Annotated in this window: 54 protein-coding genes (2 of these 54 running past the window's edge); 17 read left to right on the forward strand and 37 right to left on the reverse strand. The window is 36.4% G+C overall.

Features of this window, described 5'->3' with window-relative positions; all coding sequences use genetic code 11:
- On the reverse strand, positions 1–1,530 hold the 5' portion of the coding sequence (gene parC, locus C7N65_RS02385) for a DNA topoisomerase IV subunit A (protein ID WP_105992866.1). It extends 894 nt beyond the left edge of the window; 1,530 of the gene's 2,424 nt are visible here — the first part of the coding sequence; the start codon lies at positions 1,528–1,530; the stop codon falls past the left edge of the window.
- The gene (gene parE, locus C7N65_RS02390) at positions 1,527–3,527 is read right to left on the reverse strand and encodes a DNA topoisomerase IV subunit B (protein ID WP_105992867.1); all 2,001 of its coding nucleotides are present in this window, start codon (positions 3,525–3,527) and stop codon (positions 1,527–1,529) included. Before parE ends, parC begins: the two co-directional genes overlap by 4 nt.
- Before the next feature lie 291 nt (positions 3,528–3,818).
- Between parE and plsY the strand changes: the two genes are divergently transcribed.
- Both plsY and C7N65_RS02400 read left to right on the forward strand, forming a co-directional pair.
- The gene (gene plsY, locus C7N65_RS02395; RefSeq protein WP_105992868.1) at positions 3,819–4,427 is read left to right on the forward strand and encodes a glycerol-3-phosphate 1-O-acyltransferase PlsY; all 609 of its coding nucleotides are present in this window, start codon (positions 3,819–3,821) and stop codon (positions 4,425–4,427) included.
- A 206-nt stretch (positions 4,428–4,633) separates the two neighbouring features.
- The gene (locus C7N65_RS02400; protein ID WP_105992869.1) at positions 4,634–4,945 is read left to right on the forward strand and encodes a HesB/YadR/YfhF family protein; all 312 of its coding nucleotides are present in this window, start codon (positions 4,634–4,636) and stop codon (positions 4,943–4,945) included.
- A gap of 56 nt (positions 4,946–5,001) precedes the next feature.
- Here C7N65_RS02400 and menI read toward each other — a convergent pair whose 3' ends face one another.
- From menI to C7N65_RS02415, 3 genes are all read right to left on the reverse strand, one after another.
- On the reverse strand, positions 5,002–5,463 hold the full coding sequence (gene menI, locus C7N65_RS02405) for a 1,4-dihydroxy-2-naphthoyl-CoA hydrolase MenI (RefSeq protein WP_105992870.1): 462 nt from the start codon (positions 5,461–5,463) through the stop codon (positions 5,002–5,004).
- 119 nt (positions 5,464–5,582) lie between these two features.
- Positions 5,583–8,288 (reverse strand): aconitate hydratase AcnA, encoded by a 2,706-nt coding sequence (gene acnA / locus C7N65_RS02410; RefSeq protein WP_105992871.1) that lies wholly within the window; start codon positions 8,286–8,288, stop codon positions 5,583–5,585.
- Positions 8,289–8,549: 261 nt separating this feature from the next.
- On the reverse strand, positions 8,550–10,184 hold the full coding sequence (locus tag C7N65_RS02415; RefSeq protein ID WP_105992872.1) for a BCCT family transporter: 1,635 nt from the start codon (positions 10,182–10,184) through the stop codon (positions 8,550–8,552).
- 376 nt (positions 10,185–10,560) lie between these two features.
- Here C7N65_RS02415 and mscL point away from each other — a divergent pair, with 376 nt between their 5' ends.
- Positions 10,561–10,932, forward strand: a complete 372-nt coding sequence (mscL, locus tag C7N65_RS02420) for a large conductance mechanosensitive channel protein MscL (protein ID WP_105992873.1) — start codon at positions 10,561–10,563, stop codon at positions 10,930–10,932.
- A gap of 81 nt (positions 10,933–11,013) precedes the next feature.
- On the opposite strand, the gene sbcC is transcribed toward mscL, so the two are convergent.
- The 7 genes from sbcC to sosA form a co-directional block, all read right to left on the reverse strand.
- Positions 11,014–14,049, reverse strand: coding sequence for an exonuclease subunit SbcC (sbcC, locus tag C7N65_RS02425; protein ID WP_105992874.1), 3,036 nt, complete (start codon positions 14,047–14,049; stop codon positions 11,014–11,016).
- Positions 14,046–15,173: an exonuclease subunit SbcD gene (gene sbcD / locus C7N65_RS02430; protein WP_105992875.1), complete on the reverse strand. Its 1,128-nt coding sequence runs from the start codon at positions 15,171–15,173 to the stop codon at positions 14,046–14,048. Before sbcD ends, sbcC begins: the two co-directional genes overlap by 4 nt.
- A 247-nt stretch (positions 15,174–15,420) precedes the next feature.
- The gene (locus C7N65_RS02435) at positions 15,421–15,888 is read right to left on the reverse strand and encodes a CcdC family protein (RefSeq protein ID WP_105992876.1); all 468 of its coding nucleotides are present in this window, start codon (positions 15,886–15,888) and stop codon (positions 15,421–15,423) included.
- 168 nt (positions 15,889–16,056) lie between these two features.
- A complete protein-coding gene (locus C7N65_RS02440; RefSeq protein ID WP_023015255.1) occupies positions 16,057–16,287 on the reverse strand; it encodes a YneF family protein in 231 nt (76 codons plus the stop codon).
- Between the two features lie 184 nt (positions 16,288–16,471).
- Entirely contained in the window at positions 16,472–18,460 is a 1,989-nt protein-coding gene (gene tkt, locus C7N65_RS02445; RefSeq protein ID WP_105992877.1) for a transketolase, read from the reverse strand.
- Positions 18,461–18,657: 197 nt separating this feature from the next.
- A complete protein-coding gene (locus C7N65_RS02450) occupies positions 18,658–18,900 on the reverse strand; it encodes a DUF896 domain-containing protein (RefSeq protein WP_105992878.1) in 243 nt (80 codons plus the stop codon).
- Positions 18,901–19,053: 153 nt separating this feature from the next.
- Positions 19,054–19,287 (reverse strand): DNA damage-induced cell division inhibitor SosA, encoded by a 234-nt coding sequence (gene sosA / locus C7N65_RS02455; RefSeq protein WP_105992879.1) that lies wholly within the window; start codon positions 19,285–19,287, stop codon positions 19,054–19,056.
- Between the two features lie 143 nt (positions 19,288–19,430).
- On the opposite strand from sosA, the gene lexA reads away from it, so the two are divergent.
- Together lexA and C7N65_RS02465 are read left to right on the forward strand one after the other, a co-directional pair.
- Positions 19,431–20,054 carry a transcriptional repressor LexA gene (gene lexA, locus C7N65_RS02460; protein WP_105992880.1) on the forward strand — a complete coding sequence of 208 codons (624 nt, stop codon included), beginning with the start codon at positions 19,431–19,433 and terminating at the stop codon, positions 20,052–20,054.
- Positions 20,055–20,375: 321 nt separating this feature from the next.
- Positions 20,376–21,059, forward strand: a complete 684-nt coding sequence (locus C7N65_RS02465) for a phosphoribosylaminoimidazolesuccinocarboxamide synthase (RefSeq protein WP_105992881.1) — start codon at positions 20,376–20,378, stop codon at positions 21,057–21,059.
- A gap of 48 nt (positions 21,060–21,107) precedes the next feature.
- On the opposite strand, the gene C7N65_RS02470 is transcribed toward C7N65_RS02465, so the two are convergent.
- From C7N65_RS02470 to rpsN, 5 genes are all read right to left on the reverse strand, one after another.
- Positions 21,108–21,629, reverse strand: coding sequence for an NAD(P)H-dependent oxidoreductase (locus tag C7N65_RS02470; protein ID WP_158698093.1), 522 nt, complete (start codon positions 21,627–21,629; stop codon positions 21,108–21,110).
- A 269-nt stretch (positions 21,630–21,898) separates the two neighbouring features.
- The gene (locus tag C7N65_RS02475; RefSeq protein WP_234019044.1) at positions 21,899–22,909 is read right to left on the reverse strand and encodes a CAP domain-containing protein; all 1,011 of its coding nucleotides are present in this window, start codon (positions 22,907–22,909) and stop codon (positions 21,899–21,901) included.
- Positions 22,910–22,932: 23 nt separating this feature from the next.
- On the reverse strand, positions 22,933–23,910 hold the full coding sequence (gene guaC, locus C7N65_RS02480; protein WP_105992884.1) for a GMP reductase: 978 nt from the start codon (positions 23,908–23,910) through the stop codon (positions 22,933–22,935).
- A 215-nt stretch (positions 23,911–24,125) separates the two neighbouring features.
- Complete coding sequence (isaB, locus tag C7N65_RS02485) at positions 24,126–24,719, reverse strand: immunodominant staphylococcal antigen IsaB family protein (RefSeq protein WP_105992885.1); 594 nt, start codon at positions 24,717–24,719, stop codon at positions 24,126–24,128.
- 174 nt (positions 24,720–24,893) lie between these two features.
- Complete coding sequence (rpsN, locus tag C7N65_RS02490; RefSeq protein ID WP_105992886.1) at positions 24,894–25,163, reverse strand: 30S ribosomal protein S14; 270 nt, start codon at positions 25,161–25,163, stop codon at positions 24,894–24,896.
- 258 nt (positions 25,164–25,421) lie between these two features.
- Here rpsN and rpmG point away from each other — a divergent pair, with 258 nt between their 5' ends.
- From rpmG to C7N65_RS02505, 3 genes are all read left to right on the forward strand, one after another.
- Positions 25,422–25,571 carry a 50S ribosomal protein L33 gene (rpmG, locus tag C7N65_RS02495; protein WP_001265708.1) on the forward strand — a complete coding sequence of 50 codons (150 nt, stop codon included), beginning with the start codon at positions 25,422–25,424 and terminating at the stop codon, positions 25,569–25,571.
- 262 nt (positions 25,572–25,833) lie between these two features.
- Positions 25,834–27,291 carry an amino acid permease gene (locus C7N65_RS02500; protein WP_105992887.1) on the forward strand — a complete coding sequence of 486 codons (1,458 nt, stop codon included), beginning with the start codon at positions 25,834–25,836 and terminating at the stop codon, positions 27,289–27,291.
- A gap of 134 nt (positions 27,292–27,425) precedes the next feature.
- Positions 27,426–27,740, forward strand: coding sequence for a hypothetical protein (locus C7N65_RS02505; protein ID WP_105992888.1), 315 nt, complete (start codon positions 27,426–27,428; stop codon positions 27,738–27,740).
- 57 nt (positions 27,741–27,797) lie between these two features.
- On the opposite strand, the gene C7N65_RS02510 is transcribed toward C7N65_RS02505, so the two are convergent.
- Genes C7N65_RS02510 through C7N65_RS02525 form a run of 4 tightly spaced genes read right to left on the reverse strand, consistent with a single transcriptional unit; the run spans position 27,798 to position 31,926 of the window.
- Positions 27,798–28,601: a Cof-type HAD-IIB family hydrolase gene (locus C7N65_RS02510; RefSeq protein ID WP_105992889.1), complete on the reverse strand. Its 804-nt coding sequence runs from the start codon at positions 28,599–28,601 to the stop codon at positions 27,798–27,800.
- A gap of 56 nt (positions 28,602–28,657) precedes the next feature.
- Positions 28,658–29,572, reverse strand: coding sequence for a homoserine kinase (gene thrB / locus C7N65_RS02515; protein ID WP_105992890.1), 915 nt, complete (start codon positions 29,570–29,572; stop codon positions 28,658–28,660).
- Positions 29,572–30,639: a threonine synthase gene (thrC, locus tag C7N65_RS02520; RefSeq protein ID WP_105992891.1), complete on the reverse strand. Its 1,068-nt coding sequence runs from the start codon at positions 30,637–30,639 to the stop codon at positions 29,572–29,574. Before thrC ends, thrB begins: the two co-directional genes overlap by 1 nt.
- Positions 30,640–30,645: 6 nt before the next feature.
- A complete protein-coding gene (locus tag C7N65_RS02525; protein WP_105992892.1) occupies positions 30,646–31,926 on the reverse strand; it encodes a homoserine dehydrogenase in 1,281 nt (426 codons plus the stop codon).
- 192 nt (positions 31,927–32,118) lie between these two features.
- Here C7N65_RS02525 and C7N65_RS02530 point away from each other — a divergent pair, with 192 nt between their 5' ends.
- On the forward strand, positions 32,119–33,495 hold the full coding sequence (locus tag C7N65_RS02530) for an aspartate kinase (protein ID WP_105992893.1): 1,377 nt from the start codon (positions 32,119–32,121) through the stop codon (positions 33,493–33,495).
- A gap of 90 nt (positions 33,496–33,585) precedes the next feature.
- Here C7N65_RS02530 and C7N65_RS02535 read toward each other — a convergent pair whose 3' ends face one another.
- Together C7N65_RS02535 and C7N65_RS02540 are read right to left on the reverse strand one after the other, a co-directional pair.
- Positions 33,586–34,170 (reverse strand): hypothetical protein, encoded by a 585-nt coding sequence (locus C7N65_RS02535; protein ID WP_105992894.1) that lies wholly within the window; start codon positions 34,168–34,170, stop codon positions 33,586–33,588.
- A gap of 98 nt (positions 34,171–34,268) precedes the next feature.
- Positions 34,269–34,733: a hypothetical protein gene (locus C7N65_RS02540; protein ID WP_234019040.1), complete on the reverse strand. Its 465-nt coding sequence runs from the start codon at positions 34,731–34,733 to the stop codon at positions 34,269–34,271.
- A gap of 195 nt (positions 34,734–34,928) precedes the next feature.
- Between C7N65_RS02540 and C7N65_RS02545 the strand changes: the two genes are divergently transcribed.
- Entirely contained in the window at positions 34,929–35,303 is a 375-nt protein-coding gene (locus C7N65_RS02545; protein WP_105992895.1) for a transcriptional regulator, SarA/Rot family, read from the forward strand.
- Between the two features lie 242 nt (positions 35,304–35,545).
- The gene (locus C7N65_RS02550; RefSeq protein WP_105992896.1) at positions 35,546–36,406 is read left to right on the forward strand and encodes a hypothetical protein; all 861 of its coding nucleotides are present in this window, start codon (positions 35,546–35,548) and stop codon (positions 36,404–36,406) included.
- A gap of 42 nt (positions 36,407–36,448) precedes the next feature.
- Here the strand turns inward: C7N65_RS02550 and nucI are convergent, their stop codons facing one another.
- Entirely contained in the window at positions 36,449–36,982 is a 534-nt protein-coding gene (nucI, locus tag C7N65_RS02555) for a thermonuclease NucI (RefSeq protein WP_415918784.1), read from the reverse strand.
- A 126-nt stretch (positions 36,983–37,108) separates the two neighbouring features.
- Between nucI and C7N65_RS02560 the strand changes: the two genes are divergently transcribed.
- Positions 37,109–37,303 (forward strand): hypothetical protein, encoded by a 195-nt coding sequence (locus tag C7N65_RS02560; protein WP_105992898.1) that lies wholly within the window; start codon positions 37,109–37,111, stop codon positions 37,301–37,303.
- Between the two features lie 50 nt (positions 37,304–37,353).
- On the opposite strand, the gene cls is transcribed toward C7N65_RS02560, so the two are convergent.
- Positions 37,354–38,832 carry a cardiolipin synthase gene (gene cls, locus C7N65_RS02565; protein WP_105992899.1) on the reverse strand — a complete coding sequence of 493 codons (1,479 nt, stop codon included), beginning with the start codon at positions 38,830–38,832 and terminating at the stop codon, positions 37,354–37,356.
- Positions 38,833–39,129: 297 nt separating this feature from the next.
- Here cls and C7N65_RS02570 point away from each other — a divergent pair, with 297 nt between their 5' ends.
- The 3 genes from C7N65_RS02570 (at position 39,130) to C7N65_RS02580 (ending at position 41,468) form a co-directional block, all read left to right on the forward strand.
- Positions 39,130–39,489, forward strand: a complete 360-nt coding sequence (locus C7N65_RS02570) for a hypothetical protein (RefSeq protein WP_105992900.1) — start codon at positions 39,130–39,132, stop codon at positions 39,487–39,489.
- 251 nt (positions 39,490–39,740) lie between these two features.
- Positions 39,741–40,106: a MerR family transcriptional regulator gene (locus C7N65_RS02575; RefSeq protein WP_105992901.1), complete on the forward strand. Its 366-nt coding sequence runs from the start codon at positions 39,741–39,743 to the stop codon at positions 40,104–40,106.
- Between the two features lie 21 nt (positions 40,107–40,127).
- Complete coding sequence (locus C7N65_RS02580; protein WP_105992902.1) at positions 40,128–41,468, forward strand: glutamine synthetase family protein; 1,341 nt, start codon at positions 40,128–40,130, stop codon at positions 41,466–41,468.
- 136 nt (positions 41,469–41,604) lie between these two features.
- Here C7N65_RS02580 and C7N65_RS12530 read toward each other — a convergent pair whose 3' ends face one another.
- From C7N65_RS12530 to hflX, 3 genes are all read right to left on the reverse strand, one after another.
- Positions 41,605–41,781, reverse strand: coding sequence for a hypothetical protein (locus C7N65_RS12530; protein ID WP_158698094.1), 177 nt, complete (start codon positions 41,779–41,781; stop codon positions 41,605–41,607).
- Between the two features lie 140 nt (positions 41,782–41,921).
- Positions 41,922–43,160 (reverse strand): aminotransferase class I/II-fold pyridoxal phosphate-dependent enzyme, encoded by a 1,239-nt coding sequence (locus tag C7N65_RS02585; protein ID WP_105992903.1) that lies wholly within the window; start codon positions 43,158–43,160, stop codon positions 41,922–41,924.
- 6 nt (positions 43,161–43,166) lie between these two features.
- Positions 43,167–44,423 carry a GTPase HflX gene (gene hflX, locus C7N65_RS02590; RefSeq protein WP_105992904.1) on the reverse strand — a complete coding sequence of 419 codons (1,257 nt, stop codon included), beginning with the start codon at positions 44,421–44,423 and terminating at the stop codon, positions 43,167–43,169.
- A 145-nt stretch (positions 44,424–44,568) separates the two neighbouring features.
- Between hflX and C7N65_RS02595 the strand changes: the two genes are divergently transcribed.
- Entirely contained in the window at positions 44,569–45,042 is a 474-nt protein-coding gene (locus C7N65_RS02595; protein ID WP_105992905.1) for a glutathione peroxidase, read from the forward strand.
- Between the two features lie 241 nt (positions 45,043–45,283).
- Here C7N65_RS02595 and hfq read toward each other — a convergent pair whose 3' ends face one another.
- The 9 genes from hfq to mutS form a co-directional block, all read right to left on the reverse strand.
- Positions 45,284–45,499 carry an RNA chaperone Hfq gene (gene hfq / locus C7N65_RS02600; RefSeq protein ID WP_105992906.1) on the reverse strand — a complete coding sequence of 72 codons (216 nt, stop codon included), beginning with the start codon at positions 45,497–45,499 and terminating at the stop codon, positions 45,284–45,286.
- Positions 45,496–46,452, reverse strand: a complete 957-nt coding sequence (gene miaA, locus C7N65_RS02605) for a tRNA (adenosine(37)-N6)-dimethylallyltransferase MiaA (protein ID WP_415918787.1) — start codon at positions 46,450–46,452, stop codon at positions 45,496–45,498. The genes hfq and miaA overlap by 4 nt, the downstream gene beginning before the upstream one ends.
- Positions 46,453–46,460: 8 nt before the next feature.
- Entirely contained in the window at positions 46,461–47,387 is a 927-nt protein-coding gene (locus C7N65_RS02610; RefSeq protein ID WP_105992908.1) for an alpha/beta fold hydrolase, read from the reverse strand.
- Positions 47,388–47,609: 222 nt separating this feature from the next.
- Positions 47,610–49,280 (reverse strand): glycerol-3-phosphate dehydrogenase/oxidase, encoded by a 1,671-nt coding sequence (locus tag C7N65_RS02615; protein WP_105992909.1) that lies wholly within the window; start codon positions 49,278–49,280, stop codon positions 47,610–47,612.
- Positions 49,281–49,460: 180 nt separating this feature from the next.
- A complete protein-coding gene (gene glpK, locus C7N65_RS02620; RefSeq protein WP_105992910.1) occupies positions 49,461–50,960 on the reverse strand; it encodes a glycerol kinase GlpK in 1,500 nt (499 codons plus the stop codon).
- A gap of 79 nt (positions 50,961–51,039) precedes the next feature.
- Positions 51,040–51,855, reverse strand: coding sequence for an MIP/aquaporin family protein (locus C7N65_RS02625; RefSeq protein ID WP_105992911.1), 816 nt, complete (start codon positions 51,853–51,855; stop codon positions 51,040–51,042).
- 166 nt (positions 51,856–52,021) lie between these two features.
- Entirely contained in the window at positions 52,022–52,555 is a 534-nt protein-coding gene (locus C7N65_RS02630; protein ID WP_105992912.1) for a glycerol-3-phosphate responsive antiterminator, read from the reverse strand.
- A gap of 13 nt (positions 52,556–52,568) precedes the next feature.
- Positions 52,569–54,500 carry a DNA mismatch repair endonuclease MutL gene (gene mutL, locus C7N65_RS02635; RefSeq protein WP_105992913.1) on the reverse strand — a complete coding sequence of 644 codons (1,932 nt, stop codon included), beginning with the start codon at positions 54,498–54,500 and terminating at the stop codon, positions 52,569–52,571.
- Positions 54,501–54,512: 12 nt separating this feature from the next.
- A complete protein-coding gene (gene mutS / locus C7N65_RS02640; protein ID WP_105992914.1) occupies positions 54,513–57,137 on the reverse strand; it encodes a DNA mismatch repair protein MutS in 2,625 nt (874 codons plus the stop codon).
- 280 nt (positions 57,138–57,417) lie between these two features.
- Between mutS and C7N65_RS02645 the strand changes: the two genes are divergently transcribed.
- Positions 57,418–57,671, forward strand: the 5' portion of a protein-coding gene (locus C7N65_RS02645) for a glycerophosphodiester phosphodiesterase (RefSeq protein ID WP_105992915.1). It continues 715 nt past the right edge of the window; the window shows 254 of its 969 coding nt (coding positions 1–254); its start codon is at positions 57,418–57,420; the stop codon falls past the right edge of the window.

Consider the following 57,671-nt stretch of genomic DNA (forward strand, 5'->3'; position numbering starts at 1 on the left):
ATCTTTAGATAAACTCAAGATAGTTTCCTCACTCGGTACAATCACTTCTTTAGAAATTTTGATTTCTGAGATTTCTGCTTCAATGCGAGAAAGACGTTCTGATTTAAAGCGCTGGCGAATTTCTTTCAACTCATCTTTAATCACATTGAGCAATGCATCATGGTTATCCAAAATATTGCGTAATCCTTTGATTTGTTCTTCAAGTTCGCTGTGTTCGCCTTCTAGCGCAACAATATCTGTATTTGTTAAACGATATAATTGCAAGGTTACAATCGCTTCTGCTTGTTCTTCAGTGAAATCAAATTCAGCGACTAAATTATCTTTGGCATCACGTTTATTTTTAGATCCTCGGATAATTGCAATCACTTCATCAAGGACAGATAAAGCTTTCATCAAGCCTTCAACAATGTGCATGCGTTTTTCAGCATGGAACAAGTCATAGCGTGTACGTTTTGTTACAACTTCTATTTGATGGTTCAGATAACTGTCGATGATTGCTCTGATACCCATCAGCTTAGGTCTGCCTTCGCTTATAGCAACCATATTGAAGTTATATGAAATCTGTAAGTCTGTATTTTTATATAAGAAGTTTAAAATCGCTTCGCTGTTGACATCTTTTTTCAATTCAATCGCAATACGCAAACCTGTACGGTCTGTTTCATCACGTACTTCAACAATACCGTCGACTTTTTTATCTGCACGCAATTCATCAATTTTCTTAACTAATGAACTTTTATTCACTTCATAAGGAATTTCAGTAACCACAAGTTCTTGACGGCCGTTTCTCAGTGTTTCAGTATCCACTGTTGAACGCACTACGATTCTGCCTTTGCCGGATTCGTAAGCTTTTCTAATACCGTCAATACCTTGGATAATACCGCCTGTCGGAAAATCAGGACCTTTGATGTATTTCATCAATTGGCGCACTGTAATATCCGGATTATCAATGAACTTCAATGTGGCTTGAATCACTTCTCCTAAGTTATGCGGCGGAATATCTGTCGCATAACCTGCAGAGATACCTGTTGAACCGTTCACTAATAAATTAGGGAAACGTGCAGGCAATACCATTGGTTCTGTTGTTGTATCATCGTAGTTCGGTACAAATGATACGGTTTCTTTATTGATATCGCGCAGCAATTCTTCAGATAACTGGCTTAATTTTGCTTCTGTATAACGCATTGCTGCCGGCGGATCATTATCGATACTACCGTTGTTGCCGTGCATTTCGATTAAGACATGACGCAATTTCCAATCTTGGCTCAGACGTACCATCGCATCATATACAGATGTATCGCCGTGAGGGTGGAATTGTCCGATTACATCACCGACAGTTTTAGCACTTTTACGGAAATTTTTGTCGTATGTGTTGCCGCTTGAATACATTGCATAAAGAATACGGCGTTGTACAGGTTTTAAGCCATCTCTGACGTCAGGCAATGCACGTTCTTGAATGATGTATTTACTATAGCGGCCGAAGCGGTCGCCTATGACATCTTCTAACGAAAGGTCTTGGATGATTTCGCTCAATTTGCTTCCTCCTCATCATATTCTTCTTGATCTAAGATTTGGATTTCATCGTTTTCCAAGATACTTTGATCTTCTTGCATACCGAATTCAACGTGGCGTTCAATCCATTCACGACGCGGTGCAACTTTATCACCCATCAATGTCGTCACACGTTTAGAAGAACGCACTTCATCTTCGACTTGAACACGAATTAAAGTTCTTGTCTCAGGATTCATAGTTGTCTCCCATAACTGGTCAGGGTTCATTTCACCTAAACCTTTATAACGCTGCAGACTGAAACCTTTGCCTAATTGCTTTTGAAGTTTTTCAAGTTCTTCATCTGTCCACGCGTATTCAACTTTTTTCGATTTGCCTTTACCTTTTTCAAGTTTATATAAAGGCGGCAAGGCAATAAAGACACGTCCTGCTTGTACAAGCGGCTTCATGTATTTGAAGAAGAATGTCAGTAATAGGACTTGGATATGCGCACCATCTGTATCCGCATCGGTCATAATAATCACACGATTGTAGTTGCTGTCTTCAAGTTTGAATTCAGTTCCTACACCCGCACCGATTGTATGGATAATCGTATTGATTTCTTCGTTTTTGAAGATATCATCCAAACGTGCTTTTTCTGTATTGATAACTTTCCCGCGTAAAGGCAAGATAGCTTGATATTTGCGGTCACGGCCGAGTTTAGCAGAACCGCCTGCTGAGTCGCCCTCTACAAGATAGAGTTCTTTCTTCTCAGTATTCTTGCTTTGTGCAGGTGTCAATTTACCAGAAAGCAATGTATCTTTGCGTTTATTCTTCTTGCCTGAACGTGCATCTTCACGTGCTTTGCGCGCTGCTTCTCTAGCTTGTTGCGCTTTAACTGCTTTTTTAACTAATGATTTCGATAGTTGACCTTTTTCTTCTAAATAGTAAGGTAATTTCTCAGCTATAACAGAATCTACAGCACTTCTTGCTTCTGCAGTACCTAACTTAGATTTCGTTTGCCCTTCGAATTGCAGAAGCTCTTCAGGGATACGTACTGAAATAATCGCTGTTAAACCTTCTCTGATATCATTACCATCCAAATTTTTATCTTTCGCTTTCAATTCACCAATTCGACGTGCGTAATCATTAAACACACGCGTCATTGCTGTTTTGAATCCGACTTCATGTGTTCCGCCGTCTTTGGTACGTACGTTATTCACAAAGCTCAAGATACTTTCAGAATATTGGTCATTGTATTGGAAAGCTACATCCACTTCAATACCGTTAGCTTCACCAGAAAATGTTGTAACGTCATGCAGCACTTCTTTGCCTTCATTGACGTAACTTACAAATTCTTTAATACCTTCTTCATAATGATAGACTTCTTCTCGTTCTTTTCCAGAGCGCAAGTCTGTTAAAGTGATTTTCAAATCTTTTAAAAGGAAGGCTGATTCTTGCAATCGCTCGCTTAAAGTATCGAAATTGAACGCAGTCGTAGACTTGAAGATTTCAGGATCAGGTTTAAAAGTAACTTTTGTACCTTTCTTACGTGTCTTCCCTTTCTTTTCAAGTCCTGTTGCCGGTAACCCGCCATTCGCAAAGCGCTGCTCATAAATATAGCCGTCCCTGTAGATTTCAACAACAAGCCATTCGCTTAATGCGTTCACTACAGAGGCACCAACACCATGCAGACCGCCTGATGTTTTATAGCCGCCTTGTCCGAATTTACCTCCGGCATGAAGAATAGTAAAGATTACTTCAACTGTAGGTTTTCCGGATTTATGGATACCTGTCGGCATACCGCGTCCATTATCTTCTATTGTGATACTATCATCTTTATTAATGGTAACTTTAATTTCATTACCGTAACCGTTCAATACCTCATCGACTGAGTTATCTACGATTTCATATACTAAGTGGTGCAAACCACGTTTATCGGTTGACCCAATATACATTCCCGGTCTTTTACGAACTGCTTCTAATCCTTCAAGTACTTGAATAGAATCGTCCGAATAATTTTGTCGTTTATTTGTTGCCAATCGATTCTTCGCCTCCTACAAACGTACGTTCGTTTATAAAACATTACAATAAACATTCTTACTTAAAATCAGCCAAATTGCAAGCCAGAAATTGATTTGAATATGATAACATTTTACAACGTTACTAAAAAATATTTCCATCAATAAAAGTTTTTGTTACTATGAAAAGCGGACATTATCGCTTCAACACTGAAATTTATATTTGTATTGCAAAAATAACCGTACAATACACTTCAATCATATGGAGTGTGGTAAAATAACGTTATCATCAACAAAGGAAGTGTCAGGTCAATGATGATTGTACTAATGTTGCTGCTCGCATACCTAGTCGGTTCATTCCCGAGCGGTGTTATTATAGGAAAATTATTTTTCAAAAAAGATATCAGACAGTATGGCAGCGGAAATACCGGTGCGACAAACAGCTTTCGTGTGTTAGGTAAGCCGGCCGGTTTTGCAGTTACCTTCTTAGATATATTTAAAGGCTTTATTGTTGTATTCTTTCCGCTTTGGTTCCCGATACACACAACAGGTGCTGTAACTGAATTCTTTATGCATGGTCTTGTTGTCGGTGTATTTGCCATTGTCGGACATGTATTCCCTGTATTTCTTAAATTTCAAGGCGGTAAAGCCGTTGCAACCAGTGCAGGTGTCGTCTTAGGTGTCGCACCTATCTTATTATTAGTCTTAGCAGCTATTTTCTTTATTACTTTAAAATTGACGAAATACGTATCATTATCTAGTATCATCGCTGCAATCTGCTGTGTAATCGGATCATTAATTATCCAAGATTATATTTTATTAGGCGGCAGCATTATCGTTGCAGTCTTATTGATTGTCAGACATCGTACTAATATCGTCAGAATTTTTAAAGGTGAAGAGCCTAAAATCAAATGGATGTAACAGGTTGAACCGGGACATTTTTGTTCCGGTTTTTATTTTTTGCCATTTGTGACTGCTTTATTAATTACATCTTCATATTTTTTGATTGTTGAAGCATTATTACTGTTAATATACATCTCATACCGGTTATACTCTAATGTATAATTAGTTATTGCACTAAAAATATTGCAATCTAATATTTTGTTGATAATGAGAGGAGTTTTACCATGGAATTTAACCTGACAGATAAAGCAATCGCGTGGTTCAAAGATGAATTCGATTTACCTCAAGAAGGCAAAGCTATCCATTTTATCGTACGCTATGGCGGCGCACCGCAAATCAAGCAAGGTTTCAGCCCTGCATTTAATATTGATTCGCTTTCTAACCAACCTGAAGAAATTGCTTATGAAAACAATTTCGACGGTGTCCATATCATTATTACTGAAAATGACTTATGGTATTATCAAGATATCGCATTAACAATAGATGTAGATGCGCAAGATGAAATTGTTATCAAACAAAATATTGAACAAGAATAGCATAGATAAACTGGGGCATGTAGAGCATGTCCCAGTTTTTTAATCTGTTCATTTAATTATTGAAGGCCGTCGACAACTTCAAACTGTTCGCCGGCTTTATTACGTTTTTCTACTTCTTGATACACTTCATGCCAATCAGGGAAATGACGATCTAATCGAATCGGCGTATGCGTATCTTCTGTCATACAGATTAATTCTGTAGTACCTGTTGTCGTAATTTCGCCTTTTTCATTATATATTTCATACTTATATAATGAGCGCAAGCGCGAATAACGTTCCACCCAAGTTTTAATCTTTACTTTCTCTGGATAAGTTACCGGTTTGATAAACTTCATATCCAAATGTGTTACAGGAGAAATGATACCTCTGTCTTCCATATCCGCATAACTAAAACCTAACTTGCTGATATAGTCTGTACGTGCAACCTCAAACCACGTCGCATAGTTTCCATGGTAAATGAATCCCATTTTGTCTGTTTCTTGGTATCTTGCTTCTATTTCAGTGATACTGTATATCATTTTAACGCCACACTTTCTTTACTCATTCCATGTAATATCATAGCACAAAATAAAGAGACTAAGACAGTTTCAAACCATCTCAGCCTCTTATTATCTATTGAGATAAGGGTAGATTGCCCTTATGCAGTTGCTAATTTGTTACGTAATACAAGTTGTAAGATACCGCCATGACGGTAGTAGTCTAACTCAACTTGTGAATCGAAACGTGCGATAACATCGAATTCGATTGTTTCACCGTTTGATTTTTTAGCTGTAACTTTAACTTTGTCATGTGGTTTTACTGATTCGTCGATGTCTACTGAAATTTCTTCAGTACCATCTAATCCAAGGCTGTCAGCTGAATCGCCGTCTTGGAATTGAAGCGGTAATACACCCATCATAACTAAGTTAGAACGGTGGATACGTTCATAGCTTTGAGCAATAACAGTTTTAACACCTAATAAGTTTGTACCTTTTGCAGCCCAGTCACGAGATGAACCCATACCGTAGTCGTTACCTGCTAATACAACTAAACCTGTGCCGTCTTCTTTGTACTTCATAGCTGCATCGTAAATTGACATTACTTCGCCTGTTGGCCAGTAAGTTGTGAAGCCGCCTTCAGTACCTGGCGCTAATTGGTTTTTAATACGGATGTTTGCGAATGTACCTCTTACCATTACTTCGTGGTTACCACGACGAGAACCGTAAGAGTTGAATTCTCTGATTGGTACTCCGTTTTCTTGCAAGTATTGACCTGCTGGTGTATCTTTACCGATTGCACCTGCTGGTGAAATGTGGTCAGTTGTTACTGAGTCGCCGAATTTACCCATTACGCGTAAATCTTTAAGCGGTTCAATCTTACCTGGTTCTTTAGATAAGCCTTGGAAGAATGTTGGGTTTTGGATATAAGTTGATTTAGGATCAAAGTCATATAATGGTTGATCCGTAGTTTCAATTTCATTCCACATTTCGTTATTAGTGTAAACATCTGAATATTCTTCACGGAATAATTTAGGTGTTACAGTGCTTTCAACAGTATCTGCAACTTCTTTGATTGATGGCCAGATGTCGTTTAAGTAAACGTCATTGCCATCTTTATCTTTACCTAATGGGTCATTTTGCAAGTCGATATCTACAGTACCTGCTAAAGCATATGCCACAACTAATGGCGGAGATGCTAAGTAGTTACCTTTAACTAATGGGTGGATACGACCTTCGAAGTTACGGTTACCAGATAATACTGAAGTTACAAGCAAGTCTTCACCTGAAATTGCTTTTTCGATTTCTGGTAATAACGGTCCTGAGTTACCGATACATGTCGTACAACCATAACCTACTAAGTTGAAACCTAATGCATCTAAGTACTCTTGCAAGCCTGAATCAGCTAAGTAACCAGTTACAACTTTTGAACCTGGCGCTAATGATGTTTTCACGAATTCAGGAACTTTTAATCCTTTTTCTACAGCTTTTTTCGCAACTAAACCAGCACCTAACATAACATATGGGTTAGATGTGTTTGTACAAGATGTAATCGCCGCAATTGCGATGTCACCTGTAGTCATTTTAGCAGTTCTGCCATCTTCAAATTCGATAGTAGCTTCTTTATCGAATTCAGATTCTTCGAATCCGAAACCTTGGTTGCCAGCCGGAGCTGTTACTGCTTTTTCAAATTCTTCTTTCATATCGCCTAATTTAATTAAGTCTTGAGGACGTTTTGGACCTGATAAAGAAGGTTCTACAGTAGATAAGTCTAATTCAACAACATCTGTGTAAGAAGGATCTTCTTTTTCAACGTCGAAGAACATGTGGTTTTGTTTTAAGTATTCTTCAACAAGTTTGATTTGTTCTTCAGAACGGCCTGTTAAGCGTAAATATTTTAATGATTCTTCATCAACCGGGAAGAAACCGCATGTTGCACCATATTCAGGTGCCATGTTTGCGATTGTAGCACGGTCAGCTAATGGCAAGTGTTGTACACCTGGACCATAGAATTCTACGAATTTGCCTACAACACCTTTTTTACGTAATTCTTCAGTTACGCGTAAAGCTAAGTCAGTAGCTGTTGCACCTTGAGGTAATTGGTTCTCTAAGCACACACCGATAACATCTGGAATTGGGAAGTATGAAGGTTGTCCAAGCATACCTGCTTCAGCTTCGATACCGCCGACACCCCAACCTAATACACCTAAACCGTTAATCATAGTTGTATGTGAGTCAGTACCTACTAATGTATCTGGGAATGCTACTGTTTCGCCGTCTACGTCTCTAGCATGTACAACGTTTGCTAAATACTCTAAGTTAACTTGGTGAACGATACCAGTTGCTGGCGGAACTGCATTATAGTTGTCGAATGCTTTTGTTGCCCAGTTTAAGAATTGGTAACGTTCGAAGTTGCGGTGGAATTCTAATTTCATGTTTTGACGCAATGCATCTGGATTTGCGTAACTGTCAACTTGTACTGAGTGGTCAATAACTAAGTCTACAGGTACTTCTGGGTTGATTTTGTTGATATCTCCCCCCACATCATCCATTGCTTTACGTAATGATGCTAAGTCTACAACTGCTGGAACACCAGTGAAGTCTTGCAAAATAACACGTGATGGTTTGAAAGGTACTTCACCATCGCCGCCATTACCGAATTTTGCTAATTGTTCAATGTGATCATCAGTGATTACGAAGCCATCTTCTTGTCTTAATACTGATTCTAGCAATACTCGAATTGAGTATGGCAATTTGTTGATTTTAGTTAAACCTTGTTCTTCTAATGTCTGCAAATCGTAATAAGTATACGTTTTGTCGTTTAAAGTAAACGATTTTTTTGCTTGCTCTTTAATGTTAGAAGACATGTAAATCCCCCCTGATTCAATATTATGCCTTTAATTAGATTGTATATGGGAATGATAGCGAATACAACTGATATTCATTAAAAATCAGAAGTTCACCGTTTTTGTTTTTTAATCAGTATGTATAAGAATTACTTATCACATAAGGTTCGTGTAATAAGTATCTTTTATTGATTGAGAATTATTTTCATTTAATTCGTTGTTTTCTGTTATGTATAAAAAAACGCTGTCCTTCATGATGAAAGACAGCGTTTCGTAATTTAATTATGAGTCTGAGTTTTGTATTTCTCTGCGTGATTTGCGTTTTTCTAAAATATCTTCTTCATAATCTTGTTGAGAATATTTAACATATTCTTCTAATCTGTGTTTATTCGGCGTTAATGTTAAGCCTAAGAATTTACGTTCTCGGTTCGCATCTTTGTAAAAGGCTATCATCATCATGATGACGATAACGGAGAATGGCAATGCACTGATAATCGCCGCACTTTGAAGCGAGTTCAATCCAGTATCCCCGCCTGAGAATAACAAGACGAATGCGATTAATGATTGTGCAACACCCCATGAAACCTTGATATATGAAGATGGTTCAAGTGAACCGAATGATGTCTGCATACCTAATACGAATGTTGCTGAGTCGGCTGATGTGATAAAGAATGAAGCGATTAATAATAACGCAACAATCGATAATACAAAGCCTAACGGCAAGTGGTTGAACACTGCGAAAAGTTGTGTCTCAGCTGACATATCGAAAATTTCTTTATGTTTTTTACCAGTTTCAATACCTAGTACACCGAACACACTGAACCAGATGAAACTTACAATAGCTGGCACTAGAAGTACACCAGAGATGAATTCACGAATTGAACGTCCTTTAGAAACACGTGCGATGAACACACCTACGAATGGACTCCAGCTTAACCACCAGCCCCAATAGTATAATGTCCAGCCTGACATCCACTCACGTTTTTGAGGATTTAAAGCTGCAGTATCAAAACTGTTAGATAAGAATGTATTTAACAAGCTGCCTGTTGAGCTTGTAAACATATCTAAAATTAATACTGTAGGACCGATAATTAACGCAACTACCATTAGGATTGTACCTAAACCAATGTTCAAGTTACTTAAATATTGGATACCTCTGCTCAGACCAGACCACGCTGATGCGATGAACAGAATTGTTACAATCACAATGATAATACCTTGTATCCAAACATTGTTTGGAATACCGAATAAGTAATGTAAACCACCATTGATTTGAAGTGCACCCATACCTAATGATACAGCTACACCGACAACAGTAGCGAATACTGCTAATACGTCAATGATTGTACCGATAGGTCCGTCTACTCTATCGCCTAAAATAGGACGTAAAGTCTTAGATAATAAACCTGGTTCTCCCTTTCTGAATTGAGCGTATGCTAGTGCTAATGCTACAACACCATATACTGCCCAGGCATGGAAGCCCCAGTGGAAGAAAGTAGATCGTAATGCTTCTGTATAAGCTTCTGCTGTTTTAGGATCCGCTTCTGGCGGTGCTGCAAAGTGTCCCATTGGTTCTGCGGCACCATAGAATACAAGTCCGATACCCATACCAGCACTAAATAGCATCGCAAACCAAGAAATCGTATTGAATTCTGGTTTGTCGTTCGGTTTCCCTAACTTCAGTTTTCCGATTGGGCTGAAGATAAGGAAAATACAGAAGAATACAATGATTGTAGTTAAAATTAAGTAATACCAACCCAATTTATCAGTAATCCACAGTTTGATTGTATTTGTTACAGCGTCAAACTGGCTAGGAAAGATTGCACCGGCAAGTACTACGATCAGAACTAATATCGAACCGTATATAAATACCGGGGATAATTTCTTACCATTCTTACTGTGTTGAGAAGAATTCATAATCAATTACTCCCTTTCTATATATTTTATTGTCAAATAATACAATGGATATTTTATAACAAAATATCATTTTCGTGAAAAACCAAATACTAGCATAACAAAACTATGAAGCATAATCAAATGTACAAAAAATGATTATACAATCTCATTAAAATATTTTATACCAAAAATAAGTTGTTAAAAATTCACAACTGTTGTTTGGTAAGACAATACATTACTTTAATATACCCAAAAACCTAATTTTAAAAGGAAAATATTAGATTTATTAGTATCAATCGTCGTATTTTTAAATACTTGTGAAGATTTTGCGAAAAAATAGTTTGATATGCCAACTACTTACGGTATACTAAACCTAGCAAATTTAGGAGGAAACTAAATGTTTAAAGAATTTAAAGAGTTTGCATTCAAGGGGAATGTATTAGACTTAGCTGTTGCTGTAGTAATGGGTGCTGCATTCAATAAAATTGTAACGTCATTAGTTACTTACATTATCATGCCTTTAATCGGTTTGATTTTCGGTACAGTTGACTTTGCGAAAAACTGGTCAGCATTTGGAATTAAATACGGTTTATTCATTCAATCTATCATCGACTTCATTATCGTAGCCTTTGCATTATTCTTATTTGTAAAAGTCGCAAATACTATGATTAAGAAAGAAGAAGTTGAAGAAGAGCCAGAAGAAAACACTATTTTACTGACAGAAATCAGAGACTTGCTTCAAAAACAAAACGGTTCATCTGAAAAATAAAAAACTATAGTAACGTGTCAGTCGTTCAACATTGAAGCATGAAAAAGCAATGCTGCATGATTTTTTGCAGCATTGCTTTTTTTATTGAAACTTAAATTCAGTTGTACTTTGATAATTATTAGATTGAACTTCTAAAATAATCGGAATACGTTGTTTAAGCTCGCTGACATGAGAGATAATTCCGACCATACGTCCTGATATTTTAATATTCAGCAATGTATCGAGTGCTGTTTCTAACGTTTCTTGATCAAGTGTACCGAAACCTTCATCGATAAAGATAGATTCTAACGTAATACCGCCCGATTCCTGCTGTACTACTTCACTTAACCCTAATGCCAATGCTAAAGCAGCTTGGAAAGATTCTCCGCCGGACAATGTTCCGATTGGGCGAGACTTATTCGAATGCATATCAAAGACTTCGATGTCTAAGCCGCTGTATCCTTTCCCGACAGCTTCGCTTCTGATAAGTTTATAGCGATTATTGGTCATTTGATAAAAGCGCAGGTTCGCGTTTTGAATAATTAAATTCAAATAATGAATCAATACATAGTTCTCTAACGTTAATTTTTGATCGTTTTTACCAGATAGTATTTCAGACAGACGGAAGATTTCTTCTTGTTCTTCTAATTCTTGTTGAAGCGTTGTGATTTCTTGTTTTAATTCTTTAAATTGTTTTACATTCGTTTCCATTTTAAATTCATGGTTGTTAACCAGACGAACAAATTCATTTAATTGTGCTTTCGCTTCGTTGACTTTTTCTTCTAATGCTTCTAAATCCGGTTTCTCTTGCTGATTCACTCTTTTTTGCAACGTTTCGATTTGACTTGAAAGTTGAATTTGTTTTTTACGGAATGCATCAACTTCAGCTTCAATTTCATCTTTTCGATCCATTTGTTCCAATACTTCTTTGACAGCTTCAGGCGACGCTATTCCTAGCGTTTTCATTTCTGCTTTCGATTGAGATTGCAGCTCTGTCATTTGTATATCATTCTCTTTGATTTGTTCTTGAACATTTGTCTGAGAATGCTGAAGCAATTCTGCTTGTTGACGCAACTGACGCAAGTTTTGCGTATGTGTTTCAAGTGCAGTTTCATACGCTTTGACTTTTTGTTCTTTCTCTTCGTAATCTAATTTGAATGCATGCGTTGCTTTATATTGTGTTTGTGTTTCGAATGTTTGAATCAACTCTTCTAATCGATTAAGCTCTGAACGTTTGTCTTTCAGTGCTAATTTCAGTGATTGCACTTCTTCGTTGATTTTAGTTTGTTTTTGATTTAATGCTTCAATCGCTTTATTGCGTTTTTCTTGCTCTGCTTTTTTAGTTTCAGCTGCTTGATATTTTTGCTCTAACTCAGGAATCGATTTGATTTCTTTTGCACTGTCTTGTTGTTCAAACTTTTCGATTTCCTGCTGCTCAATAGCAGCTTTCGTTTTTAATTCCGCTGCTTCAGACTTGATTTCATCTCTTTGCTGTTGAAGCTGATTTAATTGCTCGCGTTTTTCACGTAATTGGTCATAATCTACATGGTCTGATAATGATTCGATTTCATTTCCGCAAATCGGACATTTATCTCCTGGTTCTAACATAGATTGCAGCTGTTTAATCATTGCTTCTTGATTGTCTAATTCTAAATGATGTGTATTGAATTGATTAATCTCCGCTTCTAAATCTTCAAGTTTTTGATGATTGGATGTTAATGCTTTTTCCAATTGCTGTTTCTTTTGCTTTCTGGCTTCATAATGCTCAACTTCTGTTTGATACTGTTTAGTCTCTTTGATTTCATTTTGCAGTTCAAACAGTACTTTAGTTAATTGATTGACTTGATCGTAATCCGGCTTTTCATCTTTGCTTTCTTTACGAATCGACTCAAGTTCTGCTTCTTTTGTTTCAAGATTTTTTTGATGATCTTCAACCTTTTCTTTCACTGCTTCGATGTCTTGATATGCTGCTGTGAATTGCTTTAAATTGCGATAGAAATATTGTGTTTTACTGATAAACGCTTTTTCTTTTTCATACGATGCTTCTTGTTTTTGTAAGTTATCCAATTTTTCTTGTTCGCTTTGAAGTGCATTATTACTCTCTTTGATTTTGGCTTTTAAATCTTCAGCATTTTGATTGAGCTTATTATGCTTTTGCTGCGCAGTATCTAATGATTTCAAAATTTGATGCAGCGGTCTTACCTCTCTAAGTTGTTTCACTAATTGTTCTAATTGTGTAATACGCAGTGCATCTTCATTGAGTTGATGATATTCTGTTTGAACCTTTTTTAATGCTTCGATATCTTGATCGAGTTCTTGTGCTTTTCGATAAGTATTTTCAACTTTATTGAACTGCTGTTCTTTATCTTCTTTTTGTTTTTTTAATGTTTCTAACAAGGATTGTGCTTTTTCTTTAAATTGAGGCATCAAAGTTAAAAGCTTATCTGTCTGCATACTTGGTGTTGTTTTCAACTCTTGCAGTACTGTATCATCGAAAGCTTCTACATCATTCCAAAGCTGGTCAATCGTTTGATATTGCAACTCGATTTGATGTTTTTCTTCTTTGATTTCTTCATACAATTGTTTTTGCAACTGTTCAAAACGAACAGTATTAAAGAGCGTACGTAAAATGGTTTGCTTCTCTGAACTTTTTGAGAAGAGGAATTTTTTAAATTCGCCTTGCGGTAAAATGAAAAGCTGTCTGAATTGGCTCGCATTTACCCCTAATAATTCTTTAAGGTATGTCTTGCCCTGTTTCACACGGCTTTCAATTAGTTCAAAGTCATCGCTGACCCATTCATAAATACGTGCATCACCGCCGGTTTCTGTTTTGTTCCCTTCTTTGATAAATGAAGGTTGGCGTATTACTTTAAAAACTCTGTCTTTCAGTTGGAAAGTAAACTCTACTACCATCGGTGCATCTCCATCCGCAAAATGGCTTCTGAAGTCTTTGCTTTTTCTGGTTTCAAGTGAACCTTCATCGAATAACGCAAACACAATAGCATCGAAAATCATTGATTTGCCTGATCCTGTTTTACCGCTGATTAAAAACAGCTCATTGCCCTCAAGCTCGGTAAAATCAATCGTTTCGTCTAAGAAAGGTCCGAAGTTTTTCAAATGAAGTTTTAATGGTCTCATGCTTCGCCGCCTCCTATCATACGATCTAACAATGCATTGATTTTATTCACTTGTACTTCGCTTAATTTATTTTGAGTCATATTAGAATAAAAGTCTTCAATGATTTCTTGATCTGTCATTTTCTTGATTTCTTTTTGTTCGTACGTACTTATAAATGTTTGCGATTCATTGGTTAATGACAAAACATTAGGGTAAATTTGTTTTAAATTCAGCATCGGATCATTGATATGCGATAAGTTGGTTAAGCTGAAGTGAATATAGTTGTTATTATTTTTTACTTCTAGTCTTTCTTGAATCGCATCTTCATACGTGCCTTGAATCACTTCTAATTGACGTAATGGTTGAAGCGGCACAAAAGTACTTTTAATATTTCCGCTGTCGTCTATATTGACAACACGGTAGCCTTTAGATTGATTCGTTTCAGAAAAGGAGTATTGCAATAATGACCCGCTGTAAAAGACAAAGTCAGATTGAATACTGAAAGGATGATGCAAATGCCCTAACATGACAGAGTCAAATTGCTTCATAAAGTTTTGCGGAACTTGTTCGACAGTACCAATTGATAAATAACGTTCGGAATCAGAAGTAATGCCGCCTGCTACTGTGAGATGCCCGACTAAAATATTCGTTTGTTCTTTATTCAGCTGCTCAGACATATGACTTAAGCAGCATTCAATGCCTTGTTCATAAGTTTGAATGTCTTCATCTTTAAAGAAATGCTGCAGCTCTCCTATCGTCGCATAAGGCAAAGTATAAAAATTAACCCCGTTGATTGTTATCGGCTTATACATATCTTCAAGACTGGTACGGATATATAGATTGCTGTGTTCAAACCAATTTGAACCGTAGTTCAAACGTGTTCTGCCATCATGATTTCCGCTGATAATCACTAAAGGCAAGTGCATTTTCAGGTTTAACTCTGCTATAGTTGCTTCTAATAATTTCACTGTTTCCTTATTAGGCGTGGAATTATCGTACAAATCACCCGCAATCACAATGGCATCTGGTTCTTCATTTTTCATTGCTTCAACAAACTGATTCAGAATATAACGTTGATCTTCTAAAAAGGATTGTCCGTTTAATATTTTACCTAAATGCCAATCGGCAGTATGTATTATTTTCATTGAATCACCTCTTGCATAAAGTATAATATGAAACGCCTTTCTCATTATAGAGAAAAGGCGCACAATGTTTATTTTTTATAAAGTTTTTGAAAAAGAGAGAATGTATATATCATTCCTGCAATAATTGCTCCAATAATACCTAAGACATGTTTTAACTTCATTAAAATCACCTTTCCTTCTTTTTGTTTTACCCCAAAAAAAGTAAACGACGCCTTTCAATTTTATTGAAAAACATCGTTTAACACTTTTATCCTACAATTTCTCTTTTCAACTTTTTATATTTCAATAACATCGCGATTCTCCAAGGTACAATCATCGAAAAGGCAAGCAAGAAGAACATGCCAGCAAGTTGGCCTGGATGAATCTGACTGCTGATGACAATTTTCATAACAGTTCTGATGATTAATAATGTAATTAAAATAATCGGAAACGCTTTTGAACGTTTCATATATATATTTGAGCCCTTCACCTCAAAGCGAGAAGTCCAAATCAGTATGGTTGAAAATAAAACCCCTACAATCATAGATTCAAGGATTTCCATACCTGTTAATCTAAAATAAGGCACAACAAACATTAAAGCACCCGTAGACATAAATATAGGCGGTAAAATGAGTTTCTTCTCATTGACTGGAAACTTTTGCGCCTTCATTCTCACTATGATTACGGCAGCGCCCATTAAAAATGCTATACCGATGGAAAATATAAGATATAACACAGTGACACCTTCTTTTCGTCATTAAGTATATTCATAGAAATCATTTTATAGTATATCATTGCACATACGAAATGCCATACAAAATGATTAAAATATGTAAATCATTCCAATATAAAACAAAAGAAAGCCGTATGTTCAACCCACACAGCTTTCTTATTACAGATACTTTTATTTCATTTTTTGATCCATATTTTTGTTCATCATCGTCATCATTTGATTGATTTTCTTTTGAGATGGTTTTTGGCCCATTTGCATCATCATCATACGTAACATCTCTTCGTTAATCGGAGGGTTCTTTTTAAGATAATCCATCATATACTTTCTCGCTAAGAAGAAACCACCTACTAAACCGATGATTAGTGCAGCAATGATTAATAGAATTGCTATCCAAGTTGCCATTGTCTCACCCACTTTCTTTATCCTTTAGCATTTTACTAAAATAACTTTATCATTTCAAGTTGTATTTTACTATGACTGACTCTATTCACAAGAAAAAGAGCTATTCCAAGCTCCATTAAAACATGATTATTAATAACTGTTTTAATTACCGGAATAGCTCTTTCGTTTATTGCGCTATAAAATTTTATAGATTGTTTAATAATTTTAATACGTTTTCTTTAGTGAAGCCGTATTTTTCAACAACTAAACCGCCTGGTGCACTTGCGCCGAAACGATCGATTCCAAGTACTTCGCCTTGTAAACCGACATATTTGTGCCAACCTAATGAAGAAGCCATTTCCACTGCTAAACGTTTAGTGATTGTTGGAGGAATTACTTCATCTTGGTATGATTTAGGTTGTTGTTCGAATGCGTGCCAGTTTGGCATTGATACGACACGAATTGAATTGCCGTTATCCGCAAATGTTTTAGCAGCTTCTACTGCCAAGCTTACTTCTGAACCAGAAGCTAATACAAGATATTCTGGGTTTTCATCAGATTCGTAAACAACATATGCACCTTTACGTACACCTTCTTCAACTGTTTCTTTTGAAACATCTAATACTGGAAGGTTTTGACGTGTTAATACTAATGAAGTTGGTGTTTGTTCGCTTTCTAAAGCAACTTCCCATGCAACGCGAGTTTCGTTGCCGTCTGCTGGACGAATAACGTTCATGTTAGGGATTGCACGTAAACCTGGTAATTGTTCAATAGGTTCGTGTGTAGGACCATCTTCACCAACAGCGATAGAATCGTGTGTAAAGATGAATGTTGAGTTAAGACCCATGATTGCTGAAAGTCTTAATGCTGGTTTTAAATAGTCGCTGAATACGAAGAATGTTGCACCGTAAGGATTAACACCGCCGTGTGCAGCCATACCGTTAACTGCAGCAGCCATCGCAAATTCTCTTACACCGAACCAGATGTTTTTACCTTCAGATGTATTGCGATCATAATCTGATGCATCTTTAACGTTAGATTTGTTTGAACCAGCTAAGTCTGCTGAACCGCCGAAGAATGAAGGTACAGATTTGCTTAATGCTTGAATAACTTCACCAGAATCAGCACGTGTTGCACTTTCTGAACCTACTTCGAATTCAGGTAATTCTGCTTCATAATTATCTGGTAATTTACCAGCAATTGCATCTTTGAATTCTTGAGCTAATTCAGGATATTCTTTTGAATATTTTTCAACTAATGCTTTCCAAGCATCTTCATTTTCATTTGCACGTTTCAACATTGTTTCGTTGAATACGTCATAAACTTCATCTGGAACGTAGAAACGTTTTTCAGGATCAAGTTTATAATTTTCTAAAGTTAAAGTACGTTCATCTTCACCTAGAGGTGCGCCATGTACGCCATGTGTACCTGATTTGTTAGGTGAACCGTAACCAATTACTGTTTTTACTTCAATCATTGTTGGTCCGTTTTGTTCTTTAGCTTTTTCAATTGCGTTATTGATTTCGTCTAAGTCATTGCCGTCTTTAACTAAGATATGGTTCCAACCATATGATTCAAAACGTTTTTTGATGTCTTCTGAGAAAGCTTTGTCTAAGTCACCGTCTAATGAGATATCATTTGAATCGTAAAGTACGATTAATTTATCTAATTGCAAGTGGCCTGCTAATGAAGCCGCTTCATGTGAAATACCTTCCATTAAGTCACCATCAGAAGCTAACACATAAGTGTAATGGTTAACGACTTCTGCGTCCGGTTTGTTGAATTTTCCGGCTAAGTGGTTTTCAGCCATTGCCATACCAACTGACATTGCTAAACCTTGTCCTAATGGACCTGTTGTTACTTCAACACCTTGTGTATGTCTGAACTCTGGGTGTCCTGGTGTTTTAGAATCCCATTGTCTGAATTGTTTTAATTCCTCTAATTCTAAGCTTCCAGATACATGCAGCAAGCTGTAAAGCAATGCTGAACCATGTCCTGCAGATAAAATAAATCTGTCTCTGTTGAAATATTCGTTTGAATTAGGATTGAAATTCAAATGACGTGTCCATAATGTGTACGCCATTGGTGCAGCACCCATAGGTAATCCAGGGTGACCAGAATTTGCTTTTTCAATTGCATCAATACTTAATGCTCTGATTGTATTAATTGCAAGGTCGTCTCTTTTATCGAACATCAATATAACTTCCTTTCTATACAGCATGATTTTATGCCATTATACATTATATTCTCGGCTTTTCACATTGATTGTTCTTATGAAATCGCTATCAAATAAAATATGACGAAAAATCTCCATATATAGCAAAAAATGAGCTCTCAGAACATAGGTATTTTGTTCTAAAAGCTCTTATTTATAGTTTAATATAATTTAAGTTATTTTCTTTTATTTTGCTCACGTTGTACTTGTTTTAATTTTTCAGGTGTTACATCGTTTCCTTCTGGATCTAACACTTTTGTATTTTCAATTTGCTGTTTGAAACCTTCACGGAAAGTTTCTAAATATTTTTGATGCAATTCTGCTCTTTCTTTTGCTTCTTCTTTAGTTAAGCCTTCAGCTTTTTTCTTTTTAGAAAGTTCATTAATTCTATTAATAGTTTCTTTATGTTGATCTGCCATATTTTTGACCTCCAATAGTCTGATGATTATTCATATTAGCAAATAATTGTTTAAAACAAAATGAATATGCTTGTTTAACTTTTCCCGAATGCGTCGCTTTTACACAATGAATAACAAGAAAATGATATGGCAATTTTATGAATTCTGATTTATTTATCGAACAGCTGCTACAATCGGTTTGCTGTTCTGTTCGTCTTTTTCTATATATTGCTGTTCTTGTTCGGCTTTTTGTTCTGTTTTAGCTGATAGTGTATGATCCGTCATTTCGTACACTTGTTCTTGATTCCCTGACTGCTCTGCTCCGATTAAAAACGCTGAAACCAACATGAAAGACATTAATAATACTGCTGTGTATAGTAAAAAACTCGTTTGATATTTCTTAATCATAATTGAACACCCCTAGAACATTTGTTTGTATAAACACGATATCAGAACGACTGTTCGGTGTCAACACTTTTACGAACAAATGTTTGTAAAGATATTTTTAACATGCTATAATAAGAACAAATTAGAAGAGGATGTGCATATATATGACTGAACTTACGAAGCGTCAAAGCGAAATTTATGAATATATTAAATCAGTAGTTCAAACAAAAGGTTATCCGCCTAGTGTCAGAGAAATCGGTGAAGCTGTAGGATTAGCATCAAGCTCTACAGTTCATGGCCACTTATCACGTTTGGAAAGCAAAGGTTATATCCGACGCGACCCTACAAAACCAAGAGCAATTGAAATTGTAAGCGATCAAATAGAAGATGCTGCAGAAATAGAAGGTACCATTCATGTTCCTGTCATCGGTAAAGTTACTGCGGGTATTCCTATTACAGCAGTTGAAAATGTTGAAGAGTACTTCCCATTACCAGAACACTTTACATCAACGCATAATAGCGACATATTTATTTTAAATGTTGTCGGAGACAGTATGATTGAAGCAGGTATTTTAGATGGTGATAAAGTAATTGTCAGAAGCCAGACAATTGCAGAAAACGGCGACATTATTGTTGCTATGACTGAAGATGATGAAGCAACAGTAAAACGATTCTATAAAGAAAAACACCGTTATAGACTTCAACCTGAAAACAGCACAATGGATCCGATTTACCTTGAACATGTAACAGTATTAGGTAAAGTAGTCGGCCTATTTAGAGAACTATAAGCTGTCGCCTCTGTTCATTGGCATATCATCTCTTCTTAATTATCGTTCGTAGTTTATGATTAATTCTAATCAATTTTAAATATAAGCACGCCTTAGTGTTCTCAACTTATAAGACATTAAGGCGTGCTTTTTTGCTATTTAATATTTTGTTTTTACTTTCTTTAACATTTTAAGCTTTGTATACTGCTAAAAGAGACCAAAAAGAAAAGTAAGCAATTAATATCACCAATATTTTCTTGCTGCTTTCATAGTTTGATATTTATATAAATCGAAAATTCTCTTATAATGAATATAAGTATAACTTTAGGAGTGAAATGAAAAATGGACTTACTATACAAAGGTAAAACGAAAGATGTATATCAAGACAAAGATGGTGAAGTTGTTTTATTCTTCAAAGATGATATGACTGGTAAAGACGGTGTGTTTGATCCAGGTGAAAACCAAGTAGGATTAACTGTCGAAGGTTCAGGAAAAGCTGGTTTGAAAATGACAAGCTATTTCTTCGAAAAAATTAACGCTGCAGGTATTCCAACTCATTATATTGATTCTGACCTTGATGAACGCCAAATGCGCGTTAAAAAAGTATCAGTATTCGGTAATGGATTAGAAGTCATTTGCAGATATCGTGCTGTCGGTTCTTTCATCCGCAGATATGGCGACTATATTGAAGACGGTGCACCGCTTAACGGTTATGTTGAAATGACTTTAAAAGATGACGAACGACAAGATCCTCTTATCAACAAAGCAGCTCTTGAAGCCCTAAATATTTTAAAACCCGGCGAATATGATGAAATTGCTGATTTAACAGTTAAAATTTCTGACATCATTAAAGATGAACTCGCACAAAAAGGTTTAGAGTTATACGATATTAAATTAGAGTTCGGTCGCGATGAAGCAACTGGAGAAGTATTGCTTATTGATGAAATTTCTGGAGGTAACATGCGTGTCTTTGATAAAGACGGTAAATACATTGAACCGTTAGAATTTGGAAATTATCTCTTTTAATTGAAAAAAATGCCGGAATTGAAAATTTCAGTTCCGGCATTTTATTTATTAAATAGACTTTATGAATGCGATATACTGTTTACTCCCCTCAAGCAAATCATCATAACTCGCATGGTTTACAGTACCATACTGCGCAAAGTACCCTTTATATTCAGCCCCTATATAATTAAAAGTCGCAATGAATGGCGATAACAATGTTTCTAATGCAAATCCATTCGAACCATCTTTAGAATAATCTTCTTCTAAACTGCCTACTGTCGTCGCAATCGCAAACTTTTTATTATGAAGTTTCGTTCCTTCTGGACCATACGCAAAATTATATAAGAACACTTCATCCAGATACTGTTTTAATAACGGAGGACTACTATACCAATAGAGAGGAAATTGGAACACAATTGTATCGTAATTCAATAACCTTTCTTGTTCACGAGACACATCTATTTCATTATCAGGATACAGTTCATATAATTCAACCATATCAATTTGTTTACTCACCACAGCATCTCTCCACATACGGTTCACTACTGAGTGCTTCATATCCGGATGTATAATGATAACTAATGTACGCATAATAACGCCCCTTTGAATTAAGTTATAATACATAAAACATGATTTTCTCGCTCACGTTTAAATGAGTCAATGTGATTCAAAACTTCATTTATTTCATCGACTATAATTACAATATACACTACCTTATCAACTTATTCATTATTAATAATACTGAGACAATATGAAATCAACAATAATTTCTACATAAAAAAACTGTTAACCACAGTTTCAAAATGTGATTAACAGTTCATCCTTTATTTTGACTCTTTTATTTTTCAAAATACAAATACTTAACTTGTATAATTTTCAGTCCAGAATGGTTGTCTGTCTTCATTAAAGTCGACACCTACACCTAAGTTTTTAAATCCTGACTGTAAAATATTTTTTCTATGTCCTTCTGAGTTCATTAATCCTTCGTGTGCAAAGATACTGTTCTGATGTCCGTACGCTAAGTTTTCACCTGCACTGTTATAATCAATGCCGTCTTTTTTCATACGATCAAAAGGAGACTCTCCTTTAGGGTTTGTATGATCAAAGTAATGATGATCTGCCATATCTTTACTATGTTTTCTCGCAGTATTAGAAATAGCATCACTGTATTTCAGAACTGACAATCCTTTTTGAACACGTTCTGCATTTACTAAATCAAAGTTTTGCATTTCAAAGCCGTATGTTAAAGAAGTGGATGGCGCACCATATTGTTTAGTGAGTCGATTTTCCATTTCTTTACTGATTTGCATAATACCTGTCACTTGATTATTTTCATGCTTATCATAAAAGACTGTTGTATAAATACCGTCTTTATCAAACGTATCGTACTCATCGCTTTCGATTTGATATTTATAATTACCTTTGGTCATAGAAGTAATCGGATCGCCTAATCGGCTTCTGACAGCAGTTTTAGGTGAACCGTATTTTATCTTCGATTTAGAAGAGATTACATTCTGGTTGCTATAAATACCGTTAACTTTGCCATCGATATAACTCACCATGACAAATGATTGATAATCATCGTGGTAAGCGTACCATTTCAAACCGTATTCATTTGAAGTCACACGTTCAGGTTTTCCAAGTTGTTGTTCAACTTCTGATTGTGACATATTCATTTGTATGTTCCTGAATGCAAAATCTTGCTTATCTGGAACTTTCAACGGTTCTTTAGAAATGCTTTCATTTGCGGCTAATGCTTGAACCTTAGCTTTAGTCTGATTTTGAATATCTATCATAAAAGATGTTTCTTTTATAGGAATACATAATGCCAAAAGCAAGAAAACAAATGAAAAACCAAATACTCTTTTAATCGCCTACACCTCCAGGCAATACCTTAGTCTCTGTCACCATTAAAAATAGAATTTCTAACAATAACATAATCTACTTTTCTTAATGAACCTAAATCATTGCCTCCGGCATATGAAATAGAACTTTGTAAGTCTTGCTGCATTTCTTTCAGCGTATCTGCTAAAGTTCCTTTATGTTCTACAAACATCTTTTTGCCTTCAACATTTTTGCGTTCACCTTTTTGATATTCTGAAGCACTGCCGAAATATTCTTTATATAACTTGCCGTCAAGCTCCACAGTTTCACCTGGTGATTCTTCATGTGCTGCAAATAATGAGCCGATCATGACCATTGAAGCACCAAAGCGAATTGATTTTGCGATATCGCCGTGTGTACGGATACCGCCATCAGCAATAATCGGTTTGCGCGCTGCCTTGCTGCAATGATTGATAGCAGCTAATTGCCATCCGCCAGTACCAAATCCAGTTTTAATTTTAGTAATACATACACGTCCTGGTCCGATACCTACTTTTGTCGCATCTGCACCGGCATTTTCTAATTCTCTGACCCCTTCTGGTGTCCCTACATTCCCTGCAATTACAAATGATTCAGGTAAATATGATTTCAAGTGGCGAATCATTTTAATAACTTGATCAGAATGGCCATGTGCAATATCAATCGTAATATATTCAGGTTTTAAACCTTCTTTTGCAATTTCTTTTACAAATTCATATTCATTATCTTTCACACCTACAGAGATAGAAGCAAATAGTCCTTTTGATTGCATCTTTTTAATAAAAGGAATTCTTGCTGCTTCATCAAAACGGTGCATGATATAAAAGTAATCATTCTCCGCAAACCATTCAGCCAATTTTTCATTCATCACTGTCTGCATATTGGCTGGAACGACTGGCATTTTAAATTTACGCGGTCCGAATTGAACTGTCGTATCACATTCTGAACGGCTTTTTACAATACATTTATTAGGAATCAACTGTACGTCTTCGTAGTCAAATATTTTCATTTTTAACACCTTGCCCTTATTGTTTACTTTTTATCAAAAGTCCAACATACATCATACTACTTCACAAATAAATTTGCCATTAAGAACATTGTAAAATAAAAATGTAAATATTATATAGAAAAGAGGCACCTCATAATATATGAAGGCACCCCTTAAAATTATGCATGAAATATCATTAGTTTAATGTTCTTCCAAGTATATTATTGACCATGCAATTAACTGCTGATTGTGATTTCATTTAAATAACCATTGTGGTCAAAGAATGCGGTATAAGACCCTGCTTGTGTCGCATATTTAACATATGTTCCATCGCCATTACCTAATTTCCCTTCATTTAGAATCGTATTGGATTGATGTGCTTGTTTAAACACTGCTTTTGTTACACTGTTGGGTTTAGAGAAAAATGTGAGCTGTACCACTTGATTATTCGCATTAAACTGTACTGAAGTATCATATACACGTTTAGAATAAGCAAATTCATTCACAGCATTAGGATTTACTTTGTAGCCATCAATTGTGACATTGTCGTATTTTAAAGCACGGACAAAATTATAATCTTGTGTAAATGAAGCATCATATGTTGTATAGCCATTAAAATTGTACCAAGGTGTCACACTGCTCAATTGAGTCGTATCAGCTTTACGATTAGCATATAAAGTACCCGTACCGCCTTCACCATGTCCCCATTTTTGAGTTTGCTCTGCTGCTTGTGTATCTGTATTATTCGTCGTGACATGTGTTGCCGAAGTTCCTAAGACAAGTGTCGATATAACAAGCGTTGCAATACTTAACTTACTTGTTCTAAGCATAATACATCACTCCTTATAATATAGTCGCATCTCAAAGATAATGTAAATGTACACTTTTAGTATATACATATTTATAAAATTCCGCAAAACATATCATTGAAAAATTGCAAAAAAAAGAACACATTTCACTCAAGAAATGTGTACCTTAAATGTTATCGTCGTTAAATTATCGAATTACCAGCTTGCTTTTCTTACGCCTGGAATTTGACCTTTATGTGCATGGTCTCTGAAAGCAATACGTGACATTTCGAATTTTCTCATTACACCACGTGGTCTTCCAGTAACTTTACATCTGCGAGTTAAACGAGTTGGTGATGAATCTCTTGGTAATTTTCTTAATGCTTCGTAGTCACCTTTAGCTTTTAACTCTTGACGTTTAGCGTAATATTTAGCAACGAGTTCTTCTCGTTTTTGTTCTTTAACAACTTTAGATTTTTTTGCCATTAAAGTTCCTGCCTTTCTTTATAGTAATAGTTCATAATCGTAATTATTACGATTTATATCATAACACAAATTGGAGCTTTATCAATACTTTTTGCTCATTTTTTAAGCAAAGTTATTTACTAATCGGAAGTTTTTCTATAAAATAGAATACATTGAGCTTATGTTGCTTATTTTTAAACAATCTTGCACGAAATGCATGATTATGGTAAATTTAAGTGCGTAAGTATTGCTAATAACTTAATAGAAAGGGTGTCTACATTGCGCGTAAACGTAACTTTAGCTTGCACAGAATGCGGCGATCGTAATTATATTACTACTAAAAACAAACGTAACAATCCTGAACGTATCGAAATGAAAAAATACTGCCCAAGATTGAACAAATATACATTACACCGCGAAACTAAATAATGTATTGAAACTATGATAGTGAACTTGCCTATTTTCAAGGTAACGTTCACTTTTTTTATTGAATGTTTCCAATATACACCTCACACTTATATTTGTCTATGGTACAAAAGCTAAGTATTTACCCCATTTCTAATAATGAGTTCATATTTTCTGAATTTTTTAAAAATATTCGCTTTAAAGTGCTAAATTCCATTGATTAGTTGTCAGAAAACTATTAGAATAGAGTACATATATTTTAATTTAAAGATTAGAGGTAACGCATATGGATGAAAACAAAATGAATCGAGGACTCAGTTCTCGCCATATATCAATGATTGCAATCGGGGGTGCAATCGGTACAGGTCTCTTTATCGCAATGGGCGGTGTCATTTCCCAAGCAGGACCTGGCGGTGCGATTGCAGCGTATTTAATCATTGGTGTTATGTTATATTTCTTAATGTCATCAGTCGGAGAACTTGCAACCTTTTACCCTGTATCTGGTTCCTTCAGTTCCTATTCAACGCGATTCGTTGACCCTTCTCTTGGCTTTACAGTCGGTTGGTTATACTGGATCATGTGGACACTTGTTACAAGCGTAGATGTCATTATCGCATCAAACGTATTATACTATTGGGACACATTCAAGTTCTTCTCTCCACTTACTTGGAGTTTAATATTTATTACATTCTTACTATTATTGAATATCTTTACAGTAAGAGCCTTCGGTGAAGCGGAATTCTGGTTGGCAGCGATTAAAGTCGTTACGATTATCGTTTTCATCGTTGTAGGTATATTAACTATTTTCGGTATTCTTGGCGGCCATACGTATGGTTTCAAAAACTTCACAATCGGTGAAGCACCATTTGTAGGCGGTATTGCTGGATTCTTAAGCGTTCTGTTGATAGCCGGATTCTCCGTCGGAGGAACGGAAATTGTCGCAGTCACAGCCGGTGAATCAGATGATCCTAAAAAATCAATGCCAAGCGCAATTAAATCTGTATTCTGGAGAATTTTATTATTCTACGTACTATCAATCGCGGTTATTTCAGCAATTTTACCTTATAATGAACCGTTATTACTTAACAAAAGCGAATCTGTTACACAAAGTCCATTTACGATAGTGTTTGACAGAGTCGGCATCGCTTTTGCGGCATCTGTAATCAATGCGGTTATTTTAACGTCATTATTATCAGCCGCAAACTCTGGTATCTATTCAACAAGCCGTATGCTGTTCTCACTCAGCACAGACAGACAAGCACCGAAGTTCTTAAGCTATTTGCACGGTAAAACAAAATTGCCTATGGCTGCGATCTTGACGAACTTTATTCTAGTAGTCGCAGTTATTATTTTAGCGAACTTCCATCCTAATGCTATCTTTGCATTACTAGGTATTATCGGACAACTTGTTATTTTCGTATGGGCAGCCGCAATCTTTTCTCAAATTCGATTGCGCAGCGGTTTAAAAGCACAAGGCATAGATGTCAATGGACGGTTGCCGTATAAATCACCGTTGTATCCGTTTGGACCTATTTTAGTTTTATCAATACTTGTTTTCTTATTAGTCGGCGGATCATTCGACAACATCGTTCATTTGAAAGTCGGAGGATTAATAAAAGACTTCGCACCAATTGTCGTACTCTTTATTATTTTCATTGTGCATAAAATCGTTAAGAAAACAAAACCTGTTAAATTAAAAGAAATGGATGTAAGAAGTTTCGAAGAATTTAATAAAGTAAAATAATACTTTCACACTGACAGATTGGCTTTTGCCAATCTGTTTTTTTTATTCATTCATCTCTCTTTAAAGATTTTACCGACTATAGATATGTAGTATAATAAGAGTAATAAGAAGATCAGAAATTGAGGTGTTGCAACTTGGTAGGACAAACAAATTTATTTGACGATGTATTAAAAGAAGATGAACGTTTTGTCATCGTAGTTCAATCTCTTGAAGAAAAACATGGGAGACTCGTTAAACGTACTTTAAGAGAATATCCAAGCTTAGAGCATGATCAAATGGTACCTCTGTTTGAACACTTAAAAGACGTCTATCTGAGCGAACCATTTGAAACTGGGCAATCTGCCTTTATCATCACAGTCTATACTAACCTAGACTACTCTGCCGACAATATTTATGCATTGGTTAAACGCAACCACGGCATGCATGAATGGACACACACAGCAAAATAAACGCACGTAAATAAAGGATACTATCTGCCGCTTGCATGATAGTATCCTTTATTTCATTTATAGTAATTCTTTTAGCGCATGGACAATACCGTCTGAATTATTGTCTAACGTCACAAAATCAGCAATTTCTTTTAATTCATCTCTTGCATTACCCATCGCAACAGCACAACCCGCTTCTTTCAGCATAGAATAATCATTCATACTGTCGCCGAACGCAATTGTTTTCGAAATTGGAATTCCTTCTTTTTCGCATAACGCATGCAATGCATTGCCTTTAGAAACACCATGCGGAATAAATTCGATAAAGAATGGTTTACTAGTTGTTACATCAATTTTCGAACTGAATGAATCGCCTAACTCACTCATAATTTCATTTACATGCGGTACATAATCTACACCCAGCACTTTAGCTACAGGGTTTTGAATGAAGTCTTTCAAATCCTCTACTTTGTGCATCGGCAATCCTGTCAACTCGGATTCAATATTCATGTATTCATGTGTGCCGTCATAAATAATATGGCCATCATGGTAAGTTAAAGCAAAGATGTTTTGTGCTCTGCAAAAATCAATGATTTTATCAAAATCTGCTTTAGATACACTGGTTTCATCTTCTAGTTCTCCATCTTGTACACGTGTCGTACGGCTGCCGTTAAAACTGATGACATAGCTTTCATGTTCATTCAGCTTTAAATCTCTCGCAATCGGAAGCATACCTTCTGTAGGACGCCCTGATGCTAATACAACACGGTAGCCTTGTTCTTGCAATTGAATTAAATAGTCTGCTGTGATCGGACTGACTTCATTCTCAGAATTGAGTAAAGTATCATCCATATCCATTACAATCATTTCATATTTACGCATTTGATGTTTCATGCTCCTTTCAAGCTATTCCCATCAAATTATACATTACTTTGCCATTATTCATAGACTTTTTCAACTATAATACCGCTTTTATTTACTGAAATTAATTCCGATTCGCAATCTGGCAGTTCTTTATTTAAACATCTTACTAATTTACCGCTTTTAGACGGATCAATCAGCGTTAAAATTGTCGGACCTGCCCCGCTGATAACTGTCGCATAAGAATGATATTCTCTGCCGACAGCTTTCACATGTTTGAATTCTGGAATTAATTCTTGGCGATAAGGTTCATGGAACCCATCCATTTCCATCAGCATACCGGCTAATTGATAATCATGCTGCATCAAAGCACTCAACATCGTGTTGCTGATAGCACTGTACTGCACTGCTTGAGAATGTTCAAATGTTTTCGGCAGCACTTGTCTTGAATCATGTGTTTTCAATTCATATTTTGGAATCGTAATAACTAAATTGACATATGGGGGCTCAATCGACGAAATAAATGTTTGTTTCGTGTCATGGTTATAAAACCCTGCAATCATACCTCCATAGATTACCGGCGCTACGTTATCTGGATGTCCTTCTATTTCTGTTGCCGCTTCAACCATCTCAAACTCTGACAGTTGCAGATGTCCGAAGAAATCTGCTAAATAAATTCCTGCTACTAAAGCAGAAGCCGAGGACCCAAGTCCTCGAGCTAATGGTATTTCACTGCGCATTGTTACGCTTAACGGCGGAACGTGCACATCAAACTTTTTTTCTAAAAACTGAACGACCTGATAGATTAAGTGGTTGCGATCTGTAGGCAAACCATTTAAATTATCGCCTTTATGATGAAAATGCCATTCATCATCATCGCTCAGCTTAGCATCTACATACAAAAATTTATTTAATGCCAGACCAATCGAATCAAAACCTACGCCTAAGTTGGCAGTAGAAGCGGGAACTTTAAGTTTTAAACTTTCTCCCATTAATGCATTGCTCCTTTGATGTATTTAATAATGCTTTCTTTATCATTTGGTAATGATTGAATTGGATTATCTAATAATGAAATTGCTGTATCAGGGTCTTTTAATCCATTACCTGTTAAGACAGCAGTAACTGTAATGCCTTGCGGTAATTTTCCTGCTCTGTGCAGCTTGATTAAGCCGGCAATTGAAGCATTACTTGCAGGTTCAGCGAATACTCCTTCTTTAGAAGCTAATAATTGATAAGCTTCTAAAATTTCTTCATCTGTCACACTATCGATTAAACCGTCTGATTCTTTTAATGCAGTCACAGCTTTATCCCAACTTGCAGGGTTGCCGATACGAATTGCAGTCGCAACGGTTTCAGGGTTTTTGATGACTTTATTTTGAACAATCGGTGATGCCCCTTCAGCTTGGAAGCCGAATAATTTAGGCAATCCTGTTTGACGTTTGTCGTTGAATTCTTTAAAACCTTTCCAATAAGCTGTAATGTTACCGGCATTTCCTACTGGAATTGCTAATACGTCCGGTGCTTTACCGCCTAATTGATCGACTACTTCGAATGCACCTGTTTTTTGACCTTCAATTCGATATGGATTGATTGAGTTGACTAACTCGATATCGCCGCCTTCTCTGGCAACTTCTTTTACAATTTCAAGTGCTTCGTCGAAGTTGCCTTCAATAGAAACAATTTCCGCACCGTACATTACTGCTTGAGACAATTTGCCTAAAGCAATTTTACCTTCAGGAATCACGACGATTGCTTTTAAGCCAGAACGTGCAGCATAGGCTGCAGCTGCAGCTGAAGTATTTCCTGTAGAAGCACAAATTACTACTTTTTTACCTTCTTCTTTAGCTTTAGTAACTGCCATTACCATACCGCGGTCTTTGAATGAACCTGTAGGATTGGCACCTTCGAATTTAACAAATAAATTAATACCTAACATTTCTGATAATGTGTCGCAATGAATCAACGGCGTATGGCCTTCATTTAAAGTTACATTCGGTGTATTTTCATTGACTGGGAGATATTCTTTATACTCTTGTACTAAACCTTGCCATCTTTTCATATTTAATTAAACCCCTTCTACTGGATAAACTTTTTCTACTGGATATTTGCCTTGTGCTAGTATTTGTTCAACAGGCACATCTGTACCTTTTACGACTACAGCGGCTGTGTCGCCGTTTCTTTCAATAACATTGAGTGATTTGTGAAGCGGAAGCTGTGCTTTTACTTCTTCTTCAACGCGTTTAACCGGTGCACCGTTTGTTTTTAATACGATATAGTAATTGCTTTTTTCTTTTAATTTTGTCGGTTCATCAGCATCAATCATTTCTTTCGCATGTTCTGTTTTCAATTCAAAATGCGGCGGCAATGTGTGCAGATTAGATTCAAATTGAAGTGAAACGTTCAATAAGTCGCTGACTACAGCACTGCCGGTAGCTAAGCTCCCTGCACCTTTACCATAGAACATTGTTTCTCCTACTGAATCCCCAATGACGTAAATTGCATTGTATTCATTTTCTACAGAAGCCAACTGATGGGCTTCATCAATTAATGTCGGTGCAACAGATGTTTCGATAACTCCGTTTTCGAAAGTACCTTTACCGATTAATTTGATTTTATAGCCTAACGCTTTAGCAGCATTAATGTCATCTACAGATACTTCTGAAATACCTGTCAATTTCACATCTTTTAAGTTGATGACTCTGTTAAATGATAAGTAAGTAACGATGACAACTTTACGTGCAGCATCTACGCCTTCCACATCGTCTGTCGGATCTGCTTCTGCAAAACCTAAACGCTGTGCTTCGTCTAATGCTTCTTCAAAGCTTGCGCCTTCTTGTGTCATCTTTGTCAAAATAAAGTTGGATGTACCATTCAAGATACCCATGAATTTGCTGATATTGTTCGCATTCAATCCGTTGTTGATCGCATTGACGATAGGAATACCGCCTGCAACACTGGCTTCGAATTTTAATGCTACTTTGTTTTCTTCTGCTAAATCTTCTAATTCACGCAGATGCACTGCTAATAAGTCCTTATTTGCAGTAATGACATGCTTGCCCTGCTGCAATGATTGTTTCAACCATTCTACAGTCGGCTCGATTCCGCCCATAACTTCAATCACGATATCTACTTCATCGTCATTAAGAATTTCATCAACATCTTCAGTAAGATGGTACTTGCTGATATTTAAAGGACGTTTTTTTGTTTTGTCTCTGACAAGAATATGTTTGATCTGAAGATCTTTGTGAATCGTATCCTTTATCTGTTGATGATTCTCTTCGATAATTTTAACTACTCCTGAGCCCACTGTTCCCAGACCGAGCAAAGCGATGTTTAACTTCTTCATAAATACATTCCTCCGTTTGTTCGTTCTAAAAAAACACCTGTACTATTGAAAAATACTTGATTATGGTTTAGTATAAATTCATTCATCAAAATTGTAAAGTTCAAAAAATTTGGAATATGTTGAAATTTTAGCATTTTTTACCAAAAAAACAAAGCAGTAATCTATTAAGATTTAAAGAAAGGTTGATTAAATATGAAAGTAGCTAAATTCGGCGGCAGTTCCGTCGCTTCAGCAAGCCAAATTCAGAAAGTATTAAACATCATCAATAGCGATGACGAGAGAAAAATAGTCGTTGTTTCCGCTCCTGGTAAAAGACATTCTGAAGATATTAAGACAACAGACTTGTTGCTTAGGCTATATGAAAAAAGCGTAGCAAATTTAGATTATCAAAATAAAAAGCAAGAAATCATCGAACGTTATGCAGATATCGTACATGACTTAAACATGGATGCTGCAATTCTTGATACATTCGATGCCATCCTTGAACAACGCATTGCTGACAACAAAAGCAATCCGCCTCGATTAAAAGATGCACTGCTCTCTTGCGGTGAAGATTTTAACGCCCGATTAATCGCACAATACAATAACAGTCAAGGAATCAAAACAACGTATGTTTCTCCGTTAGATGCAGGGATTACTGTGACAAACACACCTCAATTTGCACAAATTTTAGAAGAATCTTATGATAAAATTTACAATTTGAGAAAAATCGAAGGTAAAATCATCGTTCCTGGATTCTTCGGTTACTCAAAACAAGGCAATGTCGTGACATTCCCGCGCGGCGGTTCTGATATCACAGGTGCCATCTTAGCACGTGGTGTGCGCGCCTCTATATATGAAAACTTTACAGATGTTTCCGGTATTTACCGTGCTAACCCGAACTTGATTAAAAATGCTGAAATTATGCCTGAAGTGACTTATCGCGAAATGCGTGAACTTTCATATGCAGGATTCAGTGTATTCCATGACGAAGCGTTGCTTCCAGTTCAGCAAGAGCGTATTCCAGTTGTCATCAAGAATACTAACCGTCCAGAAGATCCAGGTACATATATCAGACACGATCGCGAAATCCAGCCAGATCATCTGATTTGCGGTATCAGCTGTGATAAAGGCTTCACAGTTATTAATATCCGCAAATATTTAATGAACCGCCAAGTCGGCTTTACACGCAAAGTATTATCTGTATTAGAAGACAACAATATTTCATTCGACCACATGCCTTCAGGTATTGATAATGTCAGCATCATTATGCGTACACACCAAATCAGAGGCAAAGAGACAAAAGTGCTGAATGAAATCCGCAAACAATGCGATGTAGATGAATTAGGTATCGATAATGATTTAGCTGTCTTAATGGTTGTAGGTTTAGGCATGAATCAAGTGGTCGGTACAGCTAATATGATTACATCATCTCTTGCGAAGGCTGAAATCAACTTGAAAATGATTAACCAAGGTGCATCTGAAATTTCAATGATGTTCGGTATCAGTGTTGATGATGCAGACGAAGCAGTACGCGCTGTTTATGAAGGCAGCTGCCAGCATTTAAAAGAAAAACTTCAAATTAAATAATCTGAATACTAACAATTTTTAGTAAAGATTATTAATTATAAAAATAAGCGTGTTGTCATTTTTGGCAACACGCTTATTTTAATGATTATTTCAAGACGTTTGAATCGCATCATGCAGCTTATCTTCGCCTACTACCACACGCAGCATTACAAATTGATAATAGCTTAATGCATCTATCACAGTTTTATTATTAATATCTGTACCGTGTACTGAAGGTCTTAATAATTCATACATCAGAACGATTTCTGGTTTAATGTAATCTACACCCCACTGCAATGAGTGGAAATAAATGTGTTTTTCAGGCAAACGGATATTATGATTAAATCTGAACATCCATTCTTCGTTTTGCACATCATAGATATAAATCGTCATAATCTTTTGATGATGAATTTCTACTTCTAGGTGTGTAAGTTGAGAAAATTTTGTATCTCTTAATTTATCTTTGATATTCCCATATGTATCTATATACCGGATACTATAATCATTCGGAATATATTTTAATACTTTCGTTAGATCTTTGCGTTTAACACAAATATCAACAGTATCATGAATAATAAATTCGTTTTTTAGAAATAATTCTTTTGCTGTTTCACCAAAAAACTTAACCTCGTTATTAGCATTTTCTACTAATCTATCAACCAAGAAATTTAAATCCTTATTATTAGATTTTTGCATTCTGACACCTCCTACTAGTAAGCGCTTACAATATTTAGTATAACCTATTTCTCTCTATTCATATACATTTTAGCTTGACTCTTCTCTCTTGTCTATAATTATTTGAGATTGCCGATTTGCCAATATAAATCCGGCGTTTGCGTTAAATCCGGGAAGTTGATTAAGAATGTTTCATCCGCTTGCTGTACTAATACCTTTTGAATCGCCGCTACATCCGGATGGCTTTGGTACAGCTTATCCGCTTCATCTATGTAACTCGCTTGGCAAAAATAATAATGAATATGAAGCGTCTTGAATTGATCTATCAAGGCATTGCCAGTCATGATATGCTGCGCTTGATCGACTTTGCCCGGCGCAAAGATAATATTAAAATGTGTGTTTCGGCACACAAATTTCATAATATCAGTAGAATAAGTAACGATAGAAACATGCTGATTTTGTTTTTCAAGAAATTCCATTAAATAATATGAAACTGGATGATTATCCAATGCAATCACCGCATTAGATTGCATTCTGTTGTAAAATTCCATTAAATGGTTATTATCTTTAAAATTAGACGACAATATGTTCAAACTCCTTTTATAACACCAACTAATCCTATTGGAATTGTATCATTTATTTTTATTGCGTAAATGGTATAATTAAAATTAAAAACATAAATTTTACCTTAAAAGAAAGAAAATCCCTTTCAATCGTATAACTTTTTTATTATAATAATGTATGCGAAAGAACTTATTACACAACGTAGAGGTGAGAAAATGCAATCAATACAAAGACAGACCGTAGAATCCATTTTCTATTATGAATTGCATCGTAAACAACTAATCAAAGAACTCAAGAACGAATTTAACTTACGCTTTAATGATTTACTGTTTTTACAGCATATCTTAAGCTATAAAAGAAGTTCAATTCCCCTTCTTGAAGTCAAAAAAGGTATGAATTTTAGTTTGATGGAAATTCATAAATCCTTCAGCACATTAACAGAAATGAACATTCTCGGTAAGCAGCGCTGTACCGATGATGAACGACAAGTATTTGTAACAATTTCCAAAGCGCAAGAACAACAAGCCGAAAAACTGCTTGAATCCTTCAATGAATTGCAGATGTCAGTTTTGCAAGGCTCAGTAGAGTAGCTTTCAATTAGTTATTTAACTATTTTCCCAAGCACTCTTTAAACAAAACACAACCTATGTTAAATTTACGTCTTAAAGATTCAGACACATTCCCTTCATGTTTGTCTGAATCTTTTTTAATATGGTCATTATATTTACTTCATACTGTCTTAAGACTTTATGATTGATTTTTAGCGATAAGAGTTAGATTATTAGGGTATGAATAACTTTAACGACTCATTATTTAGTAAGGAATGATTGATATGTATTTAACGTTACTGCTCGTTGCAATTATCATCATCTTGGTTATAGCTTTGATTATATCAAGAGGATTGATGCAGCATCGACTAGACACAGAGATTTATTCAAAGAACCAGCTGGTAAGCAAAGTTAACAGCTTGCGTTCTGAAATCACATCATTAAGAAACCAAATCATTAATGATGGTTCCCAACAACATCACTATGGTGTAAGAAAGGCTAAGCAAGCATTAAAAAATGTCATGCAGAGCTTTAAAGATGAAGGAAAGATTGAATTTTTCCACATTGTTTCAACAGGCAATGTTGCGGTGAAACATCCTTTATTCAACTACTTGCGCACATTTGACTATGTTGTGATTACAAACAAAGGGTTGTTAAATATCGACGTCAAAAATTGGAAAGAAAAAACATTTTATCATTTCAGTGCAGAACCTGAAAAAGAAATAGATACAAATGTAGAAGATATCAATCAGATTGTCGGACATTATATTGCAGATCAATATCAAAGCCAGTTCCAATCTACACGTGAAGATATCTACACATTTACTGAAAAAGTCAAAAGTAATAGTGTGACATTCGATTTCTATGATTACGATCCTTATTTAACAGCAGCGACAAATTCTAAAGAATTAAAAAAAGCCTACGAACAAAACTTCAATAAAAAAATCTCAAGTGTAGGTCTTGTTTACTTCAATGACGGTTCTGTCAATATCATTGACGGCCCGACTGAAAGACAAAAATATGTCGCAACTGCTACTTCTAAGCATCACCTTAAAGATGCAATTGAAAGTATCATCGCACAATCTAAGCATGAAATTACAGAGAAAGATAGCGAAATCATTTTAAACTATATAAATCAAAACTAATGTTAAATACCCGGCATGCCAAATAAGCATGCCGGGTATTTTTTAACTCCAAATATTCAAATGCTGTTGTTTTGCTTGTTGTTCAGCCTTTTTAAAGACATCTCGATATTTACCGTTTGGCGCAAAGTATTTTTCTCGCGCTAATCCTTTTTTAACCAATTCTTCATTAAACATACGGTCTTTATCTAACCAAACATATGCTAAATAACGGCCATATTGATCTTTTGGTTCTTTATCGAACTCTAAATAGACTTTTTGATTATTCAATGTTTGCTTTGTATATTGAGAAGCTTCTTTGCCATATGGCTGAACAGGCGTATTTGGTTTGACAGTTTCAGGTGTATCCATTCCTATCATACGCACTTTAATTTCTTTATTATCTTTATCTGTTGCGATGAAAGTGTCGCCGTCAATGACTCTTTTCACTTGAACTGCTTCTTTATCACCCATTGACGTGGATGCACTTTGACTGCCGCTTTGTTTGAATGGTCCTGAATGATTAAAATATTGGAACCCTATTACTACTAATGCAATCACTGCGACTACAATGATTGTCGACATCGATTTTCGTTTCAAAAATTTCACCTGCTTTAAAAATTTGTTCACCGGATTATCATACCTATCTTTTATGAATGGCGTCAATTCTCTAGATTCAAAAAATTTGATATGATGAAGATAAGGAATAAATTGAGGAGGCACGCTATGCAAGCCATTAAAGAAAATATTGTAACAATCATCGCAGTTGCCGTTGCAATTATTGTAGGCTTGATTTTGCAATATGTATACGAATTTCCATTATTAGTGACCGCTGTTATCGGTGTGTTCATGGGTATATTCGTCGGTTTTATTTTATTTATTATTCAGCAGAATCGAGAAAAACATAATAAGAAAAAGTAATATAAAATACCCTCGGAAAAGTACATCGCTTCCGAGGGTATTGTTCTTCATTATAAAATCGGTGTGATTAATTTAGAGAAGCCTTCTTTCATCTTAATCCAAAATGAACGTTCTTCATAACGTGCTGCCGTCAATTGTGTCGACAAGGTCACATCATGCTCGAAAGCTTTGCGCAATTGAACCGCTATATCTTCATTATACATAAACGCATTAATTTCAAAATTCAATTCAAAACTTCTAAAGTCCATATTCGCTGATCCAACACTCGCAACTTGATCATCAACGACCATCATTTTCGAATGAATGAATCCATTGTTATACATATAAATTTTAACACCTGAATCAATCAATTCAGCCGCATGATAAAATGTAGCCCAATAAACAAACGGATGATCCGGCATATCCGGAATCATTAAATGCACATCCACACCAGAGTTTGCGGCCATTTTCAGTGCATTAATGTATGAATTATCCGGTATGAAATAAGGACTTTGCATGTAAATAGATTTTTCAGCAGAATTGATCATTTTCGTATAGCCGAATTCTATTTCATGCCAATTATCATCTGGACCGCTAGAAGCAATCTGCATTGCAACATCTCCGCTTTCTTCTTTAACCGGGAAGTACTCTGGTAAATATTCAAGACGCTTCCTTTTAGATTGAGAATTCCAATCCAGCATAAAACGAAGCTGCAGTGCATCTACGGCTTTCCCTACGACTCTGACATGCGTATCTCTCCAGTAGCCGAACTTCTTATTCAAGCCGAGATAGTCATCGCCGACATTAAAGCCTCCGACATAACCGATTTGCCCATCAATGACCACAATTTTTCTGTGATTGCGGTTATTAATTCTGAAATTGACTAACGGCAATTTATTCGCAAAGAAAGCTTCTACTTGTCCGCCTAATGATCTGAAACGCTTAAATTGTCTCATTGTCAGTTTCTTCGAACCGATATCATCATACAGCAGCAACACTTCCACACCTGCTTCTAGTCTTTCTTCCAGTGCATCAATAATACGGTGTCCTAATCCATCTAGTTCAAATACATAGTATTCTAAATGAATGTGGTGTTTAGCTTGTCGAATATCTTCAATCATCTTGTCATATAACTCATGACCATCTACGAAGATATCTGCATCATTGCCATCTGTTAAAAATGCTGGTTGTCTTGTTAAAAGCATATTAACTAAATCATGATGTTGATTCACCACTGGATTCTCACTTTGTATTTTACCTTCTTGTACTTGATAACGTTGTTCATTAATAATGTCGTCAAATTGTTCAATATCTTTACGATAATGTTTATACAGCTTGCGTTTTGAAACACCTCTTCCAAAGAAAATATATAAGAAGAAGCCTAAAACCGGTGCGATAAACAAAATAAATAACCAAGCCCAAGTAGAACTTGTAGACCTATCTTTGATAAAGATGATATTGAAAGCAACTATCAAATTCAAAATCGTAAATAAGATAAAGATACCAATCAAAATATCACCTAATAACCCAGGTATATAAAAGGCAATCATTTTCTCAACTCCTAACACTATGCCTGATTCTAACATGATAATCGACGTTAACATATAAGCTCGAATCATTTTACATAAAGTTTTAATATTAAACTATTTTATCATTAATGAACGTACTATGAACAATGAAAGAATCACTTATTCTTCAAAGAGTGAATATGCTAAACAGATGTATCACCTGAAATTCTTGCACATAGCTTCACTAAAATGACTACTGTTCATTTTTCAAAATACCTGAACTTAAATGTTTATGTCTCACTCAATATAGGTATTACTTTTATTAAGGAGTGGTGATAAATGCCAAACAAACAAAAAGTTAAAAGCTATTTGAATGAAAAAGTAGAATTTATCAATGAAACTTTTGATGATGTGTATCAGAACACAATCAACCCGAATCATAAAGATATTTCAAAACCACAAATCATTTTATTAAACGAAATTTTTGCGACATTAGAATCTGTAGATAGTTTTGTATCTACACACGATGATGTCGAAACTTTAGAATTTAAATCTTATGCACGCGAAACACGCAAATTTTATGATGAGCTTGCGAAGTTGGCAAGCGGAGAAAGCAAAGACACTTCTCATTTAGCAGAAGAATATGAAAAGTACCTTTCTAAATACGAAGATGTTGTCTCAAAAATCAGCCAACTATAATAAAGCAAGATTATCCGAAGCGGCGAAGGTTTTGGCTTTCGCCGCTACTTTAATGATTCAAATCGGAACGAAAATTTGAACTTTTTTTGAAATGTTCGTGTTTAACTTAATCAAAAACATTTCAAAACATGCTTCAAACCCTTACTAGCACTAGGTTTAACGGCTAATGTCAGAAAACCTGACATATTTTTGTAATTTCGTCTTATTTATGCTAAATTAATTACAAGTTCAAAAATAGAGGTGATGGATGAATGTCTAATGATGCAATACGCAGAAACATGGCCGTCTTCTCTATGAGTGTCGTAAATCAATTGACTGAGCTAACACCAAGACAGGTACGGTATTACGAATCACATGGACTCGTTAAACCAGAGAGAACACCCGGTAACAAAAGAATGTTTTCAATGAATGATTTAGATCGCCTGTTAGAAATCAAACACCTTTTAGAAAAAGGGTTTAACCTTAAAGCAATCAAACAAATCATTCATCAAGATGAGCAGCATTTATCTACGGATGAAAAAGCACTTAGAAAACATGTTATCGTCGAAGCAACACAGAAACCGCAACAAGAAGCTATCCCGATAAATCGAGGCGACCTATCTCGTTTTATCAAATAATTCACTGGAGGATTTATAAACATGGCAAAACGTACATTTACAAAAGAAGACATCCGCAGATTTGCTACAGAAGAAAACGTAAGATATTTACGCTTGCAATTCACTGACATTTTAGGAACAATCAAAAATGTTGAAGTACCTGTAAGTCAATTAGAAAAAGTATTAGATAATGAAATGATGTTCGACGGATCTTCAATCGAAGGTTTCGTACGTATTGAAGAATCAGATATGTATTTACACCCTGACTTAGATACTTGGGTTATCTTCCCTTGGACTGCTGGTCAAGGTAAAGTTGCTCGTTTAATCTGTGACGTATACGGTACTGACGGCAAACCATTCGCTGGTGATCCTCGTACTAACTTAAAACGTGTATTAAAAGAAATGGAAGAATTAGGCTTCACTGATTTCAACCTAGGACCTGAACCAGAATTCTTCTTATTCAAATTAGATGAAAAAGGCGAACCAACACTAGAATTAAATGATCACGGCGGTTACTTTGACTTAGCACCAACTGACTTAGGTGAAAATTGCCGTCGTGATATCGTATTAGAATTAGAAGACATGGGCTTTGACATTGAAGCCAGCCACCACGAAGTAGCACCTGGCCAACATGAAATCGACTTTAAATACGCTGATGCAATCACTGCTTGTGATAACATCCAAACATTTAAATTAGTAGTTAAAACAATCGCTCGTAAACATAACTTGCATGCGACATTTATGCCGAAACCATTATTCGGTGTAAACGGAAGCGGTATGCACTTCAACGTTTCTTTATTCAAAGGTAAAGAAAATGCATTCTTCGATCCTAATGGTCAAGATCAAATGACTGAAGAAGCATACCAATTCATCGCAGGTATTCTTAAAAACGCTCGCGGTTTCACAGCTGTCTGCAACCCGCTTGTTAACTCATACAAACGTTTAGTACCAGGATACGAAGCACCTTGCTACATTGCTTGGAGCGGTAAAAACCGTTCACCATTAGTACGTGTCCCTACTTCACGCGGTTTATCAACTCGTGTTGAAGTACGTTCAGTTGACCCTGCTGCTAACCCTTACATGGCTTTAGCCGCAATCTTAGAAGCTGGTTTAGACGGTATCAAAAACAAACTTAAAGTTACAGAACCTGTTAACCAAAACATCTATGAAATGAACCGTGACCAACGTGAAGCAATCGGTATTGAAGATCTTCCTTCAACACTTTACACAGCTTTAAAAGCAATGCGCGAAAACAAAATTGTTAAAGACGCATTAGGACCTCACATCTATAGCCAATTCATCCACTCTAAATCAATCGAATGGGATTACTATAGAACACAAGTTTCTGAATGGGAACGCGAACAATACATGAAATTGTATTAATCTAAGCGCCTAAGGTGCTAAACATTGGGATATTAAAAAGAGGCCATGCGGCCTCTTTTTTTAATTCCATTTTCTTTTACAATCTCACCTATCTATTTCAAATAGTATTTTACCTCTTTTATCATACATTGCTCTATTATCTTAATTTCTTGTTCTTTTTAAGTTTGCCGATTTTATAGAATAAATAGCCGATTGATACTACATAAAGTGCTAAGGCACTGTAAAACAAAACTGGATTAAGTGCCGTTCTTTTAGAGATAATTGCTAACATGGCTAGACAGATTATAAACAAATACGTTTTATATTTAAGCATTCTTCTTCACTCCATACTCTTGTTGTTATTGATGCTTGTATTCCGCTTCTTTATCTCTATTATAATATGAAATCTAATCGTGCAGTCTCTAAACAAAAAAAACTGACGCTTTTGAATAACGTCAGTTAAAATTGATTAGATTAAATAAGTCCTTCTTCACTCATTTGTTTCACGGCTCTTGTGACCGCTAATTTCACATGCTCATAAGTTAATCCGCCTTGTACATATGCTTCATAAGGCGGTCTGATAGGACCATCTGCAGAAAGTTCAATCGATGACCCTTGAACAAATGTGCCAGCAGCCATAATGACATCATCTTCATAGCCAGGCATATAACTAGGTTCTGGACTGAAGTGTGCATTAATAGGCGATGCGGCTTGAATACATTGGCAAAAGCGAATCATCTGTTCTGCAGTATCAAATTGTACTGTTTGAATTAAATCTGTTCTTTGTGTATCAAAAGCAGGTACTGTATTCATATTCAGCTTAGTTAAGAATAAGCTTGTAAATAAAGCACCTTTCAAACTTTGGCTTACGACATGCGGTGCTAAGAAGAAGCCTTGATACATACTCGGCAATTCGTTAAGCGATGCGCCCGCTTCTTTACCGATACCTGGTGCTGTTAAACGATAACCGCAGCGTTCGATAACATCTGTTCTGCCGACAATATAACCGCCGATACGAGCTAATCCGCCGCCTGGGTTTTTAATCAGCGAACCTGCTGTTAAATCTGCCCCGACTTCACTTGGTTCTTGATCTTCCACAAACTCGCCGTAACAATTATCCACAAACACAATAACATCCGGATACTGTGCTTTAATAGCTTCGATTGCTTGTCCGATAGCACTTACCGAAATAGACGGGCGCTGATCATAACCTTTTGAACGCTGAATTGCGACGATTTTAGTTTTATCGCTCATCGCATTTATCACTGCATCCGTATCAATCTGCCCTTCTTCTGTCAGGTCTACTTCATTGTAGATAACACCATTTTCTTTCAAACTGCCGATGCCGTTGCCATTCACACCAATGACCTCAAGCAGCGTATCATATGGGCTGCCTGTAATATAAAGGAGTTCATCTCCATATTTTAAATTAGCTTGCAGTGCAAGTGTAATTGCGTGTGTGCCAGATATAATCTGAGGTCTCACCAATGCATCTTCGGTTTTAAAAGTATGCGCATAGATAGCTTCTAAATGGTCGCGGCCAATATCATCATAGCCGTATCCTGTCGTCCCCTGTAAATCTGACTCAGAGGCTTTGACCGCATGGAAAGCATCTAATACTTTAGCTTGGTTGCGATAAGCACAAGCTTCTATTTCTTTAAAATAAGGTTGTAATTCTGTTTCTGTTTCTGTAATGATTTGTTCTAAGTTCATTTATGCTTACTTCTCTCCGTTTTCTTCTGCTTTTCTTCTGTACCCCTCTACATCATAACTTTCTGTTGATTCATTAAATTCTAATGAATGTATCAATGTATGGCGTTTTAAGAAGTACAAGCGATCTGCATCATCTGCAGGTACTGTTTCTTGATAAGGTTCCATCTGCTTTTCAACTTGCTGAATCAATAAGCGGCGCACTGCTGCTTCATCTTCTTCATTACGTGCTGACACAAAGACGTTCGGCAGTTGAGACGCAGGTGCTGGACCTTCGCTTAAATCTTTCTTATTGAAAATAACTGCTTGCGGAATTTTATCCATGTCTAAATCACCGATAATACGATTAACCGTATCATACTGCGTTCTGTAATCTTCATTGCTTGCATCGACAACGTGCAGCAGTAAATCCGCATCTCTTGCTTCTTCGAGTGTAGATTTGAAGGCCGCAATCAGTGTTGTCGGCAATTTCTGAATGAATCCGACGGTATCTGAAATAATTAAATTATAACCGTCATTAATTTGGATTTGGCGTGTTTTCGGATCTAAGGTTGCGAATAACAAGTCCTTTTCATATGTGGATTCATCCGCAAGAATATTGAACCATGTTGATTTGCCTGCGTTGGTATAACCTACCAATGCGACTTGGAAGACATGATTTTGTCTGCGTTTGCTGCGATAACGCTCTCGATGTTCAACTACCGTTTTCAATTGGTGCTTGATTTCATTCATACGACGGCGGATATGACGACGGTCTGTCTCAAGTTTCGTTTCACCCGGACCTCTAGTACCGATTCCCCCGCCGAGACGAGATAAGCTTTTACCATGGCCCATTAAGCGCGGCATCAAGTAATCAAGCTGTGCTAATTCTACTTGAAGCTTACCTTCTTTACTGCTCGCACGCATCGCAAAGATTTCTAATATCAATTGCGTTCTATCAATGATTTTAACTCCTAAGTTGTCATTTAAGCTTTTAGACTGTGCAGTCGTCAATTCATCGTTGGCTACTACTACATCGACATCATACATTTCGACGTAGTCTTTAATTTCTTGCAGCTTGCCTTTGCCGACATAGGATTTATCTTCAATACGATCTTTTTGTTGTGTAATTTCGCCCAGCACTTCTAAGCGGCATGTTTCTGCCAATGCTTTAAGTTCATCCATTGTTGCTCTGAAGTCGAATTCTTTCTCATCGTATGCATCAACACCGATAAGCAAGGCTTTTTCGATTACTTCTTCTGTATCAAATATTTTATCTTGAGGCAAATAGGATATCCTCCTTTTAATTGTTTCACTGTTAATTTGAATAATCATTCAATATATGAGTTATCTTCCTCATTTTATCATAGTGCATAATTAAAGACTATCTAGGCGGAATGTGATAATTTGGATTTAGTGAGGTGAATAAATTATGAGTATTTATGATATAGAAGTGACAGATGTTGATGGAAAACCTTATCACCTTGATGAATACAAAGGTAAAGTCATGTTAATTGTCAACACTGCCAGCCAATGCGGTTTTACGCCGCAATTCGAGGGTCTTCAAAAGCTCTATGAAGCTTACCAATCACAAGGATTTGTCGTTTTAGGCTTCCCTTGCAACCAATTCGGCAAACAAGAACCGGGCAGCGGACATGAAGCCATGCAAAACTGCAAAATCAATTACGGGGTAACCTTCCCGATGCATGAAAAAATTAAAGTAAACGGAGAGGAACAGCATCCCCTCTACCAATATTTAACAGATCAGCAAGACGGCTTTTTCAATAGTAAAATCAAATGGAATTTCACCAAATTCTTAATTGATAGAGATGGCAATGTTGTTAACCGTTTCTCTCCGCAGAAAAACCCTAGCCAGATTGAATCTGATATTGAAGCGTTATTGTAAAAAGCAAAGAATAAGAACGTATTTATTAGTGATTTAACAAATTCTAATAAATACGTTCTATTTTTTTAATCAATTATTAAAAAAAGCAACTACCTAACGTTAAGTTGAAATACTTAACATTAGATGTTGCTTTTTATCATAGATTATTAGATAGTTATCAACAAGCATGCACATCTGTAAGAATGATCAATGACGTGAAGTTGTTTCCTGATGTCTATTCTAACTACAAACTGCTTTCTTATTATTCAACAACTGATGGTTCTTGAGTGAATGTGCTGATTGCATGTTTGTAAATCAAGTGGTTTTTTCCTTGAGAATATAAATTAACGACGCTGTCATCATAATCAACGATTGTTCCTTTCATTTGGAAACCGTTTAATAAAAAGACCGTTAATTCTTCTTTGCTTGTTTTAAAGCCCTCTAAGAAGTTTGTTTGAATTGTTGTTGTGTTACTCATAGTTGATTGCTCCTTTTCTTTATTTGGGCAGAGATACTTTCTAATATTACTGGAAGCGGCTCTTTCTCTCTATCAAACCATTGCACATTCATTTTGTTCTTGAACCAAGTCATTTGACGTTTTGCGTAATTTCTAGAATGTTGTTTGAGTTTATCAACGGCTTGGTCGATCGTAATGTCTTGATTGATAGCCGGAATCAATTCTTTATATCCTATTGCTTGCATGCTTTGGCAATTTGAATATCCTTGTTCCAATAGTTGCTGAACTTCTTCTAATAAACCTGCATTCATCATGACATCAACACGATTATTTATGCGTTGATACATTGTTTTGCGCGATGTTTCTACCCCTATTAATAATGTATCATAATTTTCTGTATATTGTTGAACTTTTTTACGATTACTTAATTTTTTTTTCGTTTTCAAGTAATATTCTACAGCTCTCAACACTCTTTTACGATTATTAGGGTGAATTGCTTCTGAAGATGCCGCATCAAAGCTTGCTAAATAGTTGTGAAGCTGTTCATTGGAAAGCGTTTCGAGTTCTGTCATTTTTTGACGCACTTCTTCTGCTTTCTCTGGTGAAATTTCTTCTTTGTCAAAAGGATAATCATAAATCAATGATTGAATATAAAGTCCTGTGCCGCCAGCGATAATGGGTATTTTGCCTTTACTTATAATTTTGTTAATTTGTGCTTCTGCACGTACTTTAAAGTCGTATGCAGAAAATGGCTGGTCTGGATTTAAGATGTCAATTAAATAATGAGGGATATTCTGCATTTCATCAGCTGTAGCTTTTGCTGTTCCGATATTCATGCCTCTATAAACTTGCATAGAATCCCCGCTGATGATTTCACCGTCTATCGCTTTAGCTAACTCAATACTTAATTCTGTTTTTCCTACAGCAGTAGGTCCAACGATAACCACTAATAATGGCTTTGTAGTACTCATTATAAATCCCCCTATTTGTATTTATTCAGGATATTTTTCTTAATCCAGTCATACATGTTATTCCATGTATGGACATAATCATCTTCGAAAAGAATTTCATGTCGTTTATTGCGGTACAGCTGCACTGTAATGTGCTTAACGCCGTTTTTCTTTAACATTACACCTAATCTGCGGATACCTTTTCCGTAATCTCCGAAAGCATCCTCTTTACCAGATATCAATAGAACCGGTAAATCTGCATTCATCTTTTTAATTTCCTTTGGAGAACTAGTCACAAGCATTTCATGCAATGTGCTGTAGATTACTTGGTTGGAAACTGAAAATCCGCTGTACGGATCGGCGCAATACTTATCAACTTCCTCTCTCTTTGTTGATAACCAATCATTTTCTGTGCGTATTTCTTTGATACGACGATTGAAAGGCTTAAATGCAAGACGGTTTACCCATTTAAGACGTGTACGTTTTCCAAGTACAATCGTGATTAATTTCAACGCAGCTGCCGCGAGTTTCGCTTTGATTTTGGGGAATTGCCCTGTGCCTGTTAAAATCAAGCCTTGTGCGATGTCTGGAAACATTTCGACATACTTGCGTGCAATAATCGATCCCATAGAATGACCCAACACGATATAAGGCATATTTCGGCGTTCTGGATATAAAGTTTGAGCAATTTCATATGCATCTGAAGCGACTTGTGCGACGCTGTCAAAATGTCCTCTTGTTTTCTCATTGATATCCTTGCCGTGACCGCGATGATTATGGCGAATCACATCATAACCTTGCTGGTTAAGCGATTCGACAAATACATCATAACGCCCCATATGTTCTGCCATCCCATGAAAGATATGTACAATACCGATACGCGTTTTATTCGCTTTATCTAATTTCACTTCGATATTTGTTCCATCTTCGACTGTAACTTTAAATGTGTTTGGACACATTTATTACACCTCCGCCAAGCATTTTAATTAATTCATGTTCTTAAGTTGTTGTTTCGTGATGTATTACATATATAATCATACCAAGCCCTTTTTAGAAAAGGCAATAACATTTGGTTGACTTAAAATGTCAATTTAATGCAATAAAACGTTTTCATTACGCTTTTTATTAAAAAAACAGGTTGAAATTCGATGGAATTTCAACCCATTTCTCATTTTTATCTATTATTTTTCAGCTGGTTGATCATTTCCTGTTCTTGCTTCATCAATCGCTTCATTTAATTCTTCTGTAAATAAAGCACGTTGTACTGTATCGTAATTCAATAATTGTGCTAATACATCTACTACTGCGTCTTTATATTTTAAGACGTCTTCAATATCAAAGTATAACATACCTGTTCTGCGGATTAAGAAATCCGTCGGTTTATATACCATTTCATTTTGAATACCATAAATCAATTCTGCATAAATTGCTAACGGCAAGCCTGAGTTTTGATATTGTGCCGTGTGTGCAATTTTGTATAGTTCATCAGCATTTGAACCGTAACGTCTTGCGATTGCTTCAGCTGTTTCAGTATCTAATTGATACTTCGCACCTTCTGCTGTTTTTTGCTCAACAAAGTTTTCGAAGTTGGCACTGCCGCCGACATCACCGCCTGAAATTGTAAGATGTTTCGTTTTGCATGAACCGAATTTCAAACCGAAATCTTGCTGCAAGCGTTTAGAAAGCAAGTCAACAATACCTTTTGCCATGTGTCTGTATCCTGTTAGTTTACCGCCGGCAATCGTTAACAAACCTGATTTGCCTTCCCAAATTTCATCTTTACGAGAAATTTCAGATGGATCTTTGCCTTCTTCTAAAATTAACGGTCTTACACCTGCCCAAGATGATTCGATATCTTTATCTGTAATATCAAGTCCTGGGAACATGTAATTAACTGCATCAATCAAGTAGTCGCGATCTTCTTGTGTTGGCAGCGGTGATGTTTTGTCATTATTATAAAACGTATCTGTTGTTCCGATATATGCTTTGCCTTCTCTCGGAATTGCGAAAATCATTCTGCCGTCTTTTTCTGTATCGAAGTATACTGCTTGTTGTAAAGGGAACTTAGATTGATCAATAACAATGTGTACCCCTTTTGTTAAGCGTAATTGTTTATTATTTCTAGAGTAATCCGCGCTTCTGACCTCGTCTACCCAAGGGCCGCTTGCGTTGATTACTTTTTTAGCATGAATTGTATATGCTTCATCTGACAGCATATCTGTCACTTGGATACCATTAACTTGTTCTTTATTATCGTACGTGAAGTTGACTGATTTTGTGTAGTTGACAATATCTGCACCTTTTTCAGCTGCACGTTTCATCACTTCGATTGTTAAGCGTGCATCATCTGTACGATATTCAACATAATAACCGCCGCCTTTAAGACCTTTTCGTTTTACAAGCGGTTCTTTTTCTAATGTTTGCTGTTTATTTAACATTTTCTTGCGTTCGGATTTTTTAACACCAGCTAATCGGTCATACATTGCTAAACCGATAGAAGTTGAGAACTTGCCGAATGTGCCGCCTTTATGCATCGGCAGCAGCATCCATTCAGGTGTTGTAACATGCGGACCGTTTTCATATACAATCGCACGTTCGCGGCCTGTTTCAGCTACTACCCCGACTTGCAGCTGTTTCAAATAACGTAAACCGCCATGGACTAATTTAGTAGAACGAGAACTTGTCCCTTGTGCAAAGTCTTGCATTTCTACAAGTGCGACTTTCATACCGCGGTCTGCCGCATCTAAAGCGACACCTGCACCTGTAATACCGCCTCCGATAATCACTACGTCATATTCTTGATCCTTTAATCTTTGTTTGATTGCTTCTCTGTTCAATGTTGATAAACTCATTGATAACGCCTCCTAATAAATTCTGATATGAATGCATGAGACAAGTCGAAATGTGAGTTTTACAACCCAATAGATTAAAAAATGAGAGACCTATCCCATACATTTTATAATGGTGTGAACAGTTCTCTCATTCTCGAGTCATAAATATTAACTTATTAAATAGTATAACATAGTTTACAATTAATCGTCTAACTTGAATACTTGCGTTGCTTCAACTGCTTTTTTCCAGCCTTTGTATAATTTTTCACGCTCAGCTTCATCCATTTGCGGTTCGAATGCTTTTTCTAATTTCCAGCGGTTTGCGATTTCTTCTTTGCTGTCCCAGAATCCTACAGCCAAACCTGCAAGATATGCTGCACCTAATGCTGTTGTTTCATTGATTTCAGGACGTTCTACTGTGATATTTTGAATATCTGCTTGGAATTGCATTAAGAAGTTGTTCTTCACTGCACCGCCATCCACACGGATACTTTCTACATGAATACCAGAGTCTTGCACCATAGCTTCAACTACATCACGTGTTTGGTAACAGATAGATTCTAAAGTTGCTCTGATAAAGTGTTCTTTTTCAGTACCGCGTGTAATACCGAAGACTGCACCGCGTGCATTTGAATCCCAATAAGGTGTACCTAAACCTACAAAGGCAGGCACCACATAAACCCCATCAGTAGATTCAATACGGTTCGCATAATTTTCTGATTCAGGCGCAGAGTTAATCATTCTTAACCCATCTCTCAACCATTGAATTGCTGAACCTGACACGAAGATTGAACCTTCTAAAGCATAATGCACTTCGCCGTCTAATCCATAAGCGATAGTTGTTAATAAACCATTATCGGATTGAACCGCTTCTTTCCCTGTATTCATCAGCATAAATCCGCCTGTACCATACGTATTTTTCACATTGCCTCGGTCGAAACAAGCTTGTCCGAATAAAGCAGATTGCTGGTCGCCTGCAATCCCTGCAATCGGTACCTCTTGACCAAAGAAATGATAGTCTTTCGTTTTAGCATAAATTTCGCTAGACTCATGTACTTCAGGCAAGATTTGTTTCGGGATATCCAGAATTTCTAACAATTCATCATCCCACTTCAAGTCATGAATATTATAAATCAGTGTACGGCTGGCATTCGTATAATCTGTAACATGAGCTGCACCGCCGGATAATTTCCATACAATCCATGAATCGATTGTACCGAATAATAAATCACCTTTTTCTGCTTTCTCTCTTGCACCCTCTACATGATCTAAAATCCATTTGATTTTTGTGCCAGAGAAGTAAGGATCAAGCACTAATCCTGTTTTTTCACGGAAAGTATCTTCATAGCCTTGGTCGCGTAAAGATTGAACGATATCTTGTGTTTGGCGAGATTGCCATACAATCGCATTATAAATCGGTCTTCCTGTATTTTTATCCCAAATTACTGTTGTTTCCCTTTGGTTGGTAATCCCGATACCTACCACTTGTCTAGGATAAATATCATCATCATTTAAAACCGTCGCAATCACCGATAACACAGAAGTCCAAATCTCATTGGCATCGTGTTCTACCCAGCCTAAATTAGGAAAATGCTGTGTGAATTCGCGCTGCGCTGTAGAAACAATCTCCCCTTCTTTATTAAATAAAATGGCACGTGTACTCGTTGTACCTTGGTCTATTGATAAAATGTATTGTTCCATTTTGAACAACTCCTTAATCATGATAATTACAAAGCAAATGACTTTGTCCCCAAAAATAAATCTCGAATTAACTTAATCTCTAATATATCGTTTCGACGTCTTTCTTATCAACCTTGTTCAATACAAGACCTAAAACTAAAGTGATCGCTGTCAAGACAATGGCTGCGACTGAAAGCATATCGAATGAACCTTTATATGCAGCTCTATAAATACAAGCACCTAACATACCGCCTGCAATCGGCCCTAATACCGGTACTATTGCATAGGACCATTGTGAATTACCTTTGTCTGCAATCGGTAAAAGCGCATGTGCAATTCTCGGTCCTAAGTCACGTGCCGGATTAATTGCATAACCCGTAGGTCCCCCTAAACTAATACCGATAGCAACAATCAAGCCGCCCACAATAATCGGGTTCAAACCATCTGTAAATTTATTGATACCGATAAACATCAAACCTAATGTCAAAGCAGCAGTACCGATGATTTCACTTAAAAAGTTGGCATAATAATTTTTAATGCCCGGCGCTGTACAAAATACTGCTAATTTAGCACCTTTATCATCTGTTGCTTTCCAATGCGGCAAATACATCAGCCAAACTAATGCACCGCCGACTACACCGCCTAACGTTTGGCAAATAATATAGCCTGGTACTTTAAACCATTCTATACCGCCATCCATAGCAAAAGCTACCGTTACAGCCGGATTCAAATGCGCGCCTGAAATTGTGCCTACTGCATACACCCCTAATGTCACAGCAAGCCCCCATCCAAGCGAAATATTAATCCAGTCGCTGCCGAAACCTTTTGATTTAACAAGGTTAAGGTTAGCAACTACACCGCCCCCGAATAAAATCAAAATGGCAGTGCCCAAAAATTCCGCAAAATATGGACTCATATAACTTCCTCCTTAAAAGTAGACAAAAAGACTCCTACATTTATCGTGTGAATGTAGAAGTCTCCTATCTCTATCGTAATTTATATTAACTTATTAACAGAATATCTTTTTATGAAAGCGTTGTCAATGAATATTCATATTTTCACAAAAATACTTTTGCAACAATTTACCATAATGTTTTATTGCTGGTTGTAACATATTCCGCACCGCTCGATACCGCTGCTGCTACTTCTTCTGGCTGATCAATCAAGCCGCCGGCAATAACTGGTGTCTTTGTTTCATCATAAACTTTTTGAATCACCTTGCTAGCAACACCTGGCAGTACTTCCACAAAATCAGGCTGTACTTGCTTGATTAAAGCGATACTGCGATTGAGTGCATGGCTGTCGATGACAAACACACGTAAAATCGTAGTCACTTTCAAAGTCTTCGCTTTTTTAATGACTTTCGGTTTCGTTGAAACAATCCCTTCAGGTTTGAAGTTTTGAATCAAATATTCGCATCCGAATTCATCATGTGCGACACCTCTTGTCAAATCCACATGAATGTAAGTCTGCAGTTTATTTTGTTTCAACAAGTCCATAATACTTTTCAAATGACCGATATGGGCATCTAACAATACACATTTTTGATAGTCAGTCTTCACCAACTTTTCTAAATCTCTCATCTCACGAATTGCCGGTAAAATATGTGGCTTCACGCTCATGTCTCCTTTACTGGATACGCTTGAATAAACGTTCCATTTCATAGTTTGAAAAGCTGATGATAATCGGGCGACCGTGCGGACATGTAAACGGATCTTCCATTTCCCGCAATTGGTCAATCAAGTCGGCCATTTCATGATTTCTTAAATAATGGTTGGCTTTAATCGACTTTTTGCAACTCATCATAATTGCTGCTGCTTCTCTGATTTTTTTAATATCTACTTTCTTATGTTCTAAAACATATTCCACCATATCTTGAATAATCTCTTGTGCTTCTTCTTTAGGGAACCACACAGGATAGCTGTTGACGATATAATCATGACTGCCGAAAGGTTCTAAATGCACCCCGACTTTATCCAATTCATCTTTGAATTCATTAATAATCATTTGTTCATCTTTAGAAAAGTGGAATGTCATCGGCAGTAAAAGATTTTGTACTTCATTCGTAACTTCACCGATTTTATCTCTGAAGTATTCGTATTTAATACGTTCTTGTGCTGCGTGCTGATCAATCATAAACATACCTGTTTCATTTTGTGCAATGATGTAAGTCCCATGCACTTGGCCAACCACTTCCATATAAGGGACTCGGTGTTTCGGTTGTGCTTTTTGTGTTTCTCTTACATCTTGTATTTGTCCCGTTTCATTTTTATTGTCATCTTCAGCTTCAGTATCAAAGTCATTAGTCTCATAAGCATCTAAATCCGATAAGACTGCTTTTTGCGCATTTTGATAATCTGTACTGTCATTGGTTTCTGAAACATGCGAATCATTTTGTCCTGCATCAAGGTCCGTTGCTGCATTATCGTTTTGGCTTTCATTTGTTCTATCTTCTGTATTGTCATCAGCCTGCTGTTCAGCTTGGCGCTTTTCAAAGTCCAGTTTTTGCTGCTCAAAAGTTTCTAGCACTTTATTTTTCTTATGCAGTTTATTTTCATCATTATGCGGAATTAAAATTTTGTCTTTAAAGGCATCTTGAATTTTTTCTACAATCAACTGATACAGTTGTTCTTCTTTTGATAAACGAACTTCTAATTTTGTCGGATGTACGTTGACATCTACAAGTATCGGATCCATTTCTATATTGATATAGCAGATCGGATAGCGTCCGATAGTCAACAACGTATGGTAGCCTTCTAATATGGCCTTATTCAAGATGAAATTCTTGATATAACGTCCGTTGATAAAGATAGAAATATAGTGTCTGTTGCTGCGGGAATGTTCAGGCTTGGCCACGAAACCTTCAAGATGATAATCACTGGTATCGCCTGTAATATGCACTAAATCTTTCGCAACTTTCATGCCGTATATTTCTGCCATTACTTCATTAGTACGTCCTGAGCCATTAGTTTTGATTAATGTTTTGCCGTCAGATACTAATGTAAAGCGTACTTCTGGATGACTCATCGCCATACGATTGACAATATCTGTAATTTTTCCGAGTTCTGTATACAGACTCTTAACATATTTCAAACGTGCCGGCGTGTTATAAAATAACGATTCGACTAAAATATCAGTACCTTGTTTGGCTTTTGCAGGTTTTTGATTGATAATCGCACCATCTTCCGCATAGATTTCATGTCCATTTTGTCCATCTGTACACGTACGCAATGTGACTTTTGCGACAGAGGAAATACTGGCTAATGCTTCACCTCTGAAACCTAATGTACGGATATGGAATAAATCACTGTCTTCATTCAGTTTACTTGTCGCATGGCGATGAAAGACTAGATGCAAGTCATCTTCTTCGATACCTGTACCGTTATCAACGACACGAATCGATTCGATTCCGGATTGTTTGACTTCAATATTAATTTCGCTTGCTTTGGCATCAAGGGCATTTTCCAACAATTCTTTAACGACTGATCCTGGACGTTCAACTACCTCCCCTGCCGCGATTTTATTGGCGAGGGAAGTCTGTAATTCTTTTATTTTGCCCATGATTGTTCACCTCTATTTTAATTGGTTTTGGAGTTCGCTGAGTTTGTTGAGTGCTTGAAGCGGTGTCATATTTGATATGTTTAATTGTTTTAATTCCAATTCGACTTCGCTTTCTTTAGGTACATTATCAAACAAATCAAATGTTCCTTGTTGGAAACCAGATTGCTGCTGTTCTTCTGGTTCATTTTTATCTTCTCGAGAGTGGTTTGTTTCAGAGACTGCTGCTTCATTCTTTTCTGCAGCTTCAAAACTAGGAATTTGCGGTTGTGATTTATCGTTCGCTTCAAAGGCATCTAAGATCACCTGAGCACGTTCAATCACTTGATCCGGCAAATCTGCAAGTTTTGCGACTTGAATACCATAACTGTCATCTACAGCGCCATCTTTTACTTTATGCAAGAAGATAAGTTCGCCTTTATATTCATTTGCGGCAACATGTACGTTTTTCAAACATGCCAATGACTGATCTAATGTCGTCAGCTCATGATAATGTGTCGAAAATAACGTTTTCGCATGTGAAGTTTGTGCAACGTATTCAATCATTGCTTGAGCAAGTGCTAGTCCATCAAAAGTTGATGTGCCGCGTCCAATCTCATCAAAAATAATCAAGCTGTCTTCTGTCGCATATGTTAAGGCTTTTTGTGCCTCCAGCATTTCAACCATAAAAGTACTTTTACCAGATACTAAGTCATCGGCAGCACCGATACGTGTAAAGATTTGATCAAAAATCGGCAGCACTGCTTCGCTGCATGGTACATATGCGCCCATTTGCGCCATAATACTGATAATTGCGATTTGGCGCATATAAGTAGATTTACCTGACATATTCGGCCCTGTAATCAAATAAATGAACTGTTCATCATCTAAGCGGCAATCATTAGGAACATAATCATTATAATCCATGACACGCTCTACTACAGGGTGGCGAGAATCAACTAAGTCTAATGTTTTATCATCGCTGAATTCGGGTCTGACATAATTGTATTTTTGAGCAATTTCCGCAAAACTTTGCAGGCAATCAATTTCAGAAATTAATTTTGCTTGTTTTTGAAGACGCTCAGTATACGCTTTGACCGCTTCTCTTAATTTCACAAAGAGCTGATATTCAAGTTCTACTGCTTTATCTTCAGCCCCTAAAATCAAATCTTCTTTTTCTTTTAATTCATCCGTAATAAAACGTTCCGCATTCGACAATGTTTGTTTACGTGTATAACCATAGTCTGAAGGCTCAAAGCCTTTCAAGTTTGCACGTGTAATTTCTATAAAATAGCCGAATACTTTGTTAAAGCTGATTTTCAGCGAACGAATACCTGTACGTTCTCTTTCTTTCGCTTGAAGTTGCGCCAACCATTGTTTACCGTTAATTGATGCTTCTAAGTATTCATCTAATTGTTCATTAAACCCCTGTTTGAACAAGCCTCCGTCTTTTACTGAAATCGGCGGTTCCTCAACAAGACTGTGTTCCAACAATTCCAGCAAATCATTTAAAGGTTCCAACTGTCTGAACTGCTCTGGCAATTGATCGTCAAACGCATCTAATAATGCTTTGATATTCGGTATCTCAGCAATTGAATGCTTAAGCTGAATTAAATCACGTGCATTCACATTACCGTAACTGACACGTCCGACTAATCTTTCAATATCATACACTTGATTTAAATAATTGCGCAGTGTATCGCGTTCAATAAAACGATCAATCAATTGTGACACAGCATCTAAACGTTCATTGATGGCCTGTTTATAGATTAATGGTCGGTCAATCCATTGTTTGAGACGACGTGCACCCATTGGGGTCTTTGTTTCATCCATCAGCCATAACAATGTTCCTTTTTTAGATTTCAAACGAATGCTTTCTGTCAATTCTAAGTTGCGTTTAGCGTAATAATCCATTTTCATATAATCGACAGCTTCATATACTTTTGCGTCTTCAATATGTTCTAAATTACGCTTTTGCGTATGGTGGATATAATCTAACAGTACTTGAACTGCATGATGCATTAATGTATCTTCCACTTGGTTCACAGCATAATTTTCATTGCTGATGTCATCAACAACCGTTAATGTTTCTGTAGCCAATGACATTTGCTGCTTCAATGATGCTTCTACCGCTTCAGCAGTGACAATCTCGTTAGGATTAATTGTTGTAATCTCATTTAGTAGCATACTTTCATCATTAAAATGTGTCACCTTTAATTCACCCGTCGACACATCACAATAACTTAACGCAATGTTGTCCGCTTCTCGAACGAAGCTCAAAATATAGTTGTTTTGTTTTTCATCCACGCCGCCTTGGTTCATAATTGTTCCTGGTGTAACTACACGGATTACTTCTCGGCGTACCATACCTTTTGTGACTTTCGGATCTTCCATTTGTTCGCAAATGGCTACTTTATATCCATTTTCTATTAATGTTTCTATATAACTTTCTGCAGAGTGGTAAGGCACTCCGCACATTGGAATAGGGTTTTCTTTTTTCGCATCCCTTTTTGTCAGCGTAATCTCTAATACTCTAGAAGCCACTTTTGCATCTTCATAAAACATTTCATAAAAATCGCCTAATCTGAAAAACAGTAAGCAGTCTTGATATTGAGATTTTATTTTTAAATATTGCTGCATCATCGGCGTTACATTTGTCATGATTTTGAATCATTCCTTCTAATTTTAGGTTTATTCATTATAAGTGATTGTATAAGAATTTCATATCCATTTCACTTTTCTTAACTCATCTATTTTAACAAATTATAAGTGGTTAAACGAGTGTCTGCTTTTGTAAGGCTAATTTTAAATTCCTAATAAAAAGATTAATTCAATATATATTATCAGTTAAATACTATTAAATTGTCGTAAAAATCAGAATGTCATTCACTGTTCTCTGATATATTGAAATTAATTTCACAAAAGGAGAGATTTACGCACTATGAAACTTAAAAAATCAGTCATTACCTCATTAGCAGTATCAGTCACTTTATTAACCGGTTCTCAAGCAGTACTTGCTAGCGGAGGCGGCGGTATCGGTCCTGCTTCAAACGGCCACAGCAACGTTAACAAAGCTGCATCACACAAACCTCAAAACATTCTCAATAAAAATGTCGCAATCGCACATCGCGGCGCAAGCGGTTATGCACCTGAACATACTTTCTTCGCTTACGACAAAGCCAAAAACGAGCTCAA

The organism is Staphylococcus simulans, from assembly GCF_002994445.1.
GTDB classification, from domain to species: Bacteria; Bacillota; Bacilli; order Staphylococcales; family Staphylococcaceae; genus Staphylococcus; species Staphylococcus simulans_B.

Bases quoted from the DNA above. Each gene is read 5' to 3' on its own strand.
- plsY (WP_105992868.1), top strand. From the start codon at position 3,819: ATGATGATTGTACTAATGTTGCTGCTCGCATACCTAGTCGGTTCATTC.
- C7N65_RS02400 (WP_105992869.1), top strand. From the start codon at position 4,634: ATGGAATTTAACCTGACAGATAAAGCAATCGCGTGGTTCAAAGATGAA.
- menI (WP_105992870.1), bottom strand. From the start codon at position 5,463: ATGATATACAGTATCACTGAAATAGAAGCAAGATACCAAGAAACAGAC.
- acnA (WP_105992871.1), bottom strand. From the start codon at position 8,288: ATGTCTTCTAACATTAAAGAGCAAGCAAAAAAATCGTTTACTTTAAAC.
- C7N65_RS02415 (WP_105992872.1), bottom strand. From the start codon at position 10,184: ATGAATTCTTCTCAACACAGTAAGAATGGTAAGAAATTATCCCCGGTA.
- mscL (WP_105992873.1), top strand. From the start codon at position 10,561: ATGTTTAAAGAATTTAAAGAGTTTGCATTCAAGGGGAATGTATTAGAC.
- sbcC (WP_105992874.1), bottom strand. From the start codon at position 14,049: ATGAGACCATTAAAACTTCATTTGAAAAACTTCGGACCTTTCTTAGAC.
- sbcD (WP_105992875.1), bottom strand. From the start codon at position 15,173: ATGAAAATAATACATACTGCCGATTGGCATTTAGGTAAAATATTAAAC.
- C7N65_RS02440 (WP_023015255.1), bottom strand. From the start codon at position 16,287: ATGGCAACTTGGATAGCAATTCTATTAATCATTGCTGCACTAATCATC.
- tkt (WP_105992877.1), bottom strand. From the start codon at position 18,460: ATGTTCGATAAAAGAGACGACCTTGCAATTAATACAATCAGAGCATTA.
- C7N65_RS02450 (WP_105992878.1), bottom strand. From the start codon at position 18,900: ATGGCAGATCAACATAAAGAAACTATTAATAGAATTAATGAACTTTCT.
- sosA (WP_105992879.1), bottom strand. From the start codon at position 19,287: ATGATTAAGAAATATCAAACGAGTTTTTTACTATACACAGCAGTATTA.
- lexA (WP_105992880.1), top strand. From the start codon at position 19,431: ATGACTGAACTTACGAAGCGTCAAAGCGAAATTTATGAATATATTAAA.
- C7N65_RS02465 (WP_105992881.1), top strand. From the start codon at position 20,376: ATGGACTTACTATACAAAGGTAAAACGAAAGATGTATATCAAGACAAA.
- C7N65_RS02470 (WP_158698093.1), bottom strand. From the start codon at position 21,629: ATGCGTACATTAGTTATCATTATACATCCGGATATGAAGCACTCAGTA.
- guaC (WP_105992884.1), bottom strand. From the start codon at position 23,910: ATGAAAATATTTGACTACGAAGACGTACAGTTGATTCCTAATAAATGT.
- isaB (WP_105992885.1), bottom strand. From the start codon at position 24,719: ATGCTTAGAACAAGTAAGTTAAGTATTGCAACGCTTGTTATATCGACA.
- rpsN (WP_105992886.1), bottom strand. From the start codon at position 25,163: ATGGCAAAAAAATCTAAAGTTGTTAAAGAACAAAAACGAGAAGAACTC.
- C7N65_RS02500 (WP_105992887.1), top strand. From the start codon at position 25,834: ATGGATGAAAACAAAATGAATCGAGGACTCAGTTCTCGCCATATATCA.
- C7N65_RS02510 (WP_105992889.1), bottom strand. From the start codon at position 28,601: ATGCGTAAATATGAAATGATTGTAATGGATATGGATGATACTTTACTC.
- thrB (WP_105992890.1), bottom strand. From the start codon at position 29,572: ATGGGAGAAAGTTTAAAACTTAAAGTTCCCGCTTCTACTGCCAACTTA.
- thrC (WP_105992891.1), bottom strand. From the start codon at position 30,639: ATGAAAAGATGGCAAGGTTTAGTACAAGAGTATAAAGAATATCTCCCA.
- C7N65_RS02525 (WP_105992892.1), bottom strand. From the start codon at position 31,926: ATGAAGAAGTTAAACATCGCTTTGCTCGGTCTGGGAACAGTGGGCTCA.
- C7N65_RS02530 (WP_105992893.1), top strand. From the start codon at position 32,119: ATGAAAGTAGCTAAATTCGGCGGCAGTTCCGTCGCTTCAGCAAGCCAA.
- C7N65_RS02535 (WP_105992894.1), bottom strand. From the start codon at position 34,170: ATGCAAAAATCTAATAATAAGGATTTAAATTTCTTGGTTGATAGATTA.
- C7N65_RS02545 (WP_105992895.1), top strand. From the start codon at position 34,929: ATGCAATCAATACAAAGACAGACCGTAGAATCCATTTTCTATTATGAA.
- C7N65_RS02550 (WP_105992896.1), top strand. From the start codon at position 35,546: ATGTATTTAACGTTACTGCTCGTTGCAATTATCATCATCTTGGTTATA.
- C7N65_RS02560 (WP_105992898.1), top strand. From the start codon at position 37,109: ATGCAAGCCATTAAAGAAAATATTGTAACAATCATCGCAGTTGCCGTT.
- cls (WP_105992899.1), bottom strand. From the start codon at position 38,832: ATGATTGCCTTTTATATACCTGGGTTATTAGGTGATATTTTGATTGGT.
- C7N65_RS02570 (WP_105992900.1), top strand. From the start codon at position 39,130: ATGCCAAACAAACAAAAAGTTAAAAGCTATTTGAATGAAAAAGTAGAA.
- C7N65_RS02575 (WP_105992901.1), top strand. From the start codon at position 39,741: ATGTCTAATGATGCAATACGCAGAAACATGGCCGTCTTCTCTATGAGT.
- C7N65_RS02580 (WP_105992902.1), top strand. From the start codon at position 40,128: ATGGCAAAACGTACATTTACAAAAGAAGACATCCGCAGATTTGCTACA.
- C7N65_RS12530 (WP_158698094.1), bottom strand. From the start codon at position 41,781: ATGCTTAAATATAAAACGTATTTGTTTATAATCTGTCTAGCCATGTTA.
- C7N65_RS02585 (WP_105992903.1), bottom strand. From the start codon at position 43,160: ATGAACTTAGAACAAATCATTACAGAAACAGAAACAGAATTACAACCT.
- C7N65_RS02595 (WP_105992905.1), top strand. From the start codon at position 44,569: ATGAGTATTTATGATATAGAAGTGACAGATGTTGATGGAAAACCTTAT.
- hfq (WP_105992906.1), bottom strand. From the start codon at position 45,499: ATGAGTAACACAACAACAATTCAAACAAACTTCTTAGAGGGCTTTAAA.
- C7N65_RS02610 (WP_105992908.1), bottom strand. From the start codon at position 47,387: ATGTGTCCAAACACATTTAAAGTTACAGTCGAAGATGGAACAAATATC.
- C7N65_RS02615 (WP_105992909.1), bottom strand. From the start codon at position 49,280: ATGAGTTTATCAACATTGAACAGAGAAGCAATCAAACAAAGATTAAAG.
- glpK (WP_105992910.1), bottom strand. From the start codon at position 50,960: ATGGAACAATACATTTTATCAATAGACCAAGGTACAACGAGTACACGT.
- C7N65_RS02625 (WP_105992911.1), bottom strand. From the start codon at position 51,855: ATGAGTCCATATTTTGCGGAATTTTTGGGCACTGCCATTTTGATTTTA.
- mutL (WP_105992913.1), bottom strand. From the start codon at position 54,500: ATGGGCAAAATAAAAGAATTACAGACTTCCCTCGCCAATAAAATCGCG.
- mutS (WP_105992914.1), bottom strand. From the start codon at position 57,137: ATGACAAATGTAACGCCGATGATGCAGCAATATTTAAAAATAAAATCT.